At 73.1% G+C, this 41,467-nt stretch carries 36 protein-coding genes, 1 tRNA gene and 1 pseudogene (1 of these 38 running past the window's edge); 17 read left to right on the forward strand and 21 right to left on the reverse strand.

The window, feature by feature from the left end; genetic code table 11:
• A protein-coding gene (locus ACXJKF_RS13220; protein WP_456788173.1) for a UvrD-helicase domain-containing protein crosses the window boundary here: on the forward strand, positions 1-837 show its end. Its footprint begins 2,895 nt before the window's first position; the window shows 837 of its 3,732 coding nt (coding positions 2,896-3,732); its start codon lies beyond the left edge, outside the window; its stop codon occupies positions 835-837.
• A 176-nt stretch (positions 838-1,013) separates the two neighbouring features.
• Here the strand turns inward: ACXJKF_RS13220 and ACXJKF_RS13225 are convergent, their stop codons facing one another.
• Entirely contained in the window at positions 1,014-1,712 is a 699-nt protein-coding gene (locus ACXJKF_RS13225) for a tyrosine-protein phosphatase (RefSeq protein WP_456788174.1), read from the reverse strand.
• Entirely contained in the window at positions 1,709-2,656 is a 948-nt protein-coding gene (locus ACXJKF_RS13230; protein WP_456788175.1) for a phosphotransferase, read from the reverse strand. Before ACXJKF_RS13230 ends, ACXJKF_RS13225 begins: the two co-directional genes overlap by 4 nt.
• Positions 2,657-2,785: 129 nt before the next feature.
• Between ACXJKF_RS13230 and nudC the strand changes: the two genes are divergently transcribed.
• Positions 2,786-3,766 (forward strand): NAD(+) diphosphatase, encoded by a 981-nt coding sequence (nudC, locus tag ACXJKF_RS13235; RefSeq protein WP_456788176.1) that lies wholly within the window; start codon positions 2,786-2,788, stop codon positions 3,764-3,766.
• Here the strand turns inward: nudC and ACXJKF_RS13240 are convergent.
• Positions 3,759-4,019, reverse strand: a complete 261-nt coding sequence (locus tag ACXJKF_RS13240; protein ID WP_456788177.1) for a mycoredoxin — start codon at positions 4,017-4,019, stop codon at positions 3,759-3,761. The two genes, nudC and ACXJKF_RS13240, sit on opposite strands and share 8 nt — an antisense overlap.
• A gap of 158 nt (positions 4,020-4,177) precedes the next feature.
• On the opposite strand from ACXJKF_RS13240, the gene ACXJKF_RS13245 reads away from it, so the two are divergent.
• The 3 genes from ACXJKF_RS13245 to ACXJKF_RS13255 all read left to right on the forward strand — a co-directional run bounded on the left by ACXJKF_RS13245 (position 4,178) and on the right by ACXJKF_RS13255 (position 7,009).
• Entirely contained in the window at positions 4,178-6,178 is a 2,001-nt protein-coding gene (locus tag ACXJKF_RS13245; RefSeq protein WP_456788178.1) for an ATP-dependent helicase, read from the forward strand.
• A gap of 149 nt (positions 6,179-6,327) precedes the next feature.
• On the forward strand, positions 6,328-6,516 hold the full coding sequence (locus ACXJKF_RS13250) for a hypothetical protein (protein WP_456788179.1): 189 nt from the start codon (positions 6,328-6,330) through the stop codon (positions 6,514-6,516).
• Between the two features lie 139 nt (positions 6,517-6,655).
• Positions 6,656-7,009, forward strand: coding sequence for a WhiB family transcriptional regulator (locus ACXJKF_RS13255; protein WP_146931732.1), 354 nt, complete (start codon positions 6,656-6,658; stop codon positions 7,007-7,009).
• A gap of 6 nt (positions 7,010-7,015) precedes the next feature.
• On the opposite strand, the gene ACXJKF_RS13260 is transcribed toward ACXJKF_RS13255, so the two are convergent.
• Positions 7,016-8,038 carry a thiamine biosynthesis protein ThiF gene (locus tag ACXJKF_RS13260; RefSeq protein WP_456788180.1) on the reverse strand — a complete coding sequence of 341 codons (1,023 nt, stop codon included), beginning with the start codon at positions 8,036-8,038 and terminating at the stop codon, positions 7,016-7,018.
• A gap of 131 nt (positions 8,039-8,169) precedes the next feature.
• Positions 8,170-8,328, reverse strand: coding sequence for a DUF5679 domain-containing protein (locus tag ACXJKF_RS13265; protein WP_146844118.1), 159 nt, complete (start codon positions 8,326-8,328; stop codon positions 8,170-8,172).
• Positions 8,329-8,518: 190 nt separating this feature from the next.
• On the opposite strand from ACXJKF_RS13265, the pseudogene ACXJKF_RS13270 reads away from it, so the two are divergent.
• Positions 8,519-9,112: pseudogene (locus ACXJKF_RS13270) on the forward strand (SprT-like domain-containing protein); the annotation flags it as partial.
• Between the two features lie 364 nt (positions 9,113-9,476).
• On the opposite strand, the gene ACXJKF_RS13275 reads toward ACXJKF_RS13270, so the two are convergent.
• Positions 9,477-10,889, reverse strand: a complete 1,413-nt coding sequence (locus tag ACXJKF_RS13275; RefSeq protein ID WP_456788181.1) for a zinc-dependent metalloprotease — start codon at positions 10,887-10,889, stop codon at positions 9,477-9,479.
• Positions 10,890-10,954: 65 nt separating this feature from the next.
• Between ACXJKF_RS13275 and ACXJKF_RS13280 the strand changes: the two genes are divergently transcribed.
• On the forward strand, positions 10,955-12,043 hold the full coding sequence (locus ACXJKF_RS13280) for an NAD-dependent epimerase/dehydratase family protein (RefSeq protein ID WP_456788182.1): 1,089 nt from the start codon (positions 10,955-10,957) through the stop codon (positions 12,041-12,043).
• A 35-nt stretch (positions 12,044-12,078) separates the two neighbouring features.
• Complete coding sequence (locus ACXJKF_RS13285; protein ID WP_456788183.1) at positions 12,079-13,185, forward strand: YlbL family protein; 1,107 nt, start codon at positions 12,079-12,081, stop codon at positions 13,183-13,185.
• Between the two features lie 115 nt (positions 13,186-13,300).
• Here the strand turns inward: ACXJKF_RS13285 and ACXJKF_RS13290 are convergent, their stop codons facing one another.
• A complete protein-coding gene (locus ACXJKF_RS13290; protein WP_456788184.1) occupies positions 13,301-13,846 on the reverse strand; it encodes a PPA1309 family protein in 546 nt (181 codons plus the stop codon).
• 128 nt (positions 13,847-13,974) lie between these two features.
• Here ACXJKF_RS13290 and ACXJKF_RS13295 point away from each other — a divergent pair, with 128 nt between their 5' ends.
• Positions 13,975-16,959, forward strand: a complete 2,985-nt coding sequence (locus ACXJKF_RS13295; protein ID WP_456788185.1) for a UPF0182 family membrane protein — start codon at positions 13,975-13,977, stop codon at positions 16,957-16,959.
• 98 nt (positions 16,960-17,057) lie between these two features.
• Positions 17,058-17,131: transfer RNA gene (locus ACXJKF_RS13300), tRNA-Met, on the forward strand.
• A 61-nt stretch (positions 17,132-17,192) separates the two neighbouring features.
• On the opposite strand, the gene ligD is transcribed toward ACXJKF_RS13300, so the two are convergent.
• Both ligD and ACXJKF_RS13310 read right to left on the reverse strand, forming a co-directional pair.
• Positions 17,193-18,158: a non-homologous end-joining DNA ligase gene (gene ligD, locus ACXJKF_RS13305; protein WP_456788186.1), complete on the reverse strand. Its 966-nt coding sequence runs from the start codon at positions 18,156-18,158 to the stop codon at positions 17,193-17,195.
• A 7-nt stretch (positions 18,159-18,165) separates the two neighbouring features.
• Positions 18,166-18,786, reverse strand: coding sequence for a dihydrofolate reductase family protein (locus ACXJKF_RS13310; protein WP_456788187.1), 621 nt, complete (start codon positions 18,784-18,786; stop codon positions 18,166-18,168).
• Positions 18,787-19,157: 371 nt separating this feature from the next.
• Between ACXJKF_RS13310 and ACXJKF_RS13315 the strand changes: the two genes are divergently transcribed.
• Positions 19,158-21,212, forward strand: a complete 2,055-nt coding sequence (locus ACXJKF_RS13315) for a cellulose binding domain-containing protein (protein WP_456788188.1) — start codon at positions 19,158-19,160, stop codon at positions 21,210-21,212.
• A 10-nt stretch (positions 21,213-21,222) separates the two neighbouring features.
• On the opposite strand, the gene ACXJKF_RS13320 is transcribed toward ACXJKF_RS13315, so the two are convergent.
• Positions 21,223-22,050: a PhzF family phenazine biosynthesis protein gene (locus tag ACXJKF_RS13320; protein ID WP_456788189.1), complete on the reverse strand. Its 828-nt coding sequence runs from the start codon at positions 22,048-22,050 to the stop codon at positions 21,223-21,225.
• 140 nt (positions 22,051-22,190) lie between these two features.
• Here ACXJKF_RS13320 and ACXJKF_RS13325 point away from each other — a divergent pair, with 140 nt between their 5' ends.
• Positions 22,191-23,054: a hypothetical protein gene (locus ACXJKF_RS13325; protein ID WP_456788190.1), complete on the forward strand. Its 864-nt coding sequence runs from the start codon at positions 22,191-22,193 to the stop codon at positions 23,052-23,054.
• Here ACXJKF_RS13325 and ACXJKF_RS13330 read toward each other — a convergent pair.
• The 6 genes from ACXJKF_RS13330 to ACXJKF_RS13355 form a co-directional block, all read right to left on the reverse strand.
• Positions 22,961-24,124 (reverse strand): alanine/ornithine racemase family PLP-dependent enzyme, encoded by a 1,164-nt coding sequence (locus ACXJKF_RS13330; RefSeq protein ID WP_456788191.1) that lies wholly within the window; start codon positions 24,122-24,124, stop codon positions 22,961-22,963. The genes ACXJKF_RS13325 and ACXJKF_RS13330 overlap by 94 nt on opposite strands.
• Positions 24,121-25,299, reverse strand: coding sequence for a DUF1611 domain-containing protein (locus ACXJKF_RS13335; protein WP_456788192.1), 1,179 nt, complete (start codon positions 25,297-25,299; stop codon positions 24,121-24,123). Before ACXJKF_RS13335 ends, ACXJKF_RS13330 begins: the two co-directional genes overlap by 4 nt.
• Positions 25,300-25,413: 114 nt before the next feature.
• Positions 25,414-27,717, reverse strand: coding sequence for an FdhF/YdeP family oxidoreductase (locus tag ACXJKF_RS13340; protein ID WP_456788193.1), 2,304 nt, complete (start codon positions 27,715-27,717; stop codon positions 25,414-25,416).
• Positions 27,717-28,559, reverse strand: coding sequence for a formate dehydrogenase accessory sulfurtransferase FdhD (gene fdhD, locus ACXJKF_RS13345; protein ID WP_456788194.1), 843 nt, complete (start codon positions 28,557-28,559; stop codon positions 27,717-27,719). Before fdhD ends, ACXJKF_RS13340 begins: the two co-directional genes overlap by 1 nt.
• 34 nt (positions 28,560-28,593) lie before the next feature.
• Positions 28,594-29,361, reverse strand: coding sequence for an alpha/beta fold hydrolase (locus ACXJKF_RS13350; protein WP_456788195.1), 768 nt, complete (start codon positions 29,359-29,361; stop codon positions 28,594-28,596).
• 92 nt (positions 29,362-29,453) lie between these two features.
• Complete coding sequence (locus ACXJKF_RS13355; protein WP_456788196.1) at positions 29,454-29,930, reverse strand: PPOX class F420-dependent oxidoreductase; 477 nt, start codon at positions 29,928-29,930, stop codon at positions 29,454-29,456.
• Between the two features lie 84 nt (positions 29,931-30,014).
• Between ACXJKF_RS13355 and ACXJKF_RS13360 the strand changes: the two genes are divergently transcribed.
• Together ACXJKF_RS13360 and ACXJKF_RS13365 are read left to right on the forward strand one after the other, a co-directional pair.
• The gene (locus tag ACXJKF_RS13360) at positions 30,015-32,045 is read left to right on the forward strand and encodes a thioredoxin domain-containing protein (RefSeq protein WP_456788197.1); all 2,031 of its coding nucleotides are present in this window, start codon (positions 30,015-30,017) and stop codon (positions 32,043-32,045) included.
• Positions 32,046-32,337: 292 nt separating this feature from the next.
• Entirely contained in the window at positions 32,338-32,592 is a 255-nt protein-coding gene (locus tag ACXJKF_RS13365; RefSeq protein ID WP_456788198.1) for a nuclease, read from the forward strand.
• Here the strand turns inward: ACXJKF_RS13365 and ACXJKF_RS13370 are convergent.
• Positions 32,589-32,993 (reverse strand): aldehyde dehydrogenase, encoded by a 405-nt coding sequence (locus tag ACXJKF_RS13370; protein ID WP_456788199.1) that lies wholly within the window; start codon positions 32,991-32,993, stop codon positions 32,589-32,591. The two genes, ACXJKF_RS13365 and ACXJKF_RS13370, sit on opposite strands and share 4 nt — an antisense overlap.
• Before the next feature lie 67 nt (positions 32,994-33,060).
• Complete coding sequence (locus tag ACXJKF_RS13375; RefSeq protein ID WP_456788200.1) at positions 33,061-34,029, reverse strand: cupin domain-containing protein; 969 nt, start codon at positions 34,027-34,029, stop codon at positions 33,061-33,063.
• 114 nt (positions 34,030-34,143) lie between these two features.
• On the opposite strand from ACXJKF_RS13375, the gene ACXJKF_RS13380 reads away from it, so the two are divergent.
• The gene (locus ACXJKF_RS13380; protein ID WP_456788201.1) at positions 34,144-34,809 is read left to right on the forward strand and encodes an NAD(P)-dependent oxidoreductase; all 666 of its coding nucleotides are present in this window, start codon (positions 34,144-34,146) and stop codon (positions 34,807-34,809) included.
• Here the strand turns inward: ACXJKF_RS13380 and ACXJKF_RS13385 are convergent.
• From ACXJKF_RS13385 to ACXJKF_RS13395, 3 genes are all read right to left on the reverse strand, one after another.
• Positions 34,799-37,063: a glycoside hydrolase family 95 protein gene (locus ACXJKF_RS13385; RefSeq protein WP_456788202.1), complete on the reverse strand. Its 2,265-nt coding sequence runs from the start codon at positions 37,061-37,063 to the stop codon at positions 34,799-34,801. The two genes, ACXJKF_RS13380 and ACXJKF_RS13385, sit on opposite strands and share 11 nt — an antisense overlap.
• 63 nt (positions 37,064-37,126) lie before the next feature.
• Positions 37,127-39,355 (reverse strand): rhamnogalacturonan lyase family protein, encoded by a 2,229-nt coding sequence (locus tag ACXJKF_RS13390; RefSeq protein ID WP_456788203.1) that lies wholly within the window; start codon positions 39,353-39,355, stop codon positions 37,127-37,129.
• A 174-nt stretch (positions 39,356-39,529) separates the two neighbouring features.
• On the reverse strand, positions 39,530-39,895 hold the full coding sequence (locus ACXJKF_RS13395) for a nuclear transport factor 2 family protein (protein WP_456788204.1): 366 nt from the start codon (positions 39,893-39,895) through the stop codon (positions 39,530-39,532).
• Positions 39,896-39,969: 74 nt separating this feature from the next.
• Between ACXJKF_RS13395 and ACXJKF_RS13400 the strand changes: the two genes are divergently transcribed.
• Entirely contained in the window at positions 39,970-41,109 is a 1,140-nt protein-coding gene (locus ACXJKF_RS13400) for a serine/threonine-protein kinase (protein ID WP_456788205.1), read from the forward strand.
• Positions 41,106-41,467: hypothetical protein (locus tag ACXJKF_RS13405; protein ID WP_456788206.1), on the forward strand; the 362-nt coding region annotated here is incomplete at its 3' end. The genes ACXJKF_RS13400 and ACXJKF_RS13405, both read left to right, overlap by 4 nt.

Raw genomic sequence — 41,467 nt, forward strand, 5'->3', positions numbered from 1 at the left:
GAGCTCCCCGCGCACCTGTCGGCATCGGCGCTGGTCAGGCTGGAGAGCGACCCTGGCGAGTTCGCTCAGCACCTGCGTCGACCGGTCCCGGCCGAACCGTCGTCGCAGGCTCGTCGTGGCACCCGGTTCCACGCGTGGGTCGAGGGCTGGTACGGCAGCGCCTCTCTGGTGGACGTCGACGCGCTGCCTGGTGCCGACGACGACTCGACGGCCCTCGACCTGGACGAGCAGGCGCTCCGGGACGCGTTCCTGGCGACGGAGTGGGCGAACAGGTCACCCGTCGCGGTCGAGGTGGACATCGAGATCTCGGTCGACGGCTACGTCCTGCGCTCCCGCATCGACGCGGTGTTCCCGGACGTCGCGGTGCTCACGGACGTCGCGACGGGCGCGACGGGAGCAGCCGCGGCGGGCGGGGGCGATTCGGGCACGCCGCAGCCGGTGGTGGTCGTCGACTGGAAGACCGGTGCCCCGCCGAAGGACGAGGTCGCTCGGGCGTCCCGCGAGCTGCAGCTGGCCGTGTACCGGCTCGCGTGGTCGCGGTGGACCGGCACCCCGCTGGGTCAGGTGCGCGCCGCGTTCTGCTACGTCGGTGCCGGCGTGACCGTCTACCCGGACCGGCTGCTCGACGAGGCCGAGATCACGGAGCTGCTGCGCGCGGCGACGCAGACCCAGGGTCCCCAGCGCACCGGCACCGGCGCCGGCGAACCACGGTCGAACCGTCGCGGCTCGCGCACGAACACGCCAGCTCGTCGCCGACCGGGGTGGGAAGGCACGAACGCGGCTCCGCCACGCCGGTCCGCGCAGCAGCCTGCGCCCACGCTCTTCGACGTCGACTGAGCGGTGCGGCGCTCCGATCCGCGACGAGCAGGTCGTCGCCGCTTGCGTGAGCCCCCAGCTCGGGGCTCTCGGAGGGGCGCCTGCTGAGCTGGGCACCGCGACCGGGCGCCCGTCGGGGACCCGGCGGGTCGACCGGCGCGAGGCTGCGGCCCCGCGAGAGCGGCGCGCGCCGCGCGTCAGTCGAGCAGCCGAGCCCGGATGCGCGAGAGCTCGTCGGTGGACATGCCGTGCCCGGTCAGGTAGCCGGCGACGTCGAGGTCGGCCAAGAGGTCGCGGAGGTGACCGGTCACCTCGGCCAGCCGCGCGTCGAGCTCGTCGTGGGTGCGCCCGGTCTCGTCGCCGAGACCGGCCAGCGCGTAGTCATTCATCGCGACGACCGAGGTCGCGTAGTCCTCGACGATCGCTTCCTGCGACACCCCGGCCACCGACAGCAGGAGCGCCGAGACCAGGCCCGTCCGGTCCCGACCGGCGGCGCAGTGGATGACGACCGCACCGTCGGGGGCGTCCGACACGGCGCGGACGGCATCGACCACGAGTCCCGGCCAGGTCTCGAGGGCCGCGTGGTAGTACTCCGGCGAGTCGAGCACGCCGCCCCAGCGGGCCATGAAGTCGCGGTCCTCCCAGACCTCGACGGGCCGGTGGTGCCGCGTGACGTCGGTTGGCAGGGGCAGGGGCTCGATCTCGTGCGGGTTGCGCAGGTCGACGATCGTCCGCACTCCGGCGTCGACCAGCTCGGTCCACCCCTGCGCGTCGAGGCCGTCCAGCCGGGGCGTGCGGAAGATGCGCCCGGTCCGCGTGACCGTGGTCCCGGCGGGCAGGCCGCCGAGGTCCCGCGCGTTGTGCAGACCGCCCCAGCTGACGGAGCGGTCGATCACGCGAGCAGTGGCTCGGCCGGGGCGCCCTGGTCCTCGCGGGTGTGGGCGTCGAGCTCCTCGAGCATGGCGACGGCGTCGTCGATGATCTCGGGGTCCTGGGTGCGCACGCCGTAGAGCAGCCACCGGGCCAGGGCGAGCTCCCCGGCGAGGAGTGCGCGGTCGGCCAGGTGCGGGTCGGTGAGCTCGGTCCGGCGCAGCTGGTACGCCTCCATGATCGAGTCGGTGGTGTCGGGGTGGGCCGCGACCAGGAGCCAGGCGAGGTCGTCGGCGGGGTCGGCGACGCAGGCGTCTCCCCAGTGCAGGATGCCGGTGACCTTGTCGCCGTGGACCAGGACCCGCTCGGAGGTGAGGTCGCCGTGGATGACGGTGGGCCGGAAGCGCCAGAGCGCGACGTCCTCGAGGCGGTCCTCCCAGCGACGCAGCAGCGCGGGCGGGACCTTGCCGGTGCGTGCGGCCTCGTCGACCTCGGCCTGGCGGCGCCTGCGGTACTCGCCGGCGTCGTAGGCGGGCAGCCCGGCGTTCTCGACCAGGCTGGTCGGGAGCTCGTGCACCGCGGCGATCGCGCGACCCAGGTCGGCGGCGAGGCCGGGCCCGGGGGCGAGACGGTCGAGCCGCAGGGGCTCGCCGGGGATCTCGGTGTGCACGGCGGCGCGTCCACCCTCGGGCAGGTGCGCGAACCCGACGGGTGCAGGGACGGCGAAGGGGAGCCGCCCGCGCTCGGCCTCGGTGGCGAGCACACCGAGCAGGACGATCTCGGCTTCGAGGGCGGCGCCGGCCGCGGCGTGCTGCGGCGCGCGGACGACCCACCGGTTGCGGTGGGCGTCGATCACGACCGCCGTGTCGAAGTCGGACCCGGGCTGGGCGGGCCGCCGGACGTCGAAGGCGTCGAGTCCCGGCACGGCGACGGTCGCCAGCGCGGCGAGGGCGAGAGGGGATCGAACCACCTGTCCAGGATAGGCGGGCCATGGAGCCGTCCTGGCCGAGCCGCACGGCGTGTCTTCGCCCGGTTGCTCCCGCGGCGCCGGATTGCGGGCGCGTGCGCACGCTCGATCGCCGCCGCGTACGGTGACCGCGTGATCGTTCCGGATGACCTGCCGCTGTCCCGCGCCGGCGTCGACCGCGCCGCTCTCTCGCGTCCCGAGGAGGGGTTCGTGGGGTCGGCTCTGACCGACGACGCGACCAGGGTGCTGCTCGTGTGCGACGGAGCCGTCGTGACCTCGGCGGCGTCGCGGCTCGCCCTGCTCGAGCCGTCGCAGGTCCCGGCACCCGCCACCGGGGACGACGGCTGGCTGCTGCTCGGTCGTGGTGCGGCGGGGGAGACGTACCTGGCCCTGCGGGTCCCGGACCGCGTGCCCGCGCCCAGGGTCGGGGAGGCGTCCGACGTGCTGGTCCACGCGGCGCCGACCGGCGTCGAGCCTGCGCACACGCTGGTCCTCCCCGACGGCCTGCGCTGGACTCCGCTGCGCGACATCGGCGCGGACCTGAGCGCGCACGACGCGGGGCTGGCCACCACCGCTGTCGCGCTGGACGCCTGGCACGCACGGCACCCGCGCTGCCCGCGCTGCGGAGCGCCGACGCGGGTCGCGCAGTCCGGCTGGACGCGGGTGTGCGTCGAGGACGGCTCGGAGCACTACCCCCGCACCGACCCGGCGGTGATCATGGCGGTGGTCGACGCCGACGACCGGATCCTGCTCGGGCACGCCGCGCACTGGGCGGCCGGCCGGTGGTCGACGCTCGCCGGCTTCGTGGAGGCGGGGGAGTCGCTCGAGCACGCCGTGCGCCGCGAGGTGGCCGAGGAGACCGGGGTGCTCGTCGGCGACGTCGACTACCGCGGCAGCCAGCCGTGGCCCTTCCCGGCCTCGCTCATGATCGGCTTCCGCGCGCAGGCGATCTCGACGGAGGTGACGGTGGACGGCGTCGAGCTGACCGAGGCGCGCTGGTTCTCCCGAGCGGAGCTCGCCGAGGCGGTCCGCACCGGCGACGTCCTCCCGCCAGGACGGGCGTCGATCGCGCGGGCGCTGGTGGAGGAGTGGTTCGGGGGACCGCTCAGCTGAGCCGGGCGCGGACCTGCGCGAGCGACGGGTTGGTCGCCGCGGACCCGTCGGGGAACACGACCGTCGGCACCGTCTGGTTGCCGCCGTTGAGGGACTCGACCAGCGTCGCCGCGTCGGCGTGCTCCTCGATGTTGACCTCGGTGTAGCCGATGCCCGCCGAGTCCAGCTGCGTCTTGAGCCGGCGGCAGTAGCCGCACCACGTCGTGGAGTACATCGTGATGGTGCCGGCGTCGGGCAGGGTCTGCGTGGTCATCGGTCCCTCGGTTGTCGGAGCGGTGGGGCGATCTCGTCGCCCAAGGCAGCAACGTCCGGGCGTCGAGGCTTCTTCCCGGGTCGCGTGGACGGGTGACGGTACCCGATGTGCACAGGGTGGCGACGAGGGTGTCGGCCGGTACTGAGAGACTGTGCCCGATGTCCGCCGATGCCCTCCTGGACGCCCTCGACCCCGAGCAGCGTGCCGTCGCCACCACGCTCCGGGGGCCCGTCCGTGTGCTCGCCGGAGCGGGCACCGGCAAGACGCGGGCGATCACGCACCGCATCGCGTACGGCATCCAGGTCGGCGCCTACCGCCCGGCCAACGTGCTGGCCGTGACGTTCACGGCCCGCGCCGCCGGGGAGATGCGCACACGCCTGCGGCTGCTCGGTGCGCCGGGCGTCCAGGCCCGCACGTTCCACGCGGCCGCGCTGCGGCAGCTGGGGTTCTTCTGGCCCAAGGTGGTGGGCGGTCCGCCGCCGCGGATCCTGGAGCAGAAGGTCAAGCTCGTCGCGCACGCGGCTGCGCTGGTCGGGCTCGAGACCGACCGGGAGAGCGTGCGGGACCTGGCCTCCGAGATCGAGTGGGCGAAGGTCAGCCTGGTCACCCCGGACGACTACGCGAAGGCGGCCGCCGCGACCGACCGGCCGGGTCCGGGGGGCACGGACCCGCAGGCCGTGGCGCGGCTGATGGTGGCGTACGAGTCGGCCAAGGACCAGCAGGGCGTCATCGACTTCGAGGACGTGCTGCTCCTGCTCGCGGCGATGCTGGCCGAGCGGCGGGACGTCGCGGAGTCGGTCCGGGAGCAGTACCAGCACTTCGTCGTGGACGAGTACCAGGACGTCAGCCCGCTCCAGCAGTACCTGCTCGACCAGTGGCTCGGCGGTCGGCAGGAGCTGTGCGTCGTCGGTGACCCGAGCCAGACCATCTACTCGTTCGCCGGTGCCTCCGCCCACCACCTCACGTCGTTCACGCGGACGTACCCGCGGGCGACCACCGTGGAGCTCGTCCGGGACTACCGCTCGACCCCGCAGGTGGTGTCGCTGGCGAACCACGTGATGCACGCGTCCCGCAAGGCGGGCGGTCCGGCGCCGCTGGAGCTGCGGGCGCAACGGCCGGACGGACCGGACGTGTCCTACGTGACCTACCCCGACGACGAGGCCGAGGCGGCCGGGGTCACCGACGCGATCGCGACCCTGGTGCGTGGAGGCGTGGCGGCGGCGGACATCGCGGTCCTCTTCCGCACCAACGTGCAGTCGGAGGCGTTCGAGGCGGCGCTGGCAGACCGGGGGATCGCGTACCAGGTGCGCGGGAACGCCCGGTTCTTCGCTCGCGCGGACGTGCGCACGGCGATGGTCCTGCTCCGCGGCGGTGCCCGCGCCGCGGACCCGGGGACACCGATGCCGGAGTCCGTCCGGGACATCCTGCGCAGCGCAGGGTGGTCGGAGACGCCGCCGGAGGGCAGGGGAGCGGGCCGGGAACGCTGGGACGCGCTGCAGGCCCTCGTGGCCCTCGCCGACGCCCTTGCCGCTGCGCCGCCGACGGGCGACGGGCCGCCCACGGTGTCCGACCTCGTCGCCGAGCTCGACGAGCGCGCCGCGGCGCAGCACGCACCGACCGTCGAGGGCGTGACCCTCGCGTCTCTGCACGCCGCCAAGGGCCTCGAGTGGGACGCGGTGTTCCTCGTGGGGCTGTCCGACGGTCTCCTGCCGACCGTCCAGGCGCAGACGGACGCGACCGTGGCCGAGGAGCGCCGCCTGCTCTACGTCGGGATCACCCGCGCGCGGGAGCACCTGCAGCTGTCCTACTCCCGTGCCCGCCACCCGCGGGCGCGCGCGAACCGTGGGGTGTCCCGGTTCCTCACGGACCTGTGGCCCGACGAGCGGCGCCGGCCGGGCGTCCCACGACGTGATCTCGACGCGCGTCAGCAGGCCCTGGTCGACGTCCTGACCGCGTGGCGGGACGCGCACGCCGCCGAGCTGCGTCGCCAGCCCGCGTCCGTCCTCACCAGCGCGACCATCCGCGCGATCGCCGAGCGGTGCCCCAGCACGCTCGAGGAGCTGGGCGCGGTCCGTGGAGTCGGCCCGATGACGCTCGCGGACGTCGGCGAGGACGTCCTCGCAGCGGTGCGCGCGACGGTGCGCGAACCCGCTCGTTGAGCCGATCGGGCGATGGCAGAAACTCGTCGACGAAAGTTCGTTTATTCGGTTGTCCCCCGCGCGAGGCCGGTTCTAGTCTGGGCGACGTCCTTGTAGAGGGACCGCGCCGACAGGTGAGGGTCCGAGCCGGAGAGGGGGTGGGTGCACAGATGGAGACCAAGATGATCGCCACGCCGAACGCTTACGCGTTCCTGCCGCGATCCGTCGCGCCCACCGCGTTCTGGTTCCAGGGGATCGCTCTGCCCGTCGGCGGCAGCGCCCTCGAGCCCATCGGCGGGTCGAAGCGTCGCACGGCGACAGATCCCCGCACGCACCTGATCCGGACTCCCATGATCTGACCTCGAACGAGGCACAGGCCGCGGAGTCCGAACTCGGACCCGCGGCCTTTCTGTTCTCCCGATGAGTCGGGTGAACGGGTTGGCAGTCGGTCCGGCACCGACGCAACACGCTCACCAGCAAGGACATCAGGAGGACATCGTGCGGCTCACGACGCTGCTCGACACGGTGAACCAGGGCGGATCCGGCCCGTGGCCCGTCACCGACAGCACTTCGACGACCGACGACCGCCAGACGTTCGACCAGCTCGTCGCCGACTTCATCCCGTGCCGGTCCAACGACCCCGAGCTCTGGTTCGCCGAGCGCACCGCCGAGGTCGAGCAGGCCAAGGCCCTGTGCCGTGAGTGCCCGCTGATGGAGGGGTGCCTGGCCGGCGCCATCGACCGCGCCGAGCCGTGGGGCGTGTGGGGTGGCGAGGTGTTCGTCGGCGGGGTGGTGGTCGCGACCAAGCGTGGTCGTGGCCGTCCCCGGAAGAACGCGGTCCCCGCGGCCTGACGGCCGTCACTGCACCCGGCTCGCCACCAGCGACGCCGGGAGGGCGGTGCACCCGCACTCGGGGTGCACCGCCCACGTGCGTCTGCGGGGGACCGCGTCCGGCAGTGCCACCTCGAACGTGGCCCCGGGCGCGAGGCCGCGGACGCGGTCCAGGTGCGCGAGCACGGCCGCGGCACCGAGGCCGGCACAGACCGCGGCGACCTGCCCGGCCTCGTCGGCGCCCCCGCCGACGCGCAGCTGCGCGGCGACCGTGGGCCAGGAGGCGTCCGCGTCCGCGCGGTGCAGGTCGAGGCAGCGCAGGCACGGACCGACGCCGGGCACGACGAACGGGCCCACGACGGTGTCGGCCTCGCGGACGACGACACCCAGATGGGCGGTACCCCCGGCGACGAGAAGCGGTCCGCGCCCGGGATCCGCGACCCCGTCCTCGACGAGGACGACGATGTCGGGCGTCCGGTCCGACGCGGTCGACACGTGCGGGGCGACGTCGCGCAGCAGCCGGGCGGTGACGTGCTCGCGCACCGACCCGGCGTCGGCCCACCGGTACCCGCAGAGGCCGATGTCCGTCGAGCGCACGGGTCGTTCGTCGTCCACGAGCAGCGTGCCGACTCCCGCTGCCGCGAGCCCGACGGCGATGCCGAGGCCCGTCGGACCCAGCCCGAGGACCGCGACCACCCGGTCCGCACGTGCCCGGACGACGCCCGCCCCGTCGCCGTCGGCCCGCAGCAGTGACCACACCGCGGCGTCCACGGACGCAGGCCCGAGCAGGGTCGCGCGAGGCGCGTCGCCGGTGGTGAGCCGCGCCTCGACCAGCACCTCGACGAGCGCACGCACCCGGTCCGGGTCGACGTCGTGCCGGGACGTCAGGTCCGCGAGCCGGGTCAGGTCCGTGCGCGCGTCGATCAGCTGGAGCACGTCCGCCTCGGACGGGGTGAGGTCGGTCAGGCGGACCGCCCAGCGCGGGTCGGTGCCCAGCTGGACCTCTGTGGCGGTGCGTCGCAGCACCCGCAGCCCGGCACGCAGTCGCATGGCGCTCCCCTCAGGACGAGGGCGTCACTGTGGCAGCGGCGGCCGTCGTCCCGTGCTCGTCGTCCACAGGGCCCGGGCATGCCGAAGGGCACCGTCCGTGCGGACGATGCCCCTGGGCGACGTGGTGGTGCTCAGGCCTTGCCGAGGATGCGGTTGAGCTTGGTGCCGCAGACCGGACAGACGGCCTTCGCCATCCTCCGACCGGACTCGGAGACGACGACGTCACCCTCCGCCTGGCGCTTCTCCTTGCACTTCACGCAGTAGAACTCGCCTGCATATGTCTCAGCCATGGGGCCCTCCCTCGGTGTCCTGCACCGGACCGGGAAACCGCCGGCCGGCGGCCGGGCGTGGTGGTGCTGCCACGCCCGCGCGACTTTCACAGTAGTAGTCGAGGCACCCGCAGCCCGCGGAATCGTGCAGGACTCGCCGTGTGTCGACGCTGAACCGGGCCGTGCGGGGCCTGCGCGCTAGCGTTCTTCCGTGCAGCCCACGCAGGACCTGTCGCAGGTGGAGATCCGCCGCTCACGCAAGCGCGTGCGCACGGTGACCGCCTGGCGCGAGGGCGACCGCACCATCGTGGCCATCCCCGCGCGGTTCACGCGGGCTCAGGAGCACGAGTGGGTGCGCCGCATGCTGGCCCGGCTCGCGGCGCAGGAGAGGCGACGGCGACCGTCGGACGACGAGCTGATGTCCCGCGCGACGGAGCTCTCGGCCAAGTACCTCGGCGGGCGGGCGCGGCCGACGACGGTGCGCTGGTCCACCAACCAGGGTCGGCGGTGGGGCTCCTGCACGCCGTCCGACAGCACGATCCGGATCTCCGACCGCGTCCGGGGGATGCCTCGGTGGGTGCTCGACTACGTGCTGCTGCACGAGCTGGCGCACCTGCTGCACGCCGGGCACGGTCCGGAGTTCTGGGCGGTGCTCGACGCGTACCCCCGCACCTTGCGGGCGCGGGGGTTCCTCGAGGGGTACGCCTACGCCGCCGAGCGGGGCGCGCACACCCCGCCCGGCGAGGCCGACGCGGACGACGACCTGGTGGACGCGGGCGACATCGGCACCGACGAGGTCGACGACGGCGGGATCGAGGAGCCGGACGGCGTGGTGGCGGACGAGGTGGACGTCGAGGACTTCCCGTCCGACGACGACGCGGTCGACGACGAGATCGACGCTGTTGAGGTCGTCGACGAGGTGGTCGGTCAGCTGGAGCTGGAGCTCGACGGCCTGGAGTCCGAGCGCCAGGCCTGAGGTCGATGACGCAGCTCGTCCGGGCCAGCTCCACGCTCGTCCGAGGGCCGTGGTCGCGAGCCCAGGCGCGCTCGTCCGAGCGTTCGTGGGTTGCCAGTGCCAAACGCGCTCGCCCGTCGACCGTGGTTCGAGCACCGCGGCCGTCGACGCGCGGTCGCCCCGGGACCGCCCGGCGCGATCCGGTCGGCGCGCGTCAGGTGGTCGGGTCGGTAGTCGGGTCGGTGTTGGGGTCCTCGCCCAGGATCTCGGCCAGCGCGCGGTCGACCTCGGCGGCGTCGTCGACGGCCGTCGCCCGTCGCGCGGCGTAGCCGGCCGGGTCGTCGAGGTCCTCGGTGCCGGGCAGCAGGTCGGGGTGATCCCAGACGGCGTCGCGCGCCGTCGCCCCGTTGTCGCGGGTGATCTGCGCCCACAGGGCCGCCGCGTCACGCAGGCGGCGCGGGCGCAGCTCGAGTCCGACGAGGTTGGCGAACGTCTGCTCGGCCGGACCCCCGGCGGCGCGACGTCGGCGGATCATCTCGCGCAGCGCCATCGTGTGCGGCAGGTGGGGGAGCGCGGCGGTCGTCGTGACCTCGTCGACCCACCCCTCGACCAGCGCCAGTGCCGTCTCCAGGCGTTCGAGCGCGGCCTGCTGCGCCGGTGTCGTGTGCGGCGCGAAGACCCCACCCGACAGTGCCTGCTGGAGTGCCGCGGTGTCGGTCACGTCGATCGAGCGCACGGCCTCCTCGAGCTGGTCGGCGTCGATGGTGATGCCGCGCGCGTAGGCCTCGACCGTGGCGAGCAGGTGCGCCCGCAGCCAGGGCACGTGTGTGAACAGGCGGGTGGCCGCGGCCTCGCGCAGCGCCAGGAAGAGGCGGACCTCCTCGGCGGGCGCGTCGAGCCCTTCGGCGAACGCGTCGACGTTGGCCGCGACGAGCGCGGGCGTCGGTCGGTCGAGCAGCGGGAGGCCGATGTCGGTGGTGCCGAACACCTCGTGCGCGAGGGTGCCCGCGGCCTGACCCACCTGCATGCCGAAGACGGCGGACCCCAGCTGGCGAAGGAGCTGGCCGGGCTCGATCCCGCCGGGCAGCGCGAGGTCCTCCGGGGACTCCTCGGGCAGGGCGCCGCCGAGCGCCCCGACGAGCGCGACCGACAGCGAGGACGCCACCGGCTCGGTCAGCGTGCGCCAGGTCGGCAGGGTCGCCTCGACCCACTCCGCGCGGCTCCAGGCCCGCGGCGTGCCGGTGGACGGCGGCAGGTCCGTGGCGGCGTCGAGCCACAGCTCGGCGACGCCGAGCGCGTCGAGGACCTGGCGGGTCTGGGCGGGGGTCAGGGACGGGTCGCCCCCTGCCGCGGCCTGCTGACGGGCGAGGTCGTGGGCCATCTGCCAGTTCACCGGGTCGTCGCCGGATGCGGCGAGCAGGGCCTGGACCTGCGAGAACACCTGCTGGAGTGCCGCCGGGTCGTCCGGGAGGCCGGACGCTGCGGCCATCGCGCCGGGGTCGAAGCCGCGCTCCTGGAGCTCGCGGATCGCCTCGTCGGCGCCGTCGCCCAGCATCGCGCGCATCACCTGCTCCCAGGCGGGCACGCCACCATCGGATCCCGGGACGGCGGGGTTGTCGGGGCTCACGTGGACCTCCTGCGACGATAGGGCCGGCTGCGATCCACGGTAACCGCGCAGCACAGGATCGAGGGATGGTGGGCGAGCAGATTCGCTCAGGGCGCAGCAGCCGACGAGGTGGCGGTCTGCCGGCGGGTGCGGTCGAGACGAGCGAGCCGACGGACGAGGTCGTCGTCGTCGGCCGTGGACCGATCGCGTCCGCGGTCGCGGCCGCGTGGGGCGCCGGCGTGCGGACGATCGACGAGCTCCCCGCGGACAGCCCGCACGAGGCGCTGGTCGGCGCCGGCGTCGTGGTGCTCGTCGCCCACCCGGGCGACCTCGTCGACTCCCCGGTCAAGGGGCGTCGTGAACGTGAGGCAGCCGTCGTCGCGCACACGCAGCGTGTCCTGGGTGCGGCGCGCGCCGTCGGTGCCCGGCACGTCGTGGCGATCGGGTCCGCCGTCGTGCACGGCGCCTGGGCCGACCGCCCGGTGATCCACGACGCGGACCCGCTCCCGCGCGCGGACGAGGCGGCCCGCGACGGCCTGGTCGGTGACCTCCTGGCGGCCGAGGCCGTGCTGGAGCGCGCCCGGCGCAAGCAGGCTCCGCTCGTCACGGTGCTGCGTCCAGCGGCGGTGGTCGGGACCGGGATCGACACGTTCGTGACGCGGCACTTCGAGGCGCCGCGCCTCCTGACGGTGCGCGGGGCGGTCCGGCAGTGGCAGTTCGTGCACGTCGAGGACCTCGCCGCCGCTGCCAGGTTCGCCGTGGCGCACCGGCTGGCGGGCGTCCTGACCGTTGGCGCGGACGACGTCCTCGAGCCCGCGCAGGTCGAGGCGGCGGCCGGGATGCGGCGGATCGAGCTGGCCGCGACGACGGCGTTCGGGACCGCCGAGCGCCTGCACCGCGTCGGCGTGCTGCCTGCGCCGGCCTCCGAGCTCGCGTTCGTCGTCTACCCGTGGACCGTCGCGGCGGACAGGCTGCGCGCGGCGGGCTGGGCTCCACGCTGGTCGAGCGCCGCGTGCCTGGACGTGCTGCTCGAGGGTGTCCAGGGCCGGGTCGCCGTCGCGGGGCGGCGCGTCGGCACCCGTGACGCGGCGGCGCTCGGGGCAGCGGGAGCGGCGGTCGCGCTCATCGGCACCGCGGCGGTCTGGCGGCAGGCGCGTGCCCGGCGGCGGCCGTGAACGCCGACGGTGCCGAGTCGGGGGATGATGTGGTCGTGCTCGACCAGCCCACCTCGCCGTACGACGTCGACGACGCCCCCGGTCAGCCCGACCGCATCAGCCCCCGGTCGCTGACCCTCTCGGTGGGCATGATGGCGACCGCGCTGCTGCTCGCCGTCCTCGTCGTGCTGCCCGTGCCGTACGCGATCAGCAGCCCCGGGCCCACGCGTGACGTGCTGGGCGAGCACGACGGGACCCCGCTCATCCAGATCTCCGGCGCCGAGACGTTCGACTCCACCGGCGAGCTGCGACTGACCACCGTCTCGGGCACGGGCGGACCCGGCTTCCCGTCGAGCGTCGTCGGGGTGCTGCAGGGCTGGCTGTCGCGCTGGGCCGTCGTCCAGCCCGTCGAGCTGCTCTACCCGCCGGACCGGACGCAGGACGAGATCGACGAGTCGAACACCGCCGAGATGGTCTCCTCGCAGGAGAACGCCGCCGTCGCAGCACTGACGGAGCTCGGCTACGAGGTTCCTGCGACGCTCGTGGTCGCCGGCACCGTCGAGGGCTCCGACGCGGAGGGCAAGGTCGAGGAGGGGGACGTCATCGTCGCCCTCGACGGCACCGCGGTGCCCGACTACCAGTCGCTCATCGGGCTGCTCGAGGCGGTCGAGGCGGGGGACACCGTGACCCTGACCGTCCGGCGGCACGGCCAGGCGGTCGACATCCCGATCGTGACCACCGAGCGGCCCGACGGCGGCGCGCAGATCGGGGTGTTCATCGACCCGGCGTTCGACATGCCGGTCGACGTCACGATCAGCATCGACGACATCGGCGGTCCGAGCGCCGGGACCATGTTCGCGCTCGGCATCATCGACAAGATGACGCCGGAGGACGAGGCGAACGGCAAGGACATCGCGGGGACCGGGACCATCGACGTCACCGGCGAGGTCGGTCCGATCGGCGGCATCCGGCAGAAGCTCGCGGGCGCGACGCGGGACGGGGCGACGTGGTTCCTGGCGCCGGCCGCGAACTGCGACGAGGTCGTCGACCACGTGCCGGACGGTCTGCGCGTCGTGCGCATCGAGACGCTGCACGAGGCGCGCGAGGCGATCACGGCGATCGGTGCCGGCACGGCCGACGACCTGCCGACCTGCACGGGCTAGTTGCGCGCCGGCGGCAGCGCCGACTCGGCCGTACGCCGCACACCTTGGCACGTCGGTCGACCCCTGGCGGTCTCCAGGACCAGCCGTCGTGGGTCCGGCAGGCGGCCGAGCAGCGCTACTCGAGCGTGGTCCGGACCGCCGCCACCAGCCCCGGCACCAGGTCCGGTCCCTGACCGACCTGGTCGGCGGTGTCGTTCGCGCGGCTGCGCACCGCGCACCAGGACGGGCCGTCGCGCAGCGCACCCACGACGAGCCGCACGTCCTGGCGGTCGGGGTGGCCCAGCAGGTACTCCAGGGCGGCGTCGGTGTCCAGCGGCATGTCCTCCTCCGCGGCCGGGGGGAGGACGACGCGCTCGACGGTGACAGCCATCCCGTCCACCGTCGACGGCCAGGACAGGCCGGCCAACAGTGTCTCGAGGTCCGGGGCGGCGGGTAGCTCCTCCTGCTCGACGGACGTGAGGTGGGACGGCTGCGACCGGGCGGCGGCCAGCACGGACGGGTCGAGCTGCGCGGCGAGTCCGGGTTCGGTCCGCAGCATCTCCTGCGTCCGGACCAGCGCGAACACCCGCACGGGTCCGTCCCAGCCGGCCTCAGCCACGTGGTGCTCGATCTCGCGGACGGATTCGGCCAGTGCGGCCAGGTCGGGGGAGGGCTCACTCACAGGTTCATCGTCGCATTCCTGTGGGAACCTGTGCCTCGACCGGCACGTTCTCCCGTGCGAGTGGCGTGTGATCTTCGCGCCGTGCTGATCTGTGCTCACCTGTTGCCGACGACGAGGACTGCCACGCCGTGACCTTCGGAAGCCCGCCGCCCCGCCCGAGCCCGGCGCGCCCGCGCCGCCGCGGTGCGCTCGCCCCCACGCTCGTCGTCCTCGGGGTGCTCGTCGTCGCCGTGCTGATCCTGGCCCAGGTGTGGACGGAGGTCCTCTGGTACCAGCAGCTCGGGTTCGGCAACGTGATCCGCACCGAGTGGGGCACCCGGGCGATCCTGTTCGTGCTCGGCTTCCTCGTCATGGGCGGCGCCGTCTGGTGGAGCCTCAACTTCGGCTACCGCTCGCGCCCCGTGTACGCGCCGTCGACGCAGGAGCAGGCGAACCTCGACCAGTACCGCGAGGCCATCGAGCCGCTGCGCCGGCTGGTCATGATCGTCGGCCCCGCCGTCCTGGGGCTGTTCGCCGGCGCGGCCGCGTCGCAGCAGTGGCAGACCATCCAGCTGTGGATGCACGGGGGATCGGTCGGGAAGTCCGACCCCCAGTACGGCATCGACCTGGGGTTCTACCTGTTCACGCTGCCGGGTCTGCGGTTCGTCGTGTCGTTCCTCATGGCGGTCGTCGTGCTCTCCGGCATCGGCGCCCTGGCCACCCAGTACCTCTACGGCGGCCTGCGCGTCGGCGGTCAGCGCGGTGGCGCACCCCGGACGACGCGGGCGGCGCGGATCCAGCTGTCGGTCATCGCGGCCGTGCTCATGCTGCTCATCGCCGCCAGCTACTGGCTGGACCGGTTCTCGATCCTGACCAAGACGGGCCGCAAGTTCGCCGGCGCCTCGTTCACCGACGTCAACGCCGTCATCCCGTCGAAGGCGATCCTGGCGGGCATCGCGATCTTCGTCGCGGTGATGTTCATCGCGACCGCGATCCGCGGCAACTGGCGGCTGCCCGCGATCGGTGTCGGCCTGATGGTCGTCGCGGCCGTGGCCGTCGGCGGCATCTACCCCGCAGTGGTCCAGCGCTTCCAGGTGCAGCCGAACCAGCAGGACGCCGAGTCCGAGTTCATCAAGCGCAACATCGACGCCACCCTCGACGCGTACGACCTGCAGGACGTCGAGAAGACGGACTACGACGCCGAGGTCACGGCCGAGGCCGGTGCGCTGCGCGCCGACGCCGACACCACGGCCTCCATCCGCCTGCTCGACCCGCAGATCGTCAGCCCGTCGTTCAAGCAGCTGGAGCAGATCCGGGCGTTCTACGACTTCCCCGACTCCCTGTCGGTCGACCGGTACGAGGTCAACGGTGAGAGCCGTGACACCGTCATTGCGGTCCGGGAGCTGTCGCTCGAGGGCCTGGACGCGCAGCAGCGCAACTGGACCAACGACACCACCGTGTACACGCACGGCTTCGGCGTCGTCGCGGCCTACGGCAACACGACCGCCGGCCGCGGCGCGCCCGACTTCTGGGAGGGCGGCATCCCGTCCTCCGGCGACATGGGCGAGTACCAGCCGCGCATCTACTTCAGCCCGAAGGCGCCGCTCTACTCGATCGTCGGCGCCCCCTCGGGTACCGACCCGTGGGAGCTGGACTACCCCGCCGACGACTCGGAGGGTGCGGTGAACAGTACGTTCCCCACGCAGGACGTCTCCGCCGGCCCGTCGATCGGCAACCCGCTGAACAAGCTGCTCTACGCACTGAAGTTCGGCTCGGAACAGATCCTCTTCTCCGACCGCGTGACGGGAGACTCGCAGATCCTCTACGAGCGCGACCCGCGCGACCGCGTGCAGAAGGTCGCCCCGTACCTCACGCTCGACGGCCGGGCGTACCCCGCGGTGGTCGACGGCCGGGTCAAGTGGATCGTCGACGGCTACACGACGTCGGACCAGTACCCCTACTCCGAGCCGAAGTCGCTCGACGACGCCACGACGGACTCGCTGACCGAGTCATCCGAGACCATCCAGGCGCTCCAGCCGAAGACCGCGAACTACATCCGCAACTCGGTGAAGGCGACGGTCGACGCCTACGACGGCTCGGTGACGCTGTACGCGTGGGACGCCGAGGACCCGATCCTCAAGGCGTGGGACTCGGTGTTCCCGTCGACGCTCGAGCCGATGTCGTCCATCAAGGGCAGCCTGATGAGCCACCTGCGCTACCCCGAGGACCTGTTCAAGGTGCAGCGCAACCTGCTCGCCCGCTACCACGTGACGAACGCCGGCCAGTTCTTCTCGGGTAACGACTTCTGGGCCAACCCCAACGACCCGACCAGCAGCGTCGCGGTCCCGCAGCCGCCGTACTACCTCACGCTGCGGATGCCCGACCAGGACGCAGCCAGCTTCTCGCTGATGTCGTCCTTCATCCCGACCGGCACGAACGCACGCAACGTCTTGACCGGGTACCTGGCGGTCGACGCGGAAGCAGGCAACGAGGACGGGAAGGTCTCGGAGGACTACGGCAAGATGCGCCTCCTCGAGCTGCCACGCGACTCGACGGTGCCCGGCCCCGGTCAGGTGAACAACAACTTCGTCGCTGACCCGGACGTGTCCAACGAGCTGAACATCCTCGGCCGTGGCGACTCGCAGGTGGTCCGCGGCAACCTGCTGACCCTGCCCATGGGCGGCGGTCTGCTGTACGTGCAGCCGGTCTACGTCCAGGCGCGGTCCGGCACCACGTTCCCGCTGCTGCAGCGCGTGCTCGTCGCGTTCGGTGACGACATCGGGTTCGCGGACACCCTCGACGGTGCCCTCGACCAGGTGTTCGGCGGCGACTCGGGCGCGGACGCCGGCGACGCCGGGACCGACCCCGACGCGGGAACGCCGCCGACGGACGAACCGACCGCCGAACCGACGGACGGGCCGACCCCGGAACCGACCGACCCCGGGACCGGGACCGGCACGGACGCGACCGCCCGTGCGGACCTCGACCGAGCCCTGCAGCAGGCCAAGGAAGCCATCGCCGACAGCCAGTCCGCGCTGGCGCGCAACGACTTCGCCGCCTACGGCGAGGCGCAGCAGCGGCTCGACCAGGCCGTCCAGAGCGCCCTCGAGGCGGAGGCCCGGCTCGACGAGTGAGTGCTGGGCCCGGCCGGCGGAGGGTGACGTACGCCACCGCTGGCCGGGCACCGGCGATTTGGTCCCCCCTGAGGGGTGGGGTAAGTTGTAACCACCGACGCGGGGTGGAGCAGCTCGGTAGCTCGCTGGGCTCATAACCCAGAGGTCGCAGGTTCAAATCCTGCCCCCGCTACAAGAAGACGAAGGCCCGGACCTGGTGGTCCGGGCCTTCGTCGTTCTCGGTCCCTGGTCGGCTACTCGGCGTCGTCCGGGGGTGCCGGGGCGCCGTCGCGCTCGTCGCGTTCGGCCCAGCCCAGCAGCGGCGCCAGGTCGAACACCGCGTCGTCGATGCCGGCATGGAGGTCACCGAGCTCGGCATACCGTGCGGGGACCGTGTGCAGGGTGCAGTCGCGGGGATCGACGTCATCGATCTCCTCCCAGCGCAGGGGCGTCGACACGGTGGCGTCGGGAGTCCCGCGCACCGAGTAGGCCGAGGCGATGGTGTGGTCGCGCGCGTTCTGGTTGTAGTCGACGAACACGAGGGACGGGTCCCGGTCGCGCCGCCACCACGTGGTCGTGACGTCGTCCGGAGCGCGGCGCTCCACCTCGCGCGCGAAGGCCAGAGCCGCTCGGCGGACGTCCGCGAAGCCGTGCTCGGGGGTGATCCGGACGTAGATGTGCAGGCCGGAGCCGCCGGAGGTCTTCGGCCAGCCGACTGCGCCCAGCTCGTCCAGGACCTCGTGGGCCACGTGTGCGACCCGACGCACCCGGTCGAAGGGGCAGTCCGGCATCGGGTCCAGGTCGATGCGCCACTCGTCGGGGCGTTCGGTGTCGGCCCGGCGGCTGTTCCACGGGTGGAACTCGACGGTCGACATCTGCACCGCCCAGATCACGTGGGCGAGCTCGGTCACGCACAGCTCGTCGGCGGTGCGGCCGTAGCGGGGGAAGTAGAGCTCGACCGTCTCCATCCACGGCGGGGCCCCGCGCGGCAGCCGCTTCTGGTGCACCTTCTCCCCGGCGACGCCCGTCGGGTAGCGGTGCAGCATGCACGGACGCTCCCGCAACGCACGCACGATCCCGTCACCCACGGCGAGGTAGTAGTGCGCGAGGTCGAGCTTGGTCGCGCCGCTGGCGGGGAAGTAGACGCGGTCGGGGTTGGAGAGCCGCACGGTGCGGGTCCCGACCTCGAGCTCCACGGCGGGTGAGTGTTCCGGGGCCATGCCTCATTCAAGCGTGCTGCGTGCCTCCGCGGGCTGACCGCACGACCCGGAAGCGCAGGTGGACGACGCCGTCCTCCCCCTCGAGCACCCGGACACGCTCGAGCTCCCGCTGCTCGACGCCGAGGTCCTCGAAGAGTCGACGGCCCTCGCCGAGGAGGACGGGGACGAGGTGGATCTCGAGCTCGTCGAGGATCCCGAGCGCGAGGGCACGCTGAGCGATGCCGGCGCCGTGGACCAGCACGTCCCTGTCGCCGGCGGCGAGCCTCGCGTCGCGCATCGCGGCCGCGAGGTCGCTCACGTACCTGACGGCCGGCCACGCCGCGGCCCAGTCGGGCGCAGCGTGTCGGCTCAGGATGTAGAGGGGCACACCGTGGTGATGGTCGCCGCCCCAGCCTCCCGCCGGCTCGAAGGTCCCACGGCCGGCCACCACGGCGCCCGTCGCCATCAGCTCGTCGTAGACCTGGCGGTTCACGCCGCGCAGGCGAGCGACGGCGGCGTCGAAGTCACCGCCCTCGGTGCCGGGGAAGATCCACTCGTGCAGTCGCTCGATGCCGTCGCCGGGCCGGTCGGTCGGCCCGTCGATGAAGCCGTCCAGGGACATGGACATGTACAGCACGGTTGCGGCCATCTCATCTCCTCCGGTCCCCGACAGCACGCACGTCCGGCGCGCCAGTCTTCATCCTGCCTCGCCGGGCCGACCGCGGCCCGGTCGGCCGTCGGCCTCGCGTGGCTGCATGTGTGGCCGGCCTCGTCGTCGAGGTCGCGGCGGAATCCCGGTGGAAAGGATTAGCACCCTGGACTCGGCCGTCGCCGGTATCCCAGGGTGGGCGCGTCCGCCCGCACCTGGGTCGGGAGTCCGCAGCGTCGCGGGCCTGGCCGGCGTGCGGGACGGGCACCCGCCCACAGTCGGGCAGGTCCTGGTCCGGCCGCATCACGGTGGTGCGACGCATGCTCGGCGACGGCTCGTCGCCGATCGCCCGATCGAAGCGAGGTCCAACCATGAGCGTGCGCCGTCTGACTGCCGTCGTCGTGGCTGCGGCCGTGTCCGTCGCGGGCGGGTTCGTCGCTGCCGGGCCGGCCGTCGCCGCCGAGCAGCCGGTCGACGTCACCGTCGACACCCATGCAGGGCTCGGCACGGTGCCGAAGCTCGGGACGGGTGCCAATCACGCGATCTGGGACACCGAGCTGGGGAGCGAGGAGACGTCGACGCTGCTGAAGGCGGCCGGGGTGACCATGCTGCGGTACCCCGGTGGTTCGTACGCGGACATCTACCACTGGCAGGACCACACCGCGCCGGGCGGGTACGTGGCGCCGAACACCGACTTCGACACGTTCATGGCGGGTGCGCGCCGCACGGGCGCCCAGCCCATCGTCATCGCGAACTACGGCACCGGCTCGGCCGAGGAGGCTGCCGGCTGGGTCCGGTACGCGAACGTCACGAAGAAGTACGGCGTCAGGTACTGGGAGATCGGCAACGAGAACTACGGCAACGGCCACTACGGCACGAGCTGGGAGGCCGACGACCACGAGGACAAGAGCCCGACGCAGTACGCGAACGAGGTCGTGGCCTATGCGGCGGCGATGAAGGCGGTCGACCCGAGCGTCAAGATCGGCGCGGTGCTGACGACGCCGGGCAACTGGCCGGACAACATCGTCGGACCTGGTGACTCCGCGCCCTGGAACCAGACCGTGCTGTCGATCGCCGGGCCGTCCATCGACTTCGTGGTCCTGCACTGGTACCCGGGTGGCGCCGACGCCGCGGACGCGCTGGCGAAGCCGGACCAGGTGGTCGACATCGCGGAGATGACGCGCGCGCAGATCAGCCGGCACGCGGGCGCGGACTCGGGCCGGATCGGCATCTCACTCACCGAGCTCAATGCCGGGTGGGGCGTCAACACCCAGCCGGGTGCGCTGTTCGCCGCAGACACGCTGCCCGCGCTGTGGGCGGCCGGGGTGTTCACCGTCGACTGGTGGAACGTCCGCAACGGCATGGGCACCGTGAGCACCGTCGCCGGGCAGACCGACTACGGCGACTTCGGGCTGTTCTCCAGCGGGAGCTGCAACGAGGACGGGTCGGTCTGCGAGCCGCCCCTGAACACGCCGTTCGCGCCGTACCACGCGCTGGCGCTGCTCGACAGGTTCGCGAACGCGGGTGACCAGCTGCTCCGGGTCACGACGAACGACCCGGCGGTTCGTGGGCACGCCGTGCGGCGACCCAACGGGGAGCTCGCCGTGATGCTGCTCAACGAGGACCCCGACCGTGAGCGCACCGTCGCGATCGACTACGCCGGCTACACGCCGTCGCCCAACGCGCCCAAGGTCTCCACCTACCTGAACGGGGGGACGGGCATCGTCGAGAGCCGCACCGGCACCGCCGCCTCGCAGACCCTGCCGGCGTACTCGCTGACCACCTTCACGCTGAAGCCCAAGCTCTCCCGGACGCTCCCACCCGCCGCCGGCACCCCCACCGTCTCCGCGGTGACGGACAGCGCGGCGACCGTGACCTGGAAGGCCGTGCCGGCCAGCGTCCGCACCGCGGGCTACGACGTCTACCTCCAGGACGGCGACGACGCCCGGCTGGCCGGTCACGTCAACGGCACCTCCACGGCTCTGACCGGCCTGGAGCCCGGCACCCGGTACACGGTGACCGTGGTGACCAGGGACAAGGCCGGTGCGGAGAGCTGGTCGACGCCGGCGGTCTCGTTCGTCACCGGCACCCCCACGGCGAGCGGGTGCAGCGTGCGGCTGACCAACGCGTCGGACTGGGGCAACGGGTACGTCGGCAGCGTCGACATCACCAACACCGGTGACGTCGCGGTCGAGGGCTGGACCCTCGGGTTCTCCTACCCCCGGCGGTGGGTGAGCTTCGGAGGCGGCTGGAACGGGACCTGGACGGCCGCCGGCGACGCGGTGACCGCGACCAACGCGGACTGGAACGCCACCATCGCGCCCGGCGCCACGATCAACGTCGGGTACGTCGGCAGCTACGCCGGTCCGAACGTCCTGCCGAACCTGTTCACCCTCAACGGCACGCTCTGCACGACGACCGGGTGAGACCACCCGGCTACATCTCCTCCGCGGTCCCTGTGACCCGCACGCGGCCCTCTCGGGGGACCTCCACGACGATGAGCGACGGTCGCCCGGTCTCCGACCCCTGGTCGACGGTGAGCACCGCAGGCGTGTCGAGGTGCCCGACTGCCCGCAGGTACGCGCCGAGGCCGGCTGCCGCTGAGCCGGTCGCCGGGTCCTCGCGGATCCCGCCCCGCGGGAACGGGTTCCGCGAGGCGAACGTCGTCGCCGAGAGCCGCTGGACGACGGGGACCGTGCCGTCCCACCCGTGGGCGTCCTGCAGGGCCAGCACCGCGTCGCCGTCGTGGTCGAGGCGCTCGAGGACGCCTGCCCGCACCGGGACGAGGGGATGCAGGTTGCCGCCGTGCACGAGCGCCGGACGCAGCACGGGGTCGAGGTCGCCCCGGTCGAGCCTCAGGGTCGCCAGCAGCTCGTCGACGAGGTCTCGGTCGAGCTCCTCGACCTCGGTGTCGACCGCCACCAGGGTCGCGCGGTCCTCGGTCACCTCCACGGGAACGAGGCCGGCGTTCGTCGTCAGCCGCACCACGGGTGCCGCGCCCCGTCGTCGCGCCAGGGCGACGCCCGACGCGATCGTCGCGTGCCCGCAGAACGCGATCTCCGCGCGCGGGGTGAAGTAGCGCACGCGCGCCGCGTCGGGCTCGATCGCGGTGAGGAACGCCGTCTCGCTGAAGCCGAGGTCCGCCGCGATCCGCAGCATGTCCGCGTCGTCGAGCTCCTCCGCGTCCAGGACAACACCGGCCGGGTTCCCCGACCGTGGGTTCGGCTCGACTGTGGTGAACGCCCGGTACCTCAGGATCTCCATCCCCCGATCGTCCCTGCGGATTGCCGGGGCCGCGACAGCCAATCGGACGGAGGTGGCCCCGCACAGGCCCCGTCGGGAGGCCTGTGCTTCGATCGAGGCAGCCAACCGCCCGGACGACCCCGACAGAAGGACGTATCGCGATGACAGAGACACGGCTGCTCCCGTTCGGTTCCGCACCGGTGCCGTCGAGCGGTGCCGAGGTCGAGAGGCGGGCCGCCGCTCTCCTGGCGACCCTGGCGCAGCCGGGCGTCGGGGGCCTCGGCGGAGTCCAGGTCGCGGCGGAGGTCGACGGTGCGGACCTCGCGTCGCTGCGCGTGGATGCCTCCGGTGTCACCGTCGACGACCAGCGGCTGAGGGCCGCGCCGCCCGCGGTGCCGCCGGTCGACGTCGTGCGTCGCGAGCCGGGAACGGTCCGCAGCCTGGAGGTCGTCGCCCACCCGGTGTCGGTCCGGGGTGTCCCCGCCGAGGTGGACGTCGCGGCGAGCGACGTCCGTTTCGACTGGGTGGTCGCGGCGGACGACCAGCTCTACGTCGAGGTGAGGGAGCCGTCGGACACCGAGCCGGTGGTCGGGACCGCCCGCATCGCCGTGGCGCACCGGGACCTCGAAGCCGCGGTCCGGACCGCGCTGACCGCGATCCTGCAGGAGAAGGGCTTCACGCTGACGGCCCTCGATCTCGACCTCCAGAACCGGGGACCGCGCGCGTTGTCCGTGCGCGCCGATGCCAAGGTCAAGCGGAGCATCCTGCGCGCGGGCGTGACGGTGACCGCCTCCGCGTCCATCGACCGGGCGCTGGTGCTCGAGGTCGGTGACGCGACGATCTCCAGCGGCAACCCCGTCGTCGAAGGGCTCATCGCGCCGTTCCGTTCCCGGGTCGCGGCGCAGGCCGACCGGAGGATCGACCTCGCGGCTCAGCTTCCTGCCGGGGTCACGGTGTCCGACGTGAGCATCGCGGCCGGCGACGACGTCGTGATCTCGGTGACGCTCGGCCAGCCGGCTGACTGAGTCGTGAGGGCCGGCGACGCGGGAGCCTCGGCTCTGGTGACGAACGGTGACGTCATGGCCCGCACGAGCGCGCCGTAGCCGAGCCGGAAGCGCAGCTCGTCCCCGACCGCCGTCGGGTGGTCGCCGACGTCGAGGACCAGGTGGTCGCTGCTCATCCCCAGCACCGAGACGCCCGCTGGCGGGACCAGGCCGTCGAGGTCGACGTCCTGGCGGCCGAGGGCGACGATCGCCTGCCGGCGGGTTCCTCCCGCGGCGCGGGCCGGTGGCTCGCCGTAGGTGGCCAGCGCCTGGGTGCCCCAGGGTCGTGCGGGCTTGTCGGCGACCTCGATGACCTCGCCCACCAGGGCGAACGCGGTCGTGCTCAGGCCGGTGATCGGGCTGCGGCCGAGGGGCTCGGTGCCGAGCAGGATCGCCTCGCCGAGGCGCAGCTCGGTGGTGCGGCCGAGCCGGGCCGTCGTCAGCGCCCAGTCGAGGGCGGCGGAGTTCCCGCCGGAGACGACGTCGAGGGTGATGCCGTGGTGCGCCTCGGTCCGGTCGACGAGCCGGTGCAGGACGTCCATGTTCGTGTCGTCGGGGACGACCCCGTTCTGGCAGGCCAGGTTCGTGCCGAGGCCGCGCAGGTGCAGCGACCGTGACGCCAGCACCACCTTCACCGCTGCCGGGACGTCGTCGACGGCGATGCCTTCGCGCAGGTCGCCGAGCTCGACCATGAGGATCACGTCGTGGCGGAGCCCTGCCTGGGTCGCGGCGTCGTCGAGGGCGGCGAGGACAGCGGGTGCGGTGTTGAGGCTGGCGGTCGCGGTGCGGACCACCCGTCCCACCTGGCTGAGCATGGGCGAGCGGATCAGGGTGCGGGGTGCCGACCCGTCCAGGCGGGCCAGGTTCTCGACTCTCGCGTCACCCAGGCCGACGACTCCGCCCCGGAGCATCGCGTCGGCGACCCGCGGCGAGCCGAGGACCGCCTTGGTGACGCCGAGGACCTGGACGTCGCGCGCAGCCAGCCGGCCCACCAGGACCCGGGTGTTGCGCTCGACCACGTCGAGGTCGATCTCGATCCGTGGGGCGCTCACCGGATCGACGCGCTGGGCTCCACCTTCGGTGCGAGATCGGGGAACGCGCGCAGGACCATGTCCACCAGGTCCTGGCCCGGTCGGGTCAGCGGGTCGGTGACCGGGAGGCCGAGGTCCCGCCGGTGGTCGTCGATGGACTGGTCCAGCTCGGCTGCGGTCATCGACTCGTGGTTGATCGTCACGCCGATCACCCGGGTGTCGGCGAACGCCTCGATCAGCGCGATCTCGCTGGCCACGGTCGGCATCGGCATCATCGGGAAGTCCCCGAGGACCTCACGCTTCGGTGCGTGCTGCACGATCACACCCTGCGGGCGGCTGCCGCGCAGGATGTGTCCCGACGTCAGGTAGGCCGGGTGGCTCAGCGCGCCCTGCCCCTCGACGACGATCACGTCGGGGTTCTCGCCCTCGAACGCGGCGACGACCTGGTGCTCGACCTCGCCCGAGCAGAACTGCGGGACCAGGGCGTCCAGGGCGACGCCGTACTTCCCGCCCTGGATCAGCGTCGTCTGGCCCGTCCCGACCATGACCGCGTGGATTCCGCGGGCGTTCAGCGCCTGGACCAGCAGCGTCGCCGTGGTGCGCTTGCCGATGGCGCCGTCGGTACCCAGCACCGCGATCCGCGGGCAGGTGACGTCGAAGATCCGGCCCGAGAACAGGTGCAGGTCCCGCGTGTCCTTCGGGCGGCGCACGTCGGTGATGGTCACCTGCGCGAGCAGGGCGGCGGCGACGAACTCGGCGTCGTCGTTGAGGAACTCGTGCAGACCGTTGATGACGTGCATGCCCCGGGCGATCCCGTCGAGCAGCACGACCCGCTGGTCCTGCGACAGCAGGCCGTCGGCCGGCGCGAGACCGCAGATCAGGTAGTCCGGGACCGACCCGGCGTCGGCGACGGCCTCTCCCAGCGTGGCGACGATCGGGATGCCGTTCGGGACCCCGTCGAGGAACGTCCCGGCGTCGGCTCCGGCGCACCTGCTGTCGATGACGCTGAGGATCTCGTACTTCTCCGAGTGCCGGACCAGGCCGTTGCCGGTCTTGCCGTCCTGCTCCCCGAACTGGCCCTCGCAGTAGACGACCGCGGTCGTGCCGACGGGCAGGGCGAAGGGTTCGGCCGGGGCGGTCTCGTCGAGACTTCGGAAGGCGTGGGGCAGCGAGGAGCTGTTGGTGAGCGCAGACATGGCATTCCTCTGAGAAGGCTCAGAGGAGGCGACGGGATCGTGGCCGGGCGGTACGCCCAACGGTCAACGAGTGGTCTGCACTGAGTGCCGGCAAGGTTGCCGGCAGGCCCGACCCTAGCCGCTCGGCACCGACTTCCCTGCATCCTGGTCGCCCGTACGTTTCTCCAGGCGCACGACGATGGCCTTCGACACGGGGGTGTTGCTGCCCAGCGCGGTGCTGGCCAGGGGGATCAGCACGTTCGCCTCGGGGAAGTACGCGGCGGCGCAGCCACGTGACGTCGGGTACGCGACGGCACGGTAGCTGCGCAGCCAGCGGTCGGGCTCGCCGGGCCACTCGCTCGCGATGTCGACGCGGTCACCGTCGGCGAGGCCGAGGTCGGCGAGGTCCTCCGGGTGGACGAAGACGACATCGCGGCCGCCCCTGATGCCGCGGTACCGGTCGTTGAGGCTGTACATCGTGGTGTTGAACTGGTCGTGGCTGCGGATGGTCTGCAGGATCAGCCGGCCGGGCGGGCACTCGACGGGGACGAGGTGGTTGACCGTGAGCATGGCCTTGCCGGTCGCCGTCGGGAAGGTCCGGGAGTCCCGCGGGCCGTTGGGCAGGACGAAGCCGCCGGAGCGCCGGACCTGCTGGTTGAAGTCGGCGAACCCGGGCACGACGCGGGAGATCGCGTCGCGGATGGTGTCGTAGTCGCGCTCGAAGCCGGCCCAGTCGATCGGGCCGTCGTCGCCGAGGACGGCGCGCGCGAGCCGCGTGACGATGGAGACCTCGGAGAGCAGGAGGTCCGAGACGGGCGGGAGGGGTCCGTGGGTCGCGTGCACGGCGCAGACCGAGTCCTCGACGGACACGAACTGCGGTCCCGTCTCCTGCAGGTCGACGTCGGTGCGGCCGAGCGTCGGCAGGATGAGCGCCTCCGCGCCGGTGACGACGTGCGAGCGGTTGAGCTTGGTGGACACCTGCACGGTCAGGTCGGTCCCGCGCATGGCGGCCTCGGCTGCGGCGGTGTCGGAGATCGCGGCGACGAGGTTGCCACCGAGCGCGAACCAGACCTTGATCTCGCCCCGCTGCATCGCCTGGATCGACTGCACGGAGTCGAGCCCGTGCCGTCGGGGCGGCTCGAACGAGAACTCGGCGCCGAGCGCGTCGAGGAAGCTGTCCGGCATCCGCTCCCAGATGCCCATGGTCCGGTCGCCCTGCACGTTGCTGTGCCCGCGGATGGGGGAGGCGCCCGCGCCGGGCTTGCCGATGTTCCCGCGGAGCAGCAGGAGGTTGATGATCTCCTTGATCGTGTCGACGCCCTTGCGGTGCTGCGTCAGGCCCATCGCCCACGTGATGATCACGCGGTCGGCGGCGAGGTAGCGCTCGGCGAGCAGGTCCATCTCGGTCGCCGTGAGACCGGTGGCCGTGAGCGCCTCCTGCTCGTCGAGCGCCGCGAGGTGGGCGCGGAGCTCGTCGAGACCGAGCGTGTGCTCCGCGAGGAACTCGTGGTCGAGGACGGTCCCAGGGTCACGGTCCTCGGCCTCCAGTACGCGGCGGGAGACCCACTGCAGCAGGGCCATGTCACCGCCGCTGCGGATCTGGAGGAACTGGTCGGCCAGGTCGGTGCCGCGGCCGAGGACCCCACGCACGGTCTGCGGGTTCTTGTAGCGCCGCAGGGCCGCCTCCGGCAGCGGGTTCACGGAGACGATCGTCGCGCCGTGCCGCTTGGCGTTCTCGAGCGCGGTCAGCATGCGCGGGTGGTTGGTGCCCGGATTCTGCCCCATCACGATGATCAGGTCCGACTGGGCGAAGTCGTCGTAGGCGACGGTGGACTTCCCGATGCCCACCGTGGCCAGCATCGCCGTGCCCGTCGACTCGTGGCACATGTTCGAGCAGTCGGGCAGGTTGTTGGTGCCGAACGCGCGCACGAAGAGCTGGTAGACGAAGGCCGTCTCGTTCGCCGTGCGGCCGCTGGTGTAGAACGCGGCCTGGTCGGGGGAGTCGAGCGCGCGGAGCTTGCCGGCGACCAGCCGGAACGCGTCGACCCAGCTGATGGGGACGTAGTGGTCGCTGCCGGCGGGCTTGTGGACCGGCTCGACGAGCCTGCCCTGCTGGCCCAGCCAGTACTCCGACCGGTCCAGCAGGTCGGTGAGGGAGTGCTCCGCCCAGAACGACGTCGGGACGGTCGCCGTCGTGGCCTCCCACGCGACCGCGCGGGCGCCGTTCTCGCAGAACTCCGCCCGTGCCCGGTGGGCCGGGTCCGGCCACGCGCAGCTCATGCAGTCGAAGCCGTCCTTCTGGTTCACCTTGGTGAGGAGCTTCAGCGCGCGGCCGGGTCCCATCGCCTCGAGCGCGTAGGTCGTGGCGCTGATGACGGAGGGCAGCCCGACGGCCCACCCCTCGGGCGGGTGGGCGGAGAACCGGGGCTCGCGGGCCATCAGACCTGCACCGGCAGGGCGACGCGCTCCGGCCGCGAGTACACGACCATCGACGATCCCCGCAGGAACCCGACGAGCGTGATCCCGGCCTCGTGCGCGAGGTCGGCGGCGAGCGACGACGGCGCGGACACGGCCGCCAGGACGGGGATGCCCGCCATGAGCGCCTTCTGCGTGAGCTCGAACGACGCACGCCCCGAGACCATGAGGACCGTGCCCCGCAGCGGCAGCCGACCGCTCGTGAGCGCCCACCCGACCACCTTGTCGACCGCGTTGTGACGGCCCACGTCCTCGCGCAGCACCAGCAGGTCGCCCGTGGTCCCGTCGAAGAGCGCGGCCGCGTGCAGCCCGCCCGTCCGGGCGAACACCTCCTGGTGCTCGCGGAGCCGGTCCGGGAACGTCGCCAGGAGGTCGGCCCGGAGCACGAGCGCGTCGTCGGCGACCGTCCAGTGCGAGTGCGTGCGGACGGCGTCGATGCTGGCCTTGCCGCACAGCCCGCAGGACGACGTCGTGTAGAACGAGCGCTCGAGGCTCGGGTCCGGTGCGGGGACGCCGCGGGCCAGCGTGACGTCGAGGACGTTGTAGGTGTTGACGCCCTCGTCGGTCGCGCCCGCGCAGTACCGCGCGGCGACGACGTGCTCCGCGGCGGTGACGACGCCCTCCGAGACGAGGAACCCCGCGGCGAGCTCGACGTCGTGGCCCGGGGTCCTCATGGTGACGGCGAGCGAGCGTCCACCGACGCGGATCTCGAGGGGCTCCTCGGCGGCGAGGACGTCCTCGACCCGGCGGACGCCGCTGTCCAGGTCGATGCGCGTGACCCGTCGACGGACCGCGATTCTCTGCATGCTCCACTATCGCGCGTCGGACCTCTGCTTCGGGTCAGGGCTCGAGGGCGACGTCCCGCCGGGCGAACGTCAGGACCACCGCGGCGGTCCGCGCGGCGGCGGTGTGCTGCACGAGGTGCCGGTGTCCCGGGATCGTGACGAGCGACCCGTCCTGACCGATCGCGGCCAGCTCGGCGCACCACTCCTGCCGCGCGATGGGGTCGTCCCCGCCACGGACGACCAGCGTCGGGACGGCGACGTCCCGCAGCCGCAGGTCGGTGCGGAACCGCAGCATGGGCGTCAGCTCGGTGAGGTACCACCGGGGGCCGCACCGCAGGTAGTCGACGAAGGTCAGGACGTTCCCCGACGGAGGCTCCTTGAGGGCGTCCCGCGTCAGGTCGACGGCCTGGACGACGGCGTGCGCGCGGCGCGGGTCCGCGGCCGGACCGATGAGCACCAGGTGCGAGACCAGGTCAGGTCGCTGCGCGGCGAGCTCTGTGACGAACTGGGCGCCCATCGAGTGGCCAACGAGCACGACCCCGGACACGCCCAGGATGTCGAGGGCGCCGCCGAGCGCCGCAGCACCGTCGGCGATGGACATCCGCCGCGACGGCTTGGCCGTGCCGCCGAACCCGGGCAGATCGACCGCGTGGACCGTGCCGGCCGGCGCGAGCTCGCCCTGCAGGCGCGCGAGGTAGCGGTGCGACATGCCGATGCCGTGCACCAGGACGAACACCGGTGCGCCGGGCTCACCGGGCGAGGTGAGGACGGCGAGCTCGTAGCCGCCGGCGGCGAGACGGCGGGGGCGGGGCTGGTGGTCCATGAGCCTCCGGTCGTGTCTGGGCGCGGACGTCGCGCGGCCCGCGTCAGTCTGCGGTGGGCCGCCCGACGCCGCTGATCACCCGTCCCTTGGTGTCAGGCGCCGAGCCGAGCGGCCACGTCGGCCGGAAAGCCGCCCGTGGCGACAGGACCCCAGCTGGCCGGGGTGATCCGGATCAGCGACTTTCCCTGCAGCCGCATCGCGGCGCGGTACTCGTCCCAGTCGGGATGCTCGCCGGCGATGCAGCGGTAGTAGTCGACCAGCGCGTCCTCGGCCTCCGGCATGTGCAGCACCTCGGCGCGGCCGTCGACCTGCACCCACGCGCCCCCGAAGTCATCGGACAGCACGCACACGCTCACGGTCGGCTCGCGCTCGGCGTTCAGGGCCTTGGCGCGGTCGGGGTAGGTGGAGATCACCAGCCGACCCTCCCCGTCCACACCTCCGCTCACCGGCGACACCTGCGGTCGGCCGTCCTTGCGCGTGGTGACCAGGACGAAGTGGTGCCGCTCCCGCACGAAGTCGAGCAGCTCCGGCAGGTCGACGGGACGGGTGGTGGCGATGGTCCGGGGCATGCCCTCACGGTAGGAGCCCGAGCAGGATGCTGCGCGACGGGCGTCCGGGTCGCTCCACCCCGCGATCCGGCCCACGCTGGGGTCGTGCCCAACCGCCTCGCGTCCGCGACGAGCCCCTACCTGCTGCAGCACGCCGACAACCCGGTCGACTGGGTCGAGTGGGGCGACGCGGCGTTCGAGGAGGCTGCGGCCCGCGGCGTGCCGGTGCTGGTCTCCGTGGGGTACGCGGCGTGCCACTGGTGCCACGTCATGGCGCACGAGTCGTTCGAGGACGCGGCGACGGCGGCGTTCCTGAACGAGCACTTCGTCTGCGTGAAGGTGGACCGCGAGGAGCGGCCCGACGTCGACGCGGTCTACATGGCGGCGACCCAGGCGCTGACGGGGTCCGGGGGCTGGCCGATGACGGTGTTCACGACGCCGACGGGCGAGCCGTTCTTCTGCGGCACCTACTTCCCGCCGCGCCCCGTGCAGGGGATGCCGTCGTTCTCGGAGGTGCTGGCGAGCGTGGCGGCGGCGTGGGCGACGCGTCGGGACGAGGTGGTGGAGAGCGCCGGGATCATCGCGGAGGCGCTCGGTGAGCGACCGGCCGTGGGGGAGCAGTCCGGTCCCGACGTCGTCGACCGCGCGCTCGCGGGGCTGGGGACGACGTTCGACGCCGCGCGCGGCGGCTTCGGGGGAGCGCCGAAGTTCCCGCCGTCGATGGTGCTCGAGTGGCTGCTGCGGCACCACGCGCGCACCGGCGACGAGCGAGCGGCCGACATGGCCGGTGCGACGCTCGAGGCGATGGCCCGCGGCGGGATGTACGACCAGCTCGCCGGCGGCTTCTCCCGGTACTCGGTCGACGCCGCGTGGGTGGTCCCGCACTTCGAGAAGATGCTCTACGACAACGCGCTCCTGCTGCGGGCGTACGTGCACGCGTGGCGGGCGACGGGCTCGGCGCTCGCGCAGCGCGTCGCCACGGAGACCGCGCAGTGGATGCTCGACGAGCTGCGCACGGCCGAGGGCGGGTTCGCGTCGTCACTCGATGCGGACAGCGAGGGCCGCGAGGGCGCGTTCTACGCCTGGAGCCCGGCACAGCTGCGGGAGGTGCTCGGGGACGACGACGGCACCTGGGCCGCCGGGGTCCTGGGCGTGACCGACGCCGGCACGTTCGAGCACGGGACCTCGGTGCTGCAGCGTCGGACGGAACCGCCCGACCTGAGCGACTCTGCCCGCCTCGACGACGTCCGTTCGAGGCTGCGGACGGCCCGCGAGCGCCGACCCCGCCCGGCGCTCGACGACAAGGTCGTCTCCGGGTGGAACGGGCTGGCGGTCGCGGCGCTCGCGGAGGCCGGTGCGCTGCTGGGGCGCCCGGACCTTCTCGACGCTGCGTCTGCCGCGGCGCGCCACCTGCGCGAGACGCACGTGCGCCGCGCGCCGGACGGGTCGGCGCGGCTGGTCCGGGCGTCCCGTCACGGGGTGGCCGGCTCCGCGCCCGGCATCCTGGAGGACTACGCGCACGTGGCCGACGGGTTCCTGACGCTCGGCGCGACCACGGGCGACCCGGCGTGGTCCGCCGCCGCAGGGGACCTGCTGGAGACGGTGCTGGTGCACTTCGCCGCCGCGGACGGCGGGCTGCGGGACACCGCGGACGACGAGACCGACGCCGTCGTCGGGCGGATCCGCGTCCTGCAGGACCCTGCCGACGGACCGACGCCGGCCGGTCAGTCAGCCGCGGCGAACGCCCTGCTCACCTACGCCGCGCTGACGGGGTCGGCGCGGCACCGCGAGGCGGCCGAGCGCGCGCTGCGCGGTCCGCTCGGCATCGCGGCCCGCTTCCCGAGGGCGGCCGGAGCCGCGCTCACGGTGCTGGAGGCATTGCTCGACGGACCTCGCGAGGTGGCGGTGGTCGGGCCGGACGGCGACCCGGCCCGGTCGGCGCTGCACCTCGCAGCGTTGCGGTCGGTGGCACCCGGCCTCGTCGTGGCGGTGGGGGAGCCCGGGGCCGACGCGCCACCCCTGCTCCACGACCGGCCGCTGGTCTCGGGGGTCGCGGCCGCCTACGTGTGCCGCGGCTTCGTGTGCGCCCTGCCGACGACGAGCGCCGAGGAGCTGGCCCGGCAGCTCGGGCGGTGAGCGGCGGGTGTCCGCCATCCGAGACTGCTTGACAGCATGTGGACCGGTACTCACACTCGTGGCATGTCCATCACCAGCACCGCGGGATCCGTCGACGTCATGTCGACGCGCCGGTGTCTGTGTCGAATGTGTCTCTGAGGACCTCGTCCTCCCGGTCCGTGCAGCTCTGAGGAGCTCCCTGCAGGTGTGTCACCGCAGGTAGGACCAGACCCGCCGCCCCGCGGCGCAGCCCGACACCGTGCTCGACGACGGTGCGGACCGACAGTGGACATCGCCAGACCTGGAGCACACCGTGCCGAACCGTACCCGTATCGACCTCCTCCCGATCCAGGAGGCCGTCGCGACGGCCTCACCGCGCGCCTGGCGCGACGGGATCGTCATCGCCCGGGAGCCCGACACCATCACCGTGGCCCTGCTGGACGGTGGTGCGACCACCCTGGCCACCAGGGCGGCACCGGCGACGGGGGAGCCCGTCGCGGTGCACCTCGTGGCCGAGGTGGTCGCGCTCGGTGGCGCCTGGTACTCGGCGCGACCGGTGGTCGGTTAGGCCATCTGCATCGAGGACATCGCCGCGCGGCACGCCTCGACCATCGCGGTGCACGCCGACGCGCAGATCCGGCAGTGCTCCGACATGTCCGCGTGCATCGCGCACTCGGCGGCGCAGGCCTCACCCATCGTCATGCACGCCGTCATCATCGAGGTCATGACGCCCATGTCGTAGCCGGCCGGGCGCATCATCATCCGCATCATCGTCGTGGCGACGTCTGCGGTGCTCATACACATCGAGGCACATCGCCCCATGCCTTCTCCGCCGTCGGCGTCGGCGCACATGGTGGCGGCCATCGCGGCTGCCGAGCACGCCTCGATGCAGTCCTGCATCATCGGCATCTCCATGCCGGCCATGCCCGCCATCGGCATGGACTTCATCATGTCGGCCATCATGCTCATCGCTGCTCACCCCTCGTCGCTGCCCGTCGGACCCTGGTCCGGGCGACGTTACGCCGGGGCACGACGGTCACGCCATGGTCGGGGCCGACCATCCTGGGGCACGCCGGGTGCGGCCCGGGGAGACGCCGACCTCCCGCTTGTACGCGCGGCTGAAGGACGCCTCGGAGTCGTACCCGAGCTCGGCGGCCACCTCGCGCACGGTGGCACGGCCGTACCCGAGCCGGTCGGCCGCGACGTGCATCCGGACGCGGGTCACGTACTGCATCGCGGGCTCGCCGACGACCTCGGTGAACCGTGCCGAGAACGCGGACCGGGACATCGCCGCCTCGTGCGCCATCGCCGCGACGGTCCACGGCCGGCCCGGCTCGCGGTGCACCGCGGTGATCGCGGCGCCGAGCTGGGGGTCACGCAGGGCACCGAGCCAGCCGGTGGTGACCTGCTGGGCGTCGAGCCAGGCGCGGATGGACTGGATCACGAGGATGTCCGCCAGCCGGGTGGTGACGGCCTCGCCGCCGGGCCGGGCGTGGGTCAGCTCCTCGGTCGTGAGGGCGAGCGTGGCCGCCATCCACGCCCCGCCCTGCCGGCCGTCGACGTGCACGACCGGGGGCAGCAGGTCCAGCAGGAGCCGGGAGGCCGCCCCGTCGACGGAGAGCACGCCGCAGATCAGCTCCACGTGGCTGCCGGCTCCCGTGTGGCGCAGGACGGAGTAGTTCGGGCTGAGGAACTCCTGCGGCAGCTCGTCGACGCGGCCCAGCGACGGCTCGCCCGGAGCGCTGAGCAGCAGGTGTCCTCGGCCGTGGGGGACGAGCGCGAGGTCGCCCGGGACCAGCCGGACCGGCGGCCCGCCCTCGACCTGGACCCACGCCTCGCCGACGGTCACCACGTGGAAGCTGACGCAGTCGCCGAACGCGGGCATCTCGACCGCCCACGGGCCGTCCGCCTCGGTGCGGCTGTAGAAGACGCCCGTCACGCGCAGGTGGTGCAGGGCCTCGCCGACGGGGTCGATCGGGGTCCAGGGAAGATCGACGACGGTCACGGGGCCTCCTGGATGATCTGCCATAGATCGGCGACGACTCATCATAGACCGTCCAGTGTGCCGCTGGTGAGGTGGGAATCACAGGAATCCACGCCGCACCGAAGGAGACAGATCATGAAGGTTCTCGTCGTCGGAGCGACGGGCGGCTCCGGCCGCGCCGCCGTGACCGAGCTGGTCAGCCGTGGCCACGACGTCACGGCGCTCTCGCGGCACGCGTCCTCGCTGCCGGGTGTCCGCGGGATCGACGGGGACGCCACCGACGCCGCACTGGTCGGAAGGCTCGTCGAGGGCCAGGACGCCGTCGTCGTCACGCTCGGCATCAGCGAGAGCGCGGTCCGGGTGCGCCTGCGCGGACCGTCGGGCACGCCGCCCGACATCCGCTCGCGAGGCACGCACACCGTGCTGGCCGCGATGCGCCGGCACGGGGTGCGTCGCGTCGTCGTGCAGACGTCCTACGGCACCGGACCGACGAGCGTCGGCCTCCCGCTGGTCAACCGGCTGATCTTCGCGCTGCTGCTCCGGCCGCAGATCGCGGACACCGAGCGGCAGGGCGCCGAGCTGCGTGCGAGCGGGCTCGACTGGGTCGAGGTCCAGCCGGTCACGCTCACCGACGTGCCGTGGGCCGGTGCACCGACGACGTCGACCGACGGCTCCATCGAGGGCACGAAGGTCTCGCGCGCGCAGGTCGGCTGGTTCCTCGCGGAGGCGGTCCAGGATGCGACGCTGACCGGCCGGACCATCTCGGTGTCCGCCGGTGCGGCGGTCCCGGTCACGGTGTGAGCGACCAGGGTTCGCCCGCGCGCAGGTCGAGCCGCTCGGTGGTGCCGTCGTGGCGGAGCAGGACCGCGAGGTCCCGGTCCGCCACGAGGCGCGCGGCGGTCAGCACGTGCCCGTCCCACGTCAGGTCGACCGACACCCCGCCGCGCGCCCGCAGCCCGCGCACGGACCCGGACGGCCAGGACGGGGGGAGCGTCGGCAGCAGGTGCAGCTCCCGCAGCGGGCCGACCGTCCGGTGCGACTGGAGCAGGAGCTCGGCGACGCCCGCGGTGAAGCCGAGGTTCCCGTCGATCTGGAAGGGCGGGTGGGCGCAGAAGAGGTTCCGGTAGACGCCGGCACCCGCCCCCGCGGGACGCAGGAACGCGTCGACCATCGCCTCGGCACCCGCCGGGTCGCGCAGGCGGGCGCGCAGGTTGAGGCGCCACGCCAGCGACCAGCCCGTCGAGTCGGGGCCGCGCGCGTCGAGGGTGGCCAACGCGGCCCGGGCGAGGTCCGGCGCCTGGTCGGGGTCGATCGACGTCCCCGGGTGCACCCGGAAGAGGTGGCTCTGGTGACGGTGCTCCGGCTCGACGTCCACGACGTCGTCGCGCCACTCCGCCAGCCGCCCGTCCGGGGCGATGCGCTCCTCCGGTAGCCGCTCGAGCACCGCCGACGCCTCGGCCAGCAGGTCCGCGGGCCCGCCGAGCCGGACGACGTTCTCCAGGAGGTCGCGGGCCAGCGCCAGGTCGGCCGTCGTCGACGTGGTCACCGCGGCGGGCCGACCGTCCGGTGCGACGAAGGTGTTCTCCGGGGACGTCGACGGGCGGGTGCCGAGCGAGCCGTCGGGCAGCTCGACCAGCCAGTCGAGGGCGAACCGCGCGGCACCGTGCAGCACGGACAGGTCGACCGGCTCGCCGGTGAAGTCGACGTGGTCGACCAGGTGCCGGGCGAGCCACACGCCGCCGAACGGCCAGAACGACCACGACGGGTCGCTGCTGCCGTCACCCACGGGCTCCGTGAACGCCCAGGCGTCGGAGTTGTGGTGCGCGGTCCAGCCGCGCAGCCCGTACAGCTCGCCGGCGGTGCGGGTGCCCGACGCGGCCAGCGCGCCGACCCAGCGCAGCAGCGGCTCGTGGCACTCCGCGAGGTCGGTGCTCAGGGCCGGCCAGTAGTTCATCTCCGTGTTGATGTTGAGCGTGTAGTTGCTCGACCACGGCGGCCGCACGGAGTCGTTCCAGATCCCCTGCAGGGTCATGGGCAGCGTGCCCGGACGCGATCCGGCGATGAGGAGGTAGCGCCCGAGGTGGAACGCGAGCGCGGCCAGCCCCGGGTCGGGGCCGCCGGCCGCGTGCCGTCGGATCCGCTCGTCGGTCGGGCGGTCGCTCCCCGTGCTCGGCAGGTCGAGCGTCACCCGGCCGAACAGCCGGGTGTGGTCGGCGACGTGCTCGTCGCGCAGCGCTGTCACCCCCCGTGCCGCGGCGGTCGCCGCCGTCGTCGTCGCCTGTGCCCGCAGCGCGTCGGCGTCCCCGTGCAGCGGGGTCGTCGCACCGGCGTAGTCGGTCGCGGTCGCGACGACGAGCGTCGCCCAGGTCGCGTCGCGCACCCGGACACCGTCCGGGCCGGGGGCGACGACGCCGTCGGTGTCCACGTGCAGCGACACGGCGGCGGTGATGCTCGTTCCCGGGGCGCGGTCGCGGACCACCTGCGTTCCCGCGACGTAGTCGGGCGGGGCGTCGGACGGCAGGCGCAGGGTGGCCGACCAGCCGGAGCCGTCGGCGGTCGGCGCGTCGAGCGGGTGCTCAGAGGTGAGGCGGACGCGCAACGGTCCGCCGGACCACGTGCGGTGCACGACGACGACGGACGCGGGCCGGCTGACGAACGCCTCCTGGGTACCGGTCGCCCAGGACTGGCCCGCGACACCGTCGTCGAGCCGGAGCCAGCGCTCGTACCCGTCCGTCGACGCGTCCTGTTCCAGCCAGAGGTCGACGAGTGGCTGGTAGGCCTGCACGAACCCGCCCTGCAGGCGCTGGACCTGTCGCTCCGCCTCGCGGACGTCGCCGTCGTCGAGCGCGTCCCGGGCGGCAGCGAGCGCGACCGGCCCGTCGGCTGCCGAGGTCGAGCGCGGCGCCCCCGACCAGCACGTGTCGTCGTTGAGCTGGAGCCTCTCGACCGTGACGCCCCCGAAGACCATCGCGCCCAGGTGTCCGTTGCCGAGCGGGAGGGCGTCGGTCCAGAGGTCGGCGGGGGAGTCGTAGCGCAGGGTCGTCTCGGTGGTCACGAGTCTCCAGGGCTGGCGGAAGGACCGCCGCCAGTGTGGCGACGGTCCTTCCGGCAGGGTAGATCAGGGCGTCGAGATCTTCGGCTGGGCCGGCAGCGTGAACGGCGTGCCGAGGAAGAACCCGGTGTGCGGCGGCTGGTTGTACGCCGAGTTCTGCCACGCGATCGCGACCCGGTAGGTCTGGTCGTGCAGCAGGGTCCACACCCGGGTGCTCGTGACGGTCGGTGTCGCGTAGATGCGCAGCGCCGACTCGTCGGACCTCGCCCAGATGACCTCCTCGCGCCAGTCACCCAGGATGTCGCCTGACAGCGTCGGGGTGGACTTGGTGCCGTTGTTCGACCGCACGTCGGCGCCGGTCAGCAGGCGGGTGTCGCCGCCCGTGCCGTACTTGTCGATGTGCGTCCCGTCGAGCAGCTCACGGGAGGTGTCCCCGTCCCAGTACGACAGGAAGTTGGTCGACCCGGGCTTGCGGCCGATGGTCTGGCCCGAGGTGTTGCGCATCTGCGAGTCCGACGACGACCACGACTCGGCTCCCGCGCTGCCCGACCAGATGTCGTCGGAGACGCCGCGACCGTTGTCCGTGGTGGCCGGGGTGCTCCACAGGATCTGGCCCGTGCGGGCGTCGGCCATCCAGGAGTCCGGCTGGCTCGCGCTCTCCGTGACCTTGTAGTACTCGAGCCCGGCGCGGCTCGGGATCAGGTCGCCGACGTGCCCGGCGTCCCCGTGTCCGGTGCGGTTGTTCCACAGGCCCGTCCCGTTGTCGTCGATCGCCGAGGCGCCGTAGAGGATCTCCTGCTTGCCGTCCCCGTCCACGTCGGCGACGGACAGCGAGTGGTTGCCCTGGCCCGCGTACGTGCTGTTGCCCGAGGTGGAGCTGCTCGAGTCGAACGTCCACCGCCGGGTCAGCTGGCCGTTGCGGTAGTCCCACGCCACGACCACGGTCCGCGTGTAGTAGCCGCGGGCCATGATGATCGACGGGCGCTGGCCGTCCAGGTAGGCCGTGCCGGCGAGGAACCGGTCGACGCGGTTGCCGTAGCTGTCGCCCCAGCTGGACACCGTCCCGCGGGCGGGCACGTAACTCGTCGTCGCGCCGATCGCGCCGGTCTGCCCGGTGAACACCGTGAAGTACTCGGGGCCGGACAGCACGTACCCGGAGGAGTTGCGGTAGTCGGCGTTGGCGTCGCCGATGACCTGCCCCGTGCCCGAGCGGGTGCCGTCGGCGGTCTTCATCGCGACCTCGGCCTTGCCGTCCCCGTCGTAGTCGTAGACCTGGAACTGCGTGTAGTGCGCACCGGCCCGGATGTTGCGGCCCAGGTCGATCCGCCACAGGCGCGTGCCGTTCAGCTTGTACGCGTCGACGTACACGTTGCCCGTGACCCCGGACTGGGAGTTGTCCTTGGCGTTGGTCGGGTCCCATTTCAGGACGACCTCGAGCTGGCCGTCACCGTCGAGGTCGCCGACGGAGCCGTCGTTGGCCACGTAGTCGCCGCTCGGCTTCTGGATGGGGACGTCGAGGTAGCCGTTGCCGAACGTCAGGGACGTCGCGGACGCCGCCTGCTCGGCACCGTTCACCACCGCGCGGACCGTGTAGCTGGCGCTCGCGGAGGCCCCGGCGTCGAGGTAGTTGGTCGAGTCGGTGATCGGGCCGGCGATCTTGGTGCCGCCGCGGTACACGTTGAAGCCCGTGCTCGCTGACTCCGTGCCGAGCAGGCGCCACTGGACCAGGTTGTTGCTGCCCGAGCGCACGCTGATCAGGCCGCGGTCGAGCTTCTCGGCCTGCCACGCCCCGGCGGGCGGGGTGGTGCTGGTGGGCGTCGGGGTGGGCGTGGCCGTCGGGGTGGCCGTGGGGGTGGAGGTCGGGGTGCTCGTGGGCGTGCTGGTGGGGGTCGTGGTGGGCGTGGCCGTCGGTGTCGACGTGCCGCCCGTGCACGTGGTGCCGTTGAGCGCGAAGGTCGTCGGGACCGGGTTGCTGCCCGACCACGTGCCGTTGAACCCGAAGGACGTGCTCCCACCCGACGCGATCCCGCCGTTGTAGGCGACGTTCGTGGCGGTCACCTGCGAGCCGGTCTGCGACGTCGCCGCGTTCCAGGCCTGGATCACGGTCTGCCCGGCGCCGAACGACCACGTGAGGGTCCAGCCGGTGACGGCGTCCCCGAGGTTGGTGACCTTCACGTCGGCCCCGAAGCCGTTGGACCACTGGTTGGTCACGGTGTAGTCCACACGGCAGCCGGCTGCCGCAGTAGCGGGTTGCGCGACGGCGAGCCCGACACCGGTGGCCATCGTGGCTGCCATCAGCCAGGGGATGGTTCTGCGAGGGTGCGACATGGTGCTCCTCCTGCGTTCACGGCCGACGCCTTCGTCGGTGGGCACGGGGCTCTGCCCTGAGGGGAACGTAGGTACTGGCACAGGTGGGCAACTACGGAGTGAAACCTTTCATCGGAACGCGCTTACCGCTGATAACGATATCTATCGGCTGTCAGGCACCAGGTACGTCCCGTGGCCCTCGACCACGAGCCCGTCGGAGAACACGAGCACCTCGTCGACCAGCCCACCCGCCTGGTTGCGGTAGGTGAGGACGAGCACGCCCACCCCGGCGAACACGCGCTCCACGGTGACGTGCAGGTCCGGCATGAGCCGCAGCCCCTCGGTCCAGTACTCGCGCAGCGCCTGCTTCCCGCGCACCACCCCGCCGCTGGCCGGCACCACGCGGGCCGCCGTCGGAGAGGTGAAGACCACGTCCTCGTGGAAGTGCGTCAGGACGGCCTCGAGGTCGTGCGCGTTGAACGCCGCCTCCCAGGCCGCGCTGAACGCGAGGGGTTCCGGGATGCTCATGCGCGCATTCTGCACCGCAGGTTCGCCCGGTCCCCGGATGCGACGGCCGTGACCTGCGCCTAGCGTCGGTTCCCATGCTGGAACACCTCAGCGAGTCGCCTGCGGACTCGTCCGACGCGGACGGGCGCCCTCTCCTGGGCGGCCGGTACCGGCTCGACGAGGTCCTCGGCCGCGGCGGCATGGCCACCGTGCACCGCGCGCACGACGTGCTGCTCGAGCGGGACGTGGCCGTCAAGGTGTTCCCCGCCGTGCTCGACGGCCACGACGACCTCCTGCGCAACCGCGCCGAGATCCGCGTGCTGGCCACGCTCAGCCACCCCGGTCTGGTCACGCTGCACGACGCGGGGAGCGTGCACGGCGACGACGGGTCCGAGCAGGTGTACCTGGTCATGGAGCTGGTCGAGGGGCCGACGCTCGCCGAGCGGCTCCGGCAGGGCCCGCTCGACGTCGAGCAGACCGCGCGGGTCGGTCGGGACGTCGCCGAGGCCCTGGCGACCGTCCACGAGCGGGACATCGTCCACCGCGACATCAAGCCCGCGAACATGCTGCTGACCAGCGCCGACGCGCTCGACGCCACCCGGCGCCGGGGCGAGCCCGCGGTCAAGCTCGCCGACTTCGGTATCGCCCGGCTGGCCGACGCGACCCGGCTGACCCTCACGGGGATGACGCTCGGCACGATGAGCTACCTGAGCCCCGAGCAGGCCACCGGAGGCGAGCTGGGGCCGCGCAGCGACGTGTACGGGCTCGGGCTGGTGCTGCTGGAGTGCGCGACCGGTCGGCCCGCCTTCACCGGCACCATGGCGGAGGTCGCCACCGCTCGGCTCGTCGCCGCACCCGACATCCCCGTCGACCTCGACCCCCGGCTCGGGGACCTCCTGGCGCGCATGACCCGGATGTCGCCGCAGGACCGGCCCGACGCGCGCGACGTGGCGCAGGACCTGGCAGCGATCCTGGCGGGCGCGTCGGGGGAGACCCTCGTCCTGCCCGCCGCCGAGGTCCCCGCGCCGGAGAGCGTCCCGGTGGCGGCTCCCCGTCGCTGGGCCCGGACCGCTCTCGTCGGGGGAGCGGTCGTCCTGCTCATCGGGGGCACGGTCCTGGTGGGCCAGCTCGCCGGCGGCGACGCCGGGACCCCCGTCGTCGCCCCCTCGTACCCGGCGGTCGACGGTGCCGTGGGCGAGTCCCTGACGCAGCTGCAGGAGAGCGTCGAACCATGAGGCGCGCCATGACCGCACTGGCGCTCGGCGTCGCGCTGGCGTGCGCGGGCTGTGGCAGCGCACCCGAGCTCGCGGCCGACCGTGCCCAGGCGCTGCAGGCGTCGGTGCTCGCTGTCACGCAGGCCGCCAGCGACGCGCGGTGGGCCGACGCCCAGGTCCTGCTCACCGACACCCAGGCGGCGCTCGACGCCGGTGTCGACGCGGGGGACGTGTCCACCGCGCGCTACCGGGAGATCGACGCGGCCCTCGACCGCGTCGCCGCGGACCTCGCAGCCGCCCAGGCCGCTGCGGACCAGGCCGCCGCCGAGCAGGCTGCCGCCGAGCAGGCTGCCGCCGAGCAGGCTGCCGCCGAGCAGGC

This window comes from Cellulomonas sp. P5_C5, assembly GCF_054049655.1.

What these genes read in the sequence shown, in the direction of transcription:
- ACXJKF_RS13240 (WP_456788177.1), bottom strand. Translation starts at nt 4,019, where the DNA reads ATGACCACGCAGACCCTGCCCGACGCCGGCACCATCACGATGTACTCC.
- ACXJKF_RS13245 (WP_456788178.1), top strand. Translation starts at nt 4,178, where the DNA reads ATGTCCGCCGATGCCCTCCTGGACGCCCTCGACCCCGAGCAGCGTGCC.
- ACXJKF_RS13250 (WP_456788179.1), top strand. Translation starts at nt 6,328, where the DNA reads ATGGAGACCAAGATGATCGCCACGCCGAACGCTTACGCGTTCCTGCCG.
- ACXJKF_RS13260 (WP_456788180.1), bottom strand. Translation starts at nt 8,038, where the DNA reads ATGCGACTGCGTGCCGGGCTGCGGGTGCTGCGACGCACCGCCACAGAG.
- ACXJKF_RS13265 (WP_146844118.1), bottom strand. Translation starts at nt 8,328, where the DNA reads ATGGCTGAGACATATGCAGGCGAGTTCTACTGCGTGAAGTGCAAGGAG.
- ACXJKF_RS13280 (WP_456788182.1), top strand. Translation starts at nt 10,955, where the DNA reads ATGGTGGGCGAGCAGATTCGCTCAGGGCGCAGCAGCCGACGAGGTGGC.
- ligD (WP_456788186.1), bottom strand. Translation starts at nt 18,158, where the DNA reads ATGGCCCCGGAACACTCACCCGCCGTGGAGCTCGAGGTCGGGACCCGC.
- ACXJKF_RS13310 (WP_456788187.1), bottom strand. Translation starts at nt 18,786, where the DNA reads ATGGCCGCAACCGTGCTGTACATGTCCATGTCCCTGGACGGCTTCATC.
- ACXJKF_RS13315 (WP_456788188.1), top strand. Translation starts at nt 19,158, where the DNA reads ATGAGCGTGCGCCGTCTGACTGCCGTCGTCGTGGCTGCGGCCGTGTCC.
- ACXJKF_RS13320 (WP_456788189.1), bottom strand. Translation starts at nt 22,050, where the DNA reads ATGGAGATCCTGAGGTACCGGGCGTTCACCACAGTCGAGCCGAACCCA.
- ACXJKF_RS13325 (WP_456788190.1), top strand. Translation starts at nt 22,191, where the DNA reads ATGACAGAGACACGGCTGCTCCCGTTCGGTTCCGCACCGGTGCCGTCG.
- ACXJKF_RS13335 (WP_456788192.1), bottom strand. Translation starts at nt 25,299, where the DNA reads ATGTCTGCGCTCACCAACAGCTCCTCGCTGCCCCACGCCTTCCGAAGT.
- ACXJKF_RS13340 (WP_456788193.1), bottom strand. Translation starts at nt 27,717, where the DNA reads ATGGCCCGCGAGCCCCGGTTCTCCGCCCACCCGCCCGAGGGGTGGGCC.
- fdhD (WP_456788194.1), bottom strand. Translation starts at nt 28,559, where the DNA reads ATGCAGAGAATCGCGGTCCGTCGACGGGTCACGCGCATCGACCTGGAC.
- ACXJKF_RS13350 (WP_456788195.1), bottom strand. Translation starts at nt 29,361, where the DNA reads ATGGACCACCAGCCCCGCCCCCGCCGTCTCGCCGCCGGCGGCTACGAG.
- ACXJKF_RS13355 (WP_456788196.1), bottom strand. Translation starts at nt 29,930, where the DNA reads ATGCCCCGGACCATCGCCACCACCCGTCCCGTCGACCTGCCGGAGCTG.
- ACXJKF_RS13370 (WP_456788199.1), bottom strand. Translation starts at nt 32,993, where the DNA reads ATGAGCATGATGGCCGACATGATGAAGTCCATGCCGATGGCGGGCATG.
- ACXJKF_RS13380 (WP_456788201.1), top strand. Translation starts at nt 34,144, where the DNA reads ATGAAGGTTCTCGTCGTCGGAGCGACGGGCGGCTCCGGCCGCGCCGCC.
- ACXJKF_RS13390 (WP_456788203.1), bottom strand. Translation starts at nt 39,355, where the DNA reads ATGGCAGCCACGATGGCCACCGGTGTCGGGCTCGCCGTCGCGCAACCC.
- ACXJKF_RS13395 (WP_456788204.1), bottom strand. Translation starts at nt 39,895, where the DNA reads ATGAGCATCCCGGAACCCCTCGCGTTCAGCGCGGCCTGGGAGGCGGCG.
- ACXJKF_RS13400 (WP_456788205.1), top strand. Translation starts at nt 39,970, where the DNA reads ATGCTGGAACACCTCAGCGAGTCGCCTGCGGACTCGTCCGACGCGGAC.